Below are 57,671 nucleotides of genomic sequence, written 5' to 3'. Positions count from 1 at the left end.
GCTCGATATATTCTCGCTGGTCGGACCACGGGACTATTTCAAGAGTGAATTCTATGTCAGAAACGCTGGCGGCAGGGACGGGAAAAAGAACGTCACGATCCGCTTTGAAGTCGAAGGTGGAGGTGAATTGTTTTTGAAGAACTTGGTCATTCGCAATACACCCGCCGTTTACGTCCGTGAGTTCGAGCACGGTGTGGTGCTGGTGAACCCGAGTCTGGACACCTATTTGTTCGACCTGGAGAAGCAATTTGGCTCGCACACATTCGAGCGGATACAAGCTTCCCCGAGCTCGGACAGCTCCGATGCGGTTCTCAACAACGGTGCCATTGTTGACGACCCGCGAGCATTCGCGGTCGGTCCGGTTTCCGCCCAGTTCCTGAGCAAACAGTGATCAGAAACGTTCCCGAAGAAGAACAAGTGGCGTAAGCTTCTAGCTAGCGTTCGGCAAAAATCGAAAGCTGGAAGTTCACGCCACGTTGAAACTCGTCGGTTGTTCAATCGGCTGTTAAGTTTGTTGGGAGCACCTACTTCGGCTGCTTCTCTTTCAGCTCGAAGGGGCGGCTCGAGGGTGATTCCGCGGTCGGGAAGTCCTCGGGCACGGGGAGACTGACGGTGCCGGTTGCCGCCCATTGGCAGCCGCGAGTCAGCGTGACGATGAACCCGACGCCTTCGCACGAATACGAGTCATGACCGAGCGTGGTGTGAAAGACACGTCCCTTGCCGTAATCGATCGCCATGAGGGTTGGTTCATGACGATCCGTCGGAGCTCTTCCCGATTGGTCTTTGCCGGTTGCCAGGATGGTCATGTTCTCAGCCGGCCCGCGAAGTTTCGCATAGCATTCATCTTTGGCCGTCAGCCACTGCTGAGGCAGTCCGGCGGTGATGGGATGGTCCGAATCGCGAACGGTGATGAGAATGTTGTTTTGCGGGCCGTGTGATCCAACCCCGCCCGGCGAATCATCCCGCTTGAGATCACCTTCGTTGGTGTAGTAGACGTATTCGCCGGAGTCCTGGTTGCGGCCTCCCCAGCCGCCGAGACCGATCATTTTGTTGTACTCGGCCCACTGCCCAAACGAGTTGTCCGCTGCGTGTACCGAAACAAAACCGCCACCGTCTCGCATGTAGGTCTCCAACGCCCGCTGGGTCGCTTCGGGCCAATCGGCAGCGTTATTGCCGAAATTAGAAATAATGACATCGTATTGATCAAAGGGCGGCGAGAACTCTGGATCGCGTTTCGGTTTTGGCAGGTTCTGCGTCGGGCCGGCACCCGCCAGCGGCAGGAATTGCTTCTCCCGCTGCCCGTTCCAAGTGAATTGCGTTCGGACGACATCGACGTGGAAGAGGCCAGTGTCTTCCAGGTACTGGCGAATCATGATCGTCGACTTCGGCCAAACCTGATGGTTGTTTTGGCCATCAACAATCAGTGCGTTCAGTTTCGGCTGGGGTGATTGCCCATTGACCGTTGCAAAGCACATCAAGCTAAAGCAGCAGACGAGCGTCAGACCAGCAATCGGTGCGGTCCCTGAGCGAATATTCATATCGTTTTTCCATTGGGCAAGCGGTCGTCTCGACTGCGACAAGCATCCTCGTGTGCCAACGACCGGGACTGGCCACGATAGGGAGACGTCGGTCACGCCAACGTGTCCGCGATTGTACTCGCGCGGTGTCTCGCAAACCAGCGTCTGACCAGAGAAGGGAACGGCAACCTGCTCCCTCCCTAGGGTTCGTTGGGAGGGGTGGCCGAGCAGATCGTGGATGCCGAGAAGGATTCTCAGCGACAACGGCTAACCAACCGAAACAACTTTCACGACACGCATAGATGAGCCCTCAATTAGCAGGCTGCAGGTTGAGGCAAAGGCGTCGGTTGTCGTGTGATTGACGGGAAACGAAGGTGGGATTGACGGTCATCTGCACAAGTTAAGAAAAGACATGCCAGGTTCAGATTTGGCTATGGAGCAAAGCCGCTCGACACACACAATGTTAGAAAACAACTAACAAAAAAGGCGAGCAAAATGCAACTTGAGCAACTGACCTTCGGTGTGGGCGACCGTTTCGCCCACCAAGCCGCGGCGCAATTACGCGCATTCCAGAAAGCGGAGGATCTGGGCGTGGACGTCGTCCCAGTTTGGAACAAGTCCAATCGGGAGCACCAGTTTGTCGGCTCCCAACCCGCAAGCGTCAAAGCGGCGGCCCATGTTGCCGTCGAGGAACTCGGGTGGGGGAAGAGCTGGTACGTCGATGCGGATCACATTCAGCTGGCAACCGTCGATCCATTTCTAGATTGCAGCGACTTCTTTACGATCGATGTTGCTGACTTCATCGGGAACGCAATCACCGACGATGAAATCAACTCTTTCGTCGATTCCCACACCGAATTGCTCGGTGAGCTTGAGCTACCGAGTACGCAAACGGCCTATTCGGTCGACCGTGAGTTCGTGACTCGTGTCGCCCGGCAATATCTCGGTGCGTGCAAGGCGGCCGGAGAGATCTATCGCTACATTGCCAGTGTGAAGGGAGAAGACAATTTTGTCGCCGAGGTTTCCATGGATGAAACCGATTCTCCGCAAACACCACCCGAGCTGATGGTGATCCTCGCGGCGCTGGCGGACGAAAAGATTCGCTTGCAGACGATTGCGCCGAAGTTCACCGGACGTTTCAACAAGGGCGTGGATTATGTGGGCGACATCGACCAGTTCGATCGTGAATTTAACGAGGACGTGGCAGTCATCGCCGAAGCGGTCAAGCGATACGGTTTGCCGGAGAATTTGAAGCTCAGCGTCCACAGTGGCAGCGACAAATTCAGTATCTATCCAGTCATCCGCAAGGCGATTCAAGATAAGGGCATCGGCATTCATTTGAAGACTGCCGGGACAACCTGGCTGGAAGAGTTGATCGGTTTATCCGAAGCGGGCGGTGACGGTCTCGAACTTGCCAAAGAGATCTACGCTTACTCACTCCAACACATCGACGAGCTATGTGCTCCGTACGCCAGCGTGATCGACATCGATCCATCGGCGCTGCCATCGGTTCAGGAAGTCGGCGATTGGGACGGAGCGAAGCTGGCGGCGACACTGCGGCACATTCCCAGCGATCCACACTTCAACGCGAATGTTCGTCAGCTTCTCCACGTCGCTTTCAAAGTCGCTGCGAAATCGGGCGAGCGATACCTCGACCTGTTGAAAGCGAATGAAAAAATCGTCGGCGAGCAAGTGACTCGAAACCTGGTAGAGCGTCACATGAAGCCGTTATTCATTGGATAGAAGAATCACGTGAACGTTGCAAACACTCCCCACTCGGCCATTCGGCAACACCGGTTTTGACCACCGAGTGAAAAGGACTACAAGTCAAAATGATATCTGAAAGATTGCCCGCAATCGCGATTGTCCTTGCCGTCAGCATGGGATGTCTCGGGGCAGCGGCGGCGATGGGAGACGATCCTGCGCAGAGCAAGTCAGAGGAGAAATCTCAAGGACCGCCATCCAGCCTGAACTTTCGATCGATGGTCTCGCCGGTTCCCGGTTCGGCTAAATTCATTGACGAAAACTACTACATCTGGGGCGGCAGCATGGTCCGCGACAGCGAGGGCAAATGTCACTTGCTCTATAGCCGTTGGCCCCGCAAACTCGGCCACAACGCTTGGGTGACGCATTCGGAGATCGCTCACGCCGTCGCCAATGACCCGTTGGGCCCCTACGAGCACGTCGATGTGGCATTGCCAGTTCGCGGCGCGGAATTTTGGGATGGAATGTGTACACACAATCCGACCGTCCACGAATTTGATGGCAAGTACTACCTGTATTACATGGGGAATTATGGGGATGGACATGCGACGGTGAAGCTCAACTCGATTCACCGCAACCACCAACGCATCGGAGTCGCCGTCGCCGACCATCCTGCTGGCCCTTGGAAACGATTCAATAAACCGTTGATCGATGTCACACCGACGCCTGGTGCGCACGATGAATTGATGACCAGCAACCCGTCGATCCTGCGTCGATCCGACGGCACGTATGTCCTGATTTACAAAGCTGTCGGCACCCAGGGGCGGATGCCTTTCGGGGGACCTGTCGTGCATTTGGCGGCGACCTCACGATCACCGCTTGGCCCCTTCGAAAAACAGAATAAGCCCCTGTTCACTGCCCCCGGCGTCAAGTTCCCCGCTGAGGATCCCTATGTCTGGGCAGAAGGTGATCGATGCTGGGCGATCGTGAATGATCACAACGGTCACTTCAACGGCACCGGTGAGGATTCCCTGGCTCTGTTCACGTCCACCGACGGACTGGATTGGAAAGTCGCCGAGCACCCCTGGGTACTGCAGCGAATTGTTACCTGGGCCGATGGCAGCGAGCAGTCATTCCATCGTCTCGAGCGCCCGCAACTCTGGCTGGAAAATGGACTGCCGAAAGTCTTGTTCTGCGCGGCCGAGCCAACCCAGCAGAAGGCACATTCCTTCAACGTTCACATTCCCCTCGCACCACCGACCGACTCCCCCTGAATCCACGCGTCGCGATCGCGATGAGCATGCCGGCCGTTGCCGCGTTTGCACCGTTTGCAACCAGGTGGTGAGCTGCTGAAAGTCTTAGCATCATCCTCGTTCACACCGGTGAAATCAGTGCACGTGAACTGCCTATCGATGGATCGTCGGCCGGGAGGAAACCCAGCCAAGGCAAAACGACTAGACTGGCAATTCGTTGAGAAGACGAAACTCGCATGCGTCCGCTTCATTCTGGGTTGCTCGGGATGCTGCGGCCGATGTCCGGTGCTGGCTAGTTTTTTTGTCGTTGTTGTGAACCATCAGAGAGTAGGATTGGAGTTCAAAATGAGATCGAAACAATTTTCCGTGTTGGCGTTTGCTGTGGCCATCGGCATGGCGTGCGCTGACACAGTTTTGCCCGCTGCCGAACGCCCCAATATCATTCTTATTGTCGCCGACGACCTCGGATACAGCGATGTCGGATTCAATGGCTGCAAAGAGATTCCGACACCGAACCTGGACAGGATCGCTGAATCGGGCGCCGTCTTTTCATCCGGTTACGCGTCGCATCCCTATTGCAGTCCCAGTCGAGCGGGGTTGCTAACAGGGCGATACCAGCAACGCTTCGGTCATGAATGCAATCCGCCACTCACCGCAGAGTTCGAGGACGGCGAGGGCACTGGACTGCCGCTTTCCGAACGAACACTAGCGAACGCCCTGCAGGATGCTGGGTACACGACGGGAGCCATCGGCAAATGGCACCTCGGCGATGCGAAGCCTTTTTGGCCCAACCGGCGAGGATTTGACGAATGGTTTGGATTCAGTGCTGGATCGATGAGCTATTGGGGTGACCTGGGTAGGAAACCGATTCATTTTGGCGTTCATCGAGGCGACGACCCCATCGACAAGGAATCATTGACCCATCTCACCGACGACTTCTCCGCCGAAGCTGTCTCGTTCGTTCAACGGCAGCATGAAAACCCCTTCTTTCTTTACCTGGCGTACAACGCTCCGCATGCGCCGGATCACGCGACGAGACAACACTTGGCGAGAACCGAGCACATCGAATACGGTGGCCGCGCTGTCTATGGCGCAATGGTCGCGGCGATGGATGAGGGCATCGGGCGAGTGATGCAGAAACTCGCCGAGGTCGGAGCGGATGAGAATACTCTCGTTATCTTCTACAGTGACAACGGTGGCCGCCGGGAACATGCAGTGAACTTTCCCTATCGTGGGCACAAGGGGATGTTGTTCGAGGGAGGCATCCGCGTGCCCTTTGTGATGAAATGGCCAGCACGAATCCCGTCAGGCGTTACGATCGACTCGCCCGTCTCGGCGCTCGACATCTTTCCCACTGCGGTATCGGCCGCTGGCGCCTCTTCGGAATCGACCGAGCGACTCGATGGAGTCGACTTGATTCCAATGCTCACTAGCAACGAGCGAACCCAAGATCCGAGAACACTGTTTTGGCGTTATGCGATGGGCGACGAGCAGTACGGGTACGCGGTTCGCGAGGGAGACATGAAGCTGGTGAAGAGTGCGTACAAGGACCACACCTTTCTGTTCGATCTGGCGACAGACCCCTGGGAAAGGAATGACATTTCCGCCGAGCACCCCGATACCGTCGAGCGTTTAGAGCAAAGGCTCGCGCAGTGGGACGAAGGAAACGTGGCTCCGAAGTGGCCCGACGCTCATGGTCGAAACGTGCGAAGTGAGGAAGCGACTCGGCAGAAATACATCGATGCGGCGTCTCGTGGGCAGAAGTAACCACCGAACCATCGCTTGCCGCGCGCGAAGAGCCAGGCCACGGACAACCTCATAGACACCGGCAATTGCAACGCTTCGAGAGGCCGGGCGAGCCGTTTTTGTTGGCATGTTGTGCTGAACCCTGCCATAATGCTGGCTCCTCCGGCGAATCTGTACTTCGTTGGATAACAAGTGAATCCAATGAGTGAGAACGTGAAAATTTCAAGGTTGTTTCAATCGGCTTTTCTCCTCATCGCGATCCTGTCGGTGAGTCTGACAGGGGCTGCCGAGCCACTGCCGAACGTCATCATCATCTATACCGATGACCAGGGCTATGGTGACGTCAGCGCGATGAATCCTGACGCGAAATTTCAGACACCGAACCTCGATCGTCTGGCTCGCGAGGGGGTCATGTTCACCCGCGGCCATAGTGCCGATTCGGTTTGCACGCCGTCACGCTATGGACTGTTGACGGGCCGCTACCCCTGGCGAACCCACCTCAAACAGGGTGTTTTTGGGGCGGAAGCTGAGTGTTTGATCGACGACGGTCGGCTCACCATCGCTTCGCTGCTCAAGGAACAGGGATATCACACCGCGATGGTGGGCAAATGGCATCTCGGGATGGACTTCCCAGGCACCAAGCAGAACCGGGATTGGTCCCAGCCCACAGTCAACATGCCTCTCGATAAAGGTTTCGACTACTACTACGGCATCCCCGCTTCGATGAACTACGGGGTGTTGGCGTGGTTCGAAGGGCGTTATGCGGCGGTACCACCAACGCAGTTGACAAGCAAAAAGAAGAACGCTCGCCATAGTGACTATCGCATCATGCCGCCCTACGACGATCGTGGTGCGCGCGACCTCTCCAAGAACGGGGTTCTCGAGGTGGCTCCGGACTTCATCGATAACCAATGCCTCACGCGATTCACCGACGAAGCGATCGAGTGGATGGGTGGAAAGGTGGACGACGCCAAAGACGGAAAGCCATTCCTCGTCTATCTGCCGTACACCGCGCCGCACTACCCCGTCTGTCCACTGCCTGAGTTTCACGGTCAGGGTGACGCGGGTGCGTATGGAGAGTTTGTGATTGAAACCGATCACCATGTCGGCCGGATCTTGCGATTTCTTCAGCGGGCAGGGATCGACGAAAACACATTGATCGTGTTCACCAGCGATAATGGCCCGGAAAACTCGTGGAAGCAGCGGATTCAATCGCACGGCCACGATAGCAGGGGCGGACTGCGCGGGGGCAAACGCTCCGTCTACGAAGGCGGCCACCGGGTACCGTTCCTGGTGCGCTGGCCTGCCGGCATTGTGCAGCCTGGCCGCCAGTCCGACCGAATCGTCGGGCAAGTCGATCTGTTAGCAACGATCGGTGAATTGGTCGGCGTGGATCTTCCTGAGGATGCGGGCGAAGACAGCCAGAGTTTCGCAGCGGTACTGACGGACCCCGATTCCGTGTCCCAGCGATTGCCGCTGATCACACATGGCAACGGTGGCGGTCAGCATCGCTATGCGGTCACCGACGGTGATTGGAAACTCGTTCTGGGCGGTAACACTGACGCGCATGAACTCTATCATCTCGGGCGGGATCGAGCTGAAACGCGAAACGTCGCAGCCGAGTACCCGGACAAGGTCCAGGCGTTGATTGAGAGTATCAACCGCATCGTCACCCAGGGCCGGACGACGCCGGGCGAGAAGCAATCCAACGACACGGAATACTGGAAGGATCTCATCTGGATGTCTCCGTCGGAGTACGCGCAAGAGAACTAAGCAGCCTTCTCGAACTGGCAGGGATCCTTTGCAGGCTAACAGTTGACTCGGTTTATAGCGGGCAATGGATGGCACAGGTCTCCACCGAACCGGTTCTTCTATTTTCTATTCCTGTTAGCTGAGGTGACAACGGTGCGTTATCGAACGATTTTCTCTCTCATTCTCGCCATGGTGATGATGGGAACTTCTCGGGGTGAGGAGCCAGTCCAGCCTCCCAACATCATTCTGATGATGGCGGACGATCTCGGTTGGGGCGATCTCAAGAGCTTCCGTCCCGAATCACCTATTCATACACCACACCTCGACGAGATGGCAGCGTCAGGGATCACGTTCGATCGCTTTTATGCGGCGGCACCCGTCTGCAGTCCTACGCGAGGCTCCTGTCTGACCGGTCGTCATCCCTTCCGGTATGGAATCTACTTCGCGAACACTGGGCAGCTGAAAACGGAAGAGTTGACACTTGCCGAACTACTCCAGAAACAGGGGTACAAGACGGGGCATTTCGGCAAGTGGCATCTAGGAACCTTGACCACGACCGAAAAGGATGCCAACCGGGGTGGCCCCAAGAGCACCGAAGTTTACTCGCCGCCATGGGAGAACGGATTTGACACCTGTTTTTCTACGGAATCCAAGGTACCGACCTGGGATCCGATGCGCAAGCCGAAGACGGGACCTACGAAGATAGGGTGGGATTCACTTGGTGCGGACGAGGAGGACGCTCCGTACGGAACCTACTATTGGAACGAGCGAGGTGAAAAGGTCACTGACAATCTCGACGGCGACGATTCGCGCGTGTTGATGGATCGTGCGGTTCCCTTTGTCAAGCAAGCTGCGGGCGAGAAGAAACCGTTCTTCGCGGTGATTTGGTTCCACACACCGCACCTGCCCGTCGTCGCGGGGCCGAAGTACGCGAAGATGTATTCCCAGTACGATCTGCACGAACGGAACTACTATGGCTGCGTGACAGCGATGGACGATCAAATCGGACGGTTGCGCAAGACGTTGGCCGATGCTGGAGTCACGGACAATACCATGCTCTGGTTCTGTTCCGACAATGGTCCCGAAGGCAATGCCAAGAGCCCGGGATCGGCAGGCGACTTTCGGGGCCGTAAACGCTCGCTCTACGAGGGAGGCGTTCGAGTGCCCGGCATCCTGCAATGGCCTTCCCAGGTGAAGCCTGGGCGTGTGACGTCGTTCCCAGCGGTGACGAGCGACTACCTCCCCACGATCCTCGACACTCTCAGTGTTCAATACGCGGGCGCGCGGCCGCTCGACGGTATCTCGCTGCTACCGGTGCTGCAGGGGACGCAGTCCGAGCGAACCGAACCGATCGGTTTTCAATCACGAAACCAAGTCGCTTGGACCACGAATCGATACAAACTCTTCAGTGGCAACGGCGGCAAGACACTGGAACTGTACGATCTGCTGAACGATCCATCGGAACAGAACGACCTGTCTTCCTCCCACCCCGAGATTGTCGCCCGTCTCTGGGACGAGTTCCGCCAGTGGCAGTCATCCTGCCAGGAAAGTGACCAGGGCAGCGACTATTAACAATTGGAACTCGAAACCGATTGAGAGAGCGGGTGTCGAGCGGCGAAACAAAAAACGCCCGGTCTTCCCCCCGAAAGACCGAGCTTCATTGGCAGTGTGGCGATTTGAATCCCGCACACGCTGCAGTCTCCGCGAACACTTCGGGCCCCCCGACCCTGTTTGTCAACGACCGTTAAAAACACCGGCTCCCGTCGATCGTGACAAACGAAGTGTTCGTGAAATATCAGTGCATTAGATGATGCACAGTCGATAGCTCAGGTAAGGTACGAGAGCAAAGTTGTTGTCCGGAGCACTGTTGAGCGATGTTCCATCGAGCGTCACATCGATCGAGTCGCCCAAGTCTTCGGGAGTCGCGTCGGTACCGGCTTGCTCGAGTCCATCGAGGAAGTACTGAGGCATTCCGAGTCGCTGGACGACGTAGTCTCCTTCGACGAGATTGTCGAATTGGAACAGGCCGTTCTCGTCCGTGGTCGTCCTGATCCCCTCCGCGGCGAGATCACCGCCGGTCAACAGGATTTCGATTCCTGCCAGGCCACCGTCCTTCCCGTTCATGATCCCGTTGTTATTGAAGTCCCGGAACACCATCCCAGAGATCTGGTTAGTGGCTTCGTCGATCGAGGTGGTGACCGTCGCAGTATCCGATTTGTCATTATCGGGCTGAGCGGTGCTGGTGGTGACCGTCACGGTATTGACGAGGTCAGCGGTGACACCTTCGTTGATGCGTGCCACGATCGTGAACTGGAACGTGCCTCCCGAGGCCAATGGTGCGTCGTCGAGCGGCGTCACCGTCACGGTTTGGCCATCGGCGGTCAGGGCACCATTGGGCCCGGTACCGCTGACGAAGGTGAGCCCATCGGGCAGCGTGTCGATCACAGACACCGCGTCAGCAGGCGATGGACCATCGTTGAACACGTCGATCGTATAGGTTAGCTCGCTACCTGCTTGAGCGTGCTCAGCGTTGACCGTCTTGGTGACGTAGACATCCGCTTCGGCGGCTTCCGGGGTTACCGTGACCACCGCAGCAGCGTCATTATTGTCCGCTTGAGTGTCACCCGTCGCGGCGACGGATACATCGTTGGTCAGATCGCCCGCCGCGTCGCTATCGGCAGTCGCAACGATGGTGATCGTTCGTGTCGATCCCGGGACGAGATCAAAATCAGGCAATACGATAACACCGTTGGTGGTGCTGGTCGGCGTGACCGCGGTTCCACCGGAAGTCGCCGATTGGAAGGTGAGTCCGTCCGGCAGCGTGTCGGTGACGACGATGCCCTGAGCGATCGATGGGCTGAGCCCGTTGTCCGCCTCGGTGCCGTCATCACTCGTGTCGTGCGAGACGACAATCGTGAACGTCACATCCTCATCAGGGGCAACATCCCCGGTACCATCGACCGACTTGGAGATCGTCAGATCGAACTCGGGCGTGAGTGTGATGGTGACCGAATCGGTGTTGTTGGTCGGGTCGAGGTCTGTCACGCCAGCGGTTTCGACGTCAGCCGTGTTGACCAGATCGGCCGTGGCATCCGCGTTGACATTGGCCGTCACGGTGAAGCTGCGGGTCTCGCCGACGGGGATGGACGCATACTCGATCAGGAGTTCTCGCGTTGTCGTGTTAAACGTAGGTGTTCCGGTAGCATCCGGGGCGTCAATGACGACACCGGTCAACCCCTCTGGGAGCACATCGTTGACATCGACATTCATGGCGTCGGATAGGCTATCGTCATCGTGGCTGACCGTGAACGTGTAGACCACTTGGTCTTGGCCAGGGACGGCGGTCGCGACGTCAGCAGTCTTTTCCAGGATCAGGTCAACGCGTGGATCGGGATCGATTGTCACTGTCGCTGTATTGTTGTCAGCCGCAGCGCCCGTCTCAGGGTCGGTCGACGCGATCGTCGCTTCGTTGGCAATCGGGTCGAATTGATCGCTGCCAACGAACACCTCGAAGGTGAAGGTGCGTGACTCACCGGGGGCGAGGTCCGGCACGGAGAAGGTCAAGTCTTGACCGTCGACGTCGATCGTGGCACCGCTGCTCAGTGCATCGAAGCTATCTGCGACAAGTGTCAATCCGGAATCGAGCGTATCGGTGACCGTCACGCCGCGAGCAGCGGAGGGGCCGTCGTTGGTAGCGATGACTTGGTAGGTCACGTATCCGCCGGCAAACACATCAAAGGGTGCCGTGTCGTCGATAATATCGTCCGCGGAATCGCTATCGTCTCGGATATCGGGTGTGCGGGTCAACGCAACGGACTTGTCCACGGTGACGTCGACATCGCGGGACACGGTTGTGTCATCGCTCGCCGAGGAATCCGAGATGTTATCACCACCGATGATGATGGTATTGCTCAGCAGCGAATCGGGTGCCTCAAAATCGGCATCGATGAGCACCGAGAAGGTCACGATCTCTTCTTCGTCGATCGCCAAGTCGCCAAAGGTAATCCGGAGCTTGCCGTCATCGGCACCGCCATCATCGACGATCTCGACGGTACCGCTGCCGGTTGTGAAGGTTCCTGATCCCTCAACGTAGGTAACACCAGCGGGAAGATCATCCAGGCCGACGACCGCCTCAGCGGCATCGTTGCCCGTGTTCTTCACGCTCACGGTATAAGTCAATTCCTCACCTGCAATTGCGGTATCGGGTGAATCGATACCGTCGGTCTTGGTGATCGACAACTCCACGAGAGGTAAGTCCACTCTCTCGACGGCGATGTTGTTTGCCAAGGGTCCGTCGAGCGGGTCACCAGCATTGCGATCGGCGTCATTGGGATCTGCGTCGACCTCGATTTCAAAGCCACTCACCATGACTTCGTTGGTCGGATCGACCGAGGCACCGGAATCGATGGTGGTGTTGATCGTGTAGGTGGCGCTCTCACCGGAGGCGAGGCTGCCGGGCACTGCGAAGGTCTGCACGGTCAGCCCGTCACCGTTGGTGGATGATGTCGTGGCGATCTCCACCCCATTGCTATCGAGGACGCTGACGAAGGTCAGGCCGGTTGGGATGACGTCGCTGACTTCGATGCCGGTCGCATCAGTGGCTCCGAGGTTCTCCACCGTGACGGTAAACCCTGCCGTTCCGCCGAGCACCAGGTCGCTGCTGCTGTCGATGGTTTTATCGACCCGCAGGTCCGTCGTTGGCACCACGCCAAAATCAACTGTGTTGTTAACGTTGCCGTTACCATCGGGTTCTGCACCGGCGACGAGTGTGATCGCCCCGCTGACGAATCCGAGCCCCTCGACGAACACACCGTCGTTGTCCCCGTCGACGTTGTCATCCGTCACATCGGCGCCACCGTTGCCGGGCGTGTCAATACTGCTGCCGATGTATCCATCGAGTGGACCGGAGGAGTCAAACTGCGTGCTCGGGATAACAACGTAGTAGGTCCCCGGTTCGAGGTCATCGCCGCCAATGATGGTGCTGAAGTCGTACGAACCGGTGGAATCAACCGTCGTCGTGCCAACAGGAGTCACTGACCCTGCGGTGGGATCGGTGTCGTACAGATCGACTTGGATCAAATCGCCGGCGGAAGCTTCGAAGAGTCCCTCATCAGTATCTTGAAGACCATTGTCCTGATCCGGTTTGGTGACTCCGTTACCGTTGTCGACAAAGATTTGACCTCCGACAACCATGGACGCTGTGGAGATAGTCGCTGCCGCGTCGACGGTATATTCGTTGGATCGCTGAGACTCAAGAACGGAGACTTCCACATCCAGGTTTGGAGCTCCCACCCCATCGTTGGCGTTGACACTATCAACGATCGCCTCGATCGCACCCACCTTGGTGAAATCCATTGCTCCGGTAGCCGTGAAGTCGGCGAACGGGATGAATAGATACTGCAGGTCATTGGCAGTCAGGTCTTGGGTGTAGGTTGCCGAGTTTCCGTCGACATCATAGACCTTCACGATGAAACCATCGGTCGTATCCTGGTCCGCTTTGACGGCGATTGCCAATCCGGATTCGCTATCACCGCCGGTCATGTCGACGCCATCGACACCGAAGCCTTGCACATCGAGGTCCAACTGGTCGTCGCTGGTGTCGTCGCTGTCAACTCCATCGTACTGCACGAGTACGGTCGACGTGACATTCCCATTCTGAATGGTGAAGAAAGGATTCGATGGCGTCGTATCGACTCGAAAGATACTGCTATCGCCGGTACTCGTGACCACGTTGATTTGCACGTCGCGTTCATCGCCGAGCACACCACCATTGGAATTCAGTGCCCCCGATTGACTGAATGTCACTTCACCAGCGGTATCTTCGCCGATGGGTTGGCCGGGTTGAGCAAACTGGAAGTTGTCGATGTTTTGGGCCGTTTCTCCAGTGTCATCGGTGATCTGGACTCCCTGGTCGACGGGCAGCAGGACATCCGAGATTGGATTGCCGTCCGCATCCTCAACACCTCCCGCACCGGGGCCGAACGTGAGCACGTAGAATCCATCATCAGTTTGAGCGATCGGTGATGGTGGAGTATCGGTATCGTCGCCGTCGAGCTGCGTGAACCGGTACGTGCCGTCGTCCCCAGTCGTGGCGGTCCCCACCAGGGTTTCGCCTGGATCGAACTCGCCGTTCTGCGTGACGTCATCGAGGTACAGGTTGACCTCCACGTTCTTCAGCACGGCTTCGCCGACGTCATAGGTCTGATTGTCGTTGGCGTCAATGAACGCGGTGCCGCTGATCGCTCCGAGATCACTCGCGAAAAGCTCTCGTTTTTGCAGCGTTTCCAGGCTCAATCGGCGGGCGTTGTTGCCGCGGCGATCCGAGATTCGCTTGCGTTGACGGGAGACGCGGGTGGGTTGACCAGTCAAACGGTCGATCATGCGTTGAAAAATCATCGGTTCACTACCTTCGAGCATTCAGTGTGTGATTCGGGGGCATCACGCTGTGGGCGTGGTACCGGCGGCAGGTGCCAAGTGGGGGTTGGAAAGTCAGAACCGGCGATTCCGCCCGCTCCTTGGATGCTTCTCACAGCGATTTGGTTGCAGATGGGTGCCTAAAAACTAATCGGCAGTTCTGCGATTGTCGCAACAGCCGTCAGATTCGTTACCGACCGGGTCAGCCTAATCCGCACGTCTTCCCGCCAGGACAGTGACGAGTGGTTACCACCGGTAGTTGAGGCCGAAGTTGAGACCTTGAGCCCAATAGTCGGTATTGTCAAAAGCGAAGCGAGGGAACATACCCGTTGGGGTGGGGGCATTCGCATTGGGGACTTGGGACTGGTCGATGATCCGCTCGATCTGGTCACCGGGACGGACCACGTTGGACATATAGAGGAACGTGTATCCGAACGTTGCCCGGAGGTGGTCAGTCAGTTGGTAACCCATTTTTGCATTGAACTCCGGCAGTACCGCGAATTCATTGCGTTCGTAGTTCCCGATGTTGGAGTTCAAAGCAAGCAACCCACCGTTGAGAGCTGGGCTGGTGCCGTTGATAACGGTCGAGCCAGCGATTTGGACGCTCTGCTTGATGTTGCCCACCCCGAGCTGGATTCCCAAGTCGAAGTTCCAGTAGCCGATCGAGCGGCTGTGGTGCCAACCGAAGTCGATTCCGTTGAATTGGTTACGTGTCCGGAAGGATTCCTGCAACGCGAAGGTCAGTGGTCCATCGCCAGGGCCCGCACCGGCAACCATCACGTTGCTATCGATCGCAATTCCTTCGTCGAGTTCGACGCTGCGGAAACCCAAACGGTGTTCTGAACGTGAACACCAACGTGTTGGGCACGAACAGGGGCCGGCATGCGTGCAGCCTTGTTCAGCGATTCGGAAATGTCGGAGGTAAATATTCCATCCCGATAGTTGGCTGTCGACGTCAATGTTCAGCGTTCCGGTGTGGTCGACCTGGGAGTAATTGACCAGGGCCACGGCTTCGCTGAGTTCGTCCATATTGGGATCCGAGCTCGGCAGTACGGTGATGATGGGGCGAACCAAGGGGTCGTTCTGGGATCCACCTGCGAAGCTGCTTGTGCTGCGATCCAATCCGAACCCACCGGCTCCGATACCCCAGGTATGACATTCGTCAAACCAGAAGCCGAAGTCGATTCGGCCGCCGTTGAGGTTGTCCGTGATCACATCATTGCCGCCATAGAGAATGCTGCCGTTGGCCAGTGGATCGCGGCTGGACAGGCGACCGGTCGATGCCAGCGGCGGGAGGCTCATGCCATCCTGCCACCACATCAAGTACTCCGCTGAGAACCAACCGTCTTGAGGCCAGCACAATGTGAGGCAGGGCCGTACCGAGTCGCAGTCGCGGTACTCGCCACACATCGGGTCACCGTTGGAGCAGCTTCCGCTCGTGCAGCCCATCCCGTCACAGCCACCCATGGACGCGCCGCAGGCACCGTCGCAGCCCATGTCGTCGCAACCGTAGCTGCCGCCCATGGAAACCGGACCGCCGTGATACTGTTGCATTGGCTCGAGCATCACTTGGCCATCCATCGGCACACTGTCGTCCATCAAAATGGGCTCGGACAGTACGGAGCTGGCAGCGTGAGCGTGCGAGACCGGACGCAGCTGGCCCGCTTGGGGCTGAGCCGTTTGGCTCTGTGAACGCTGGGCTGGTTGGTGAGTGGATGACGCAGCCGCCTGATGATCCACCAAGCGGATCTGTCCACTGGCGTCGGATGGTTCAGCAGCACCACGGGACAGGTCTCGGACGGGCTGCCAGGCAGCTCGAGCGGACTGTTCGATTCCGTTCACCGGGGGCGAACCCGATTGGGCAAATGCGGGAGTGCTCAGACAAGCGGTGGCCGTCGCGGCGGCCACGGCGAGCAAGATTCGGCGTGTGTTGTTCAGACGTTGCGACACTTTTGTCACCCATCAAATGAGAAGTCGGGGGGGAGGCAGTGGGTGAATCGCGACGCCGCGTCAGTGCCTGACTGAGAAAAGCAGACACCTGTCGGTCGAGAATCACCGGCTCACCAGCGATATCGTCAAGTTGTCGGGCAACAGTGAAACCAAAATCCGCAAAATCAGAAAAATCCGCAAATTCCCGCTAACCGTCAAAGTCTACCGGGCCATTCGCACTCCCCCTCAAGCGTGACCGACTGTCTCGCGGCGGAACCCAGCTGGCACTGCCGAGGCGCCCGCGGCTGTTCGCGGGCGTGAAACTGCTCAACTACGGTTTTGCCTGCTTTTCCAGACAGGACTGGACCGCTAGCAGGACAGCCTGTTTGACTTGCTCGGGCCCCATCGCATCGGTCTGAATGACGATCGCATCGGGGGCGGCTCGGAGTCGGCCGACGGGGCGCATGCGATCTTCCAAGTCTCGTTGGTTTTGCGCCATCAGCACTTCTTCGAAGGACACCTGGCGTCCCGATGCCTGCAATTGGGACTGGCGGCGACGGGCCCGCTCCTCGGGCGATGCTGTCAAGAAAACCTTGCAATGCGCGTCGGGAAAGACTTCGGTGCCTTGATCGCGTCCCTCGGTGACGAGATCACGTCCTTGGGCAATTCGTCGTTGTTGTCGCATCAAGCAGTTGCGAATTTCCGGTGGATCGGCGATGTAGCGAATATTCGACGTCACCTGGGGCGTGCGTATCTCGACCGAAATATCATTGTCGTCCAAGTCAATGCGGTCGTCGCACCAGGTCAAATGGGCCGCTTCGGCGAACTCGACGAGGGTGCCGACGTCGTTCAGGTCGATCCCTTTTTGCATGGCTCCATAAGTGATCGCCCGATACATCGCACCGGTATCGAGGAAGGAATAATCCAATTCCGCAGCGACATCGCGGGCGATGCTGCTTTTTCCTGCCCCCGCCGGGCCGTCAATTGTCACTATCATGCCCATGCGTCGCTATTCCTTGGAGAGATCCGGTGTCGCTGGTGTTGCGGATTCGGTCGCTTGTTGAAGTTCATGGCGCAGTCGCGCCAAGGTTTGTTCGATGGCTTGATCATTCGGTGCCGGCACCTCCGGATCGCGGGCAGAGCCACTGCCATATCGCAGCCGGTAGAACCACTGGGTCAACACAGCGGTTGGGGTGCGGATGCGTTGATCGGGGAGGCTCGCCGTTAATTCAGCAGGCGTTTGGCCGGAGGAGCGAGCGTAACCGGCCCCTTCGAGTAACTCGAGTGCTTCCGAATAGAACGCGATACTCGGCCGCGCAACTTGCCCCGATTCCGACTCTCGGCGGCGGCGAAACATTTCGGGGAACTGTCGTTTCAGGAAACTCAACGCCATCAGGCCAAGGATCACTGCCGCACCTGCGGCGAGAGCGTACAACGTCCTTCTCCGACCAGGTAACTGGATGTCGTCGGAGTTAAGACGGAGCGCCAGCCGTTTGATGCGTTCGATCCAGGTTCGGTAGGAATTCGACACCGGCGTCAATCCGGGCGTCGTTTGGAACGAGGAACTCTGTCGCTGCGGGTCCATTTCGATGACGAAATCATTCCAGAAATCCTGGGCGAGCTCGGCGATCCTCCTGCGACTGCCGACCGAGACAGCGTCGGATTCGGGGACACCGCCACCGCCTGGTGTGGGATCGAGTCGCAGCCAGTATCGGCGAGAGGAGGGTTGGCCATAGAGATTCTCCGAGAGTGGAATATCATCGCGGTCAATCAGAGCTTCCACCCAGGCATGGGCGTGGCTTTGGCGAACGACAAAGTATTGACCGAGCTTATTGAATTCACTGCAGTGATAGCCCACGACCAGCCGTGCCGGGATACCCTGACTACGAAGCATCATGGCCAGTGCCGAAGCGAAGTATTGGCAATGGCCTCGTCGGTTGATGCTGAGGAATTGTTCGAGCGGGTCGACACCGGGCAGCATTTCAGCGTTCAAATTCAGGGTGTAGGAGTACCTCGGATCCTGCGAGAGATGCTGTTCGAGCCGCGTGGCAATCTCAACGGGGCTGCGTTTGCTCGGCGACATCTGGGCGACTATTTCATCGGCGAGAACACCGGCAGTGGGGACGGCGTCGACGGGATAATGCCGTAGCGAGTTGAGATAGGAATGTTGCCTGGTCGTCAGTTCGTACCCAGTAGGTGGCACGTTGGGACTGCGAAGATCGCGATCGAGTGGCTCGAGCGAGAGATCGTGCACCCAGCGGTTCTGCTTGCCATTGTGGAAGCCGTGTGTGCCGAACCGATAATCGATGCGTTCAAATCGTGTGACGTCGCCACCGGTTTTACGAAGGTCCCGGGTAATGGTCCATTGGGCAGGACGCTGAGTCACCGACTCGCTGCCGATAATGCGGTGGAAGGGAGCTAACGCGAATAACGCCGACGAACGCATCGCTTCACAGCGAACGTCCACGTGAACGCGACCGTAAAAATTGAAATCACTTTCTCGGGAAGGAATGAACCGGGCCGGGAGTGGCTCGGGTTGATCACTGACCATCGAAGAGCGATTTTGCCACGTCCCGCCACCCCGTTGGTCGCGTGTCTCGCTAACGTATTGCTCCAATGCGCGGCCACGAAGATAGATTCCCTCAGTCATCGCATACGGTTTTTCCTCGACCGGATCGTGCAATTTGACGCGGAGAGCACGTTCTTGGCTCATCTGCATCCTGCCAATTTCACCCAACTGGACCGTATCGCTGTACCCCACCATGGCAGTGGCAGCAACACCACGCTGTGCTTCCACACGTCGGGGGAGCGCGAAGAAGATGACGGCCGCGATGGCGGTCACGGCTGGCAGCAACAGAATCAGGCTGGTCCAGGAAAGGCCGAAGGAGACACGGTAAAAGGACCCCGCGGCGGCTCGATTGTCGTAGTGGAGGATTCCCTGCGAAGGCAAACCCGAGTCGTCGCGACCGAACTCCCGGGCACGAGTCACCGCTTCGTCTGCCGACAGGAGTGCCAGTGCCACGGCGGCGGTGACAGTCAATGGAAAGAACCAAATTGCGTAGCTAAACGCATCGTTGTACACCGCCGCAACGATGCAGTTGAGCAACGCGAAAATCAGCAATTGCTCAAAAACACGGTGCGACTTTTCCTGGAGCATCAAGATGGCTTGAGCGACCGCGAGGAGCTGGGCCACAGCAGCCATCTTCGGCGCCAACACATAGGAATCTTGCGCAAAATCGACGATGCAGACCACCGCGGTCAATGCCATCGCAACGTAAGCGATCAACGGCGGGAGCGAAAAAAGCTTCAACCAATCCACGCAGAGAAACCCAACGATCGCAAAGAACACGACGATCACTGAGAGTTCCCCGGTTTCGGCTCCCGTGCCGATTAGCATCCCACCGAAGGAGGTGAGGAGTGCAAAGGCGAACTGGGTTCGCAGCCGCAAAGGTGTCGCGGCGCCGTCGCCCACCTGCGCCGCAGATAGGACATCGCTCTTCTGCGAAGGGGATGCTACGTCGGCGAGATCGTTGTGTGGACTCATTCAGTCGTCCCCCAATGTGAACCAATCGTGTTGCTCTCGATTGGAGATATCGATCCAGTTGACTTGGCTGCGCGTATTCCAGTGCCGCAGCGTCGCGGCGGTAACCTCATCGGCGGCGACCGCATCGCTCTGAGACCGCGGGCTGATGACCACAAGATCCGGCATCCGCTCGGCTGCAGAGGCCGCCCGCGTGAGCGCTTCGCTCATGGCGACATCGGGACACGCTACGACGTTCGCGAGACATTGTAGCATGCGTTTGCGGGCGATCACGGAAGGACCGCCCCGGACAATATCGAGCTCCTCGCCCGCTACCACCAAAAGGACACGGTTTTCACCGCCCTCGGTGAGATCCATGGCGATAGTCGCTGCTAAACTGATCGCGGTTTCGACCGTTTCGTCAACCGTTGGTTGGGGCGCGGTGGCCTCGCTCGGGCCAGCACTGGAAAACCGATCCGACCAAGCATCGACGAGCAGACATAAATCGAACCGCTGCTGCTGCTCGAACTGCCGCACGGCCGGTTCGACGAGCCGCGCGGTCGTGCGCCAGTGGATGTGACGCGGGCTGTCCCCGTGGCGATACTCGCGCAGCCCAAAGAACTCGTCGTCGGCGTGACCGTGGCGATGGACCGCCGCCGATAGACTTCCGACCTTGCTCGGCAAGATTCGGTCCCATGACCGCGACAAGCGTAGCAGACGCGGGTAGACGTCCACAAAATCCGACGAGCCATCAAGCTCACGCGATGCCGTCGACAACGCCAAGGGGGCGGTTGTCGAAATCAACCAATGATTCCAGCGATAGCGACCTCGGTGCGCGGTGGTGATGTCGAAGTAGGCGCTCGTGGATCGGCCCGGCATCAACAACCCCACGCCAGTCATTGTGCGTTGGAGCACTCCCGTTGGTCTCGAGGTGCGGTGATGCGTGCTGTTGGCGACTTCGGTGCGCTGCAAAGTATCCTCCAACTGAATCAACCAGACCGGCATCAACCGGTGAGAGTTGTGCAGTTGATAGCGAATTCGCATCGGCTTGCCCGCAAACCCTTCGGGCGGCATCCGGCGATCGACGCGCAGTCCTTCGATCATCATCAAGCTGATCCGCCACTGCACGAACAGGGCGCCGAGCGTGACGGCGGCAACAACGACGAGCAAATTCAGCCCTTTCAGGGAGCCGCCGAGAAGACCGAAGGCCCCTATCAACATCACCTGGACTCCCAGACGCGTCAGGCGATGGCGGGTGCTGCGTCGATCCATAATTTGCTTTCCCCGGACGGCCCAAGCCGCCTGGTGACACGTGAGGGAATAGTTTTATTTATCACGCGTCATTGCCGCGCTACTGCTTATACCGGCACAGGAATGGATTCGATCAAATCCGCCAACTGTTGCTCGATTACCGAGCGGCTGCCGCCTTGGAAAATCCCTTCCGGTAGAACTCGGTGGGCGAGGGTGGGCACGGCGAGCTTCTTGAGATCGTCGGGCACCACATAATCGCGTCCTCGGAGCACTGCGAGTGCTTGGCAACCACGGTAGAAGCTGAGGGCGCCTCGTGTGCTCACGCCCACCTGGAAACCTTCGTGACGCCGCGTTGCCTCGACGATATCGAGTAGGTAAGCCGTCAGAGAATCATCAAACCGAACCTCGCCGACGGCTTGCTGGGCTGCCGTGATGTCATCGGCCGACAGCACGCTCTCAAGTTTGTCGACAGGCTCGCCGCTTTGGTGTGACTGCAGAACCATGCGTTCCATCTCACGAGCGGGATAGCCCACTGAAGTTCGGAGCAAGAAGCGATCCAATTGACTTTCAGGCAGCATGTACGTGCCCTGGTACTCGAATGGGTTCTGCGTGGCGATGACAATGAACGGTTCAGGCAGTCGGTGCGTGACCCCATCGACGCTGACTTGACCTTCGCTCATCGCTTCGAGCAGCGCCGATTGGGTTCGCGGCGGTGCGCGGTTGATCTCATCAGCCAGGATCACGTTGGCGAAAATGGGACCAGGCGAGAAATCAAATTCACCGGTCGCCGAGCGATAGATCATGCTGCCGGTGATGTCACTGGGCAACAAATCCGGGGTGAACTGCAACCGCGTGAATTTGGCGTTCAGGCTGTTCGCTAACGCCTTCGCGGCGAGCGTCTTGCCGACTCCCGGGACATCCTCGAGCAGGACATGCTCTCCAGCCATCGTGGCAACGATCAATAAGTCAATCAAATCATCTTTGCCAAGGACTACCTTCGCGATATTGTCGCGGAGCAGTTGGCAGGTTTCGAATGCGCTGCGTGGAGCCATAAGAAGGATCGATTCGGGAGGCGACGAGAGGTGGACCAAGGCAGCGACGAAGCTACGAGAGCCCTATGCTAATGGGTTCTGCCTCATGAATCCATCGGTCAGACCTCGTTTGACTGCCGCAGCCATGTCTCCAGTATCAGCAGATTCCATAGCCGATAGCCATGATTCTGTTCGCCCGATTGGTGGGCCGTGACGAGCGAAGAGACAGCTTCCGGGCGGAAGAAGCGGTGAATGGCGGCGTCAGGCGCTAGCATCGTGTCGTTGACCAACGACCGAAATTCGTTGCGAAACCAGCTGCCAATCGGAATGCCAAACCCCATCTTCGGACGTGTGAAGATCGATGCGGGAATGCGATCACCGAAGGCGTCACGCAGCAATAGCTTTCCGCGACGGCCGCGGAATTTATATCGGACCGGCAACGACGCCGCAAACTCAACCACGCGATGGTCTAGCATCGGTTGTCGCACCTCGAGCCCGTGAGCCATTGAGGCGATGTCCACTTTCGTCATCAGATCACAAGGCAAATACGAGAGCACGTCGGCCGTCGATGCTCGGGTGACGAGATCTCGACCCTCGCTGCGGGACCAAGCCGATTCCAGGAAAGCGATAGGATCCTCATCGGGGAGCTCTGCGACGAAGTCGTCTGTGTACAGCGATGCTCTCAGTGACTCAGGGAATATCTGCAACCAATTGAGATAACGCCGGACGGCGGGCTGCTCGATCGCCTCCAGGAAACGTTTGCCTCGGCGGATCAAGCTGCGACGTCGGTTCGAATCCGGCAGACGCTGAATCAGTCCCAATCCAGGCGTGCGGTGGACCGGAAACAAGCGTTGGATCTTTTGGCTCAGCCACAAGGCCCGGTATCGGTCGTAGCCAGCAAACAGTTCATCCCCGCCGTCGCCCGATAAGGCCACGGTTACACTCTGGCGTGTTAACTGCGAGAGGTACCAAGTCGGCACGGCAGACGAGTCACCAAATGGCTCGTCGTAGTGCCAAACCAAACGATCGAGAATGTCGATCGCGTCGGGCGTCACCTCAAACCGGGTGTGATCGGTCTGCAAATGCGAGGCAACCTCAGCCGCGTAGGCAGTCTCGTCAAAATCAGCGATCGGAAACCCGATGCTGAACGTTCGCAGTGGCGTTGCGGTATGGTCTCCGGCGAGCGCGGTGATCAACGAGGAATCGATTCCGCCGGAGAGGAACGACCCCAGCGGCACGTCGCTCCGCATTCGCAGTCGTACCGAATCACTGAGCAACTCCTGCAGACGAGACGTCGCATCGGCGTGCGAGAGGGCGATCTCCTGCGAGGGGTCGTAGTCCCAATACCGCTCAACGCGAAACCCCTGGTTATCCAGAACTGCAAAATGCCCCGGCGGCAATTTATGCACGCCCTTCCAAATCGTGCCCGGGTGCGGGATGTATTGATAGGTAAGGAACTGATCAATCGCAGCCGGATCGATCTGCTCGCACACCCCGGGCACTAACGCCAGCGACTTCAGTTCGCTACCGAACACCAAACGCTCGTTCTTCCAGGAATAGTAGAGCGGCTTTTGGCCAATGCGGTCGCGGGCGAGTACCAGCCGGTTCTTACGCGCATCCCAAATGGCGACTGCGAACATCCCATTGAGGTGTGAGAAACAGTCAGTGCCGAGATCTTCGTAGAGGTGTAGAATCGACTCCCCATCGCCCTCGGTGGCAAACCGGTGACCGGTGCCTTGGAGTCGCTGCCGGAGGTCGCGGTAGTTGTAGACCTCCCCGTTGAAGACCATTTGCACGCGGCCGTCTTCATTGCCCATCGGTTGCCGAGAACCCTCGACATCGATGATCGATAGCCGGCGAAAACCGAGCGCCACGCCCATCGGGTTGCCCTGTCCATCGCGATGTTCGCGATCGGACCACACCTGTGAATCGTTTGGGCCGCGATGCGAAATCACGTCGGTCATCCGCGAGATCAACGCGTCATCGACGCATTGGTTATCGCGAAGCCAAACCGAACCGGTAATTCCACACATACGGGCTACGAAATCTTGGAATGAATAGAATTAAAATACGGAGGCCGGGCCCCGCCAATTCGAGCGTCCCGGTGGGACCGCTAGAGGTGCAGAATATCATTGGCAAATACGAAGATCATCAGCGCGAGCAGAGCCAGCACGCCTGCGAATGTCAGCCGCATCTCGAGTGCCTCGTCAAGTTTCTTGCCGCGGATGGCCTCGGCGATCAAGAACATCATGTGCCCGCCGTCGAGGGCAGGGATGGGCAGGAAGTTCAAGATCGCTAGGTTCATGCTAAGCATGGTCAGGAAGAGTAGCTGAGCGGAGATGCCGCGTTTCGCTTCGTGGCTGGCCATCTGCGCGATGCGGATCGGGCCGCCCAAGAACTTTGGCTGAACCTTGCCCGTTACCAGCATGCCGAGAAAGCGGCCGACTTGAGCGAGCCCACGGCCGGCTTCGCGAACGCCGAGCGAAATGGCATTGCCGAAGGAGTCGGCTGTTTGGATCCGTGAGACTTCGGCAAAGTTCAGGCCTCGCTCATACCAATCCCGATCCGAATTGCGAACTTTCAAGCTGGACTCGATCACCGAACCTTCCGGGGGGCGAGTGGCTTTGACGAGCACCTCGGTACCAATGGGGAGGATCTGCACCGTCTCCATCAACGCGCCCAGCGGCATCGCAGCACCGATCTCCCATCCCTCTTGCAGCTTTTCGATGGCCTGCTCACCGAGGGTTTCGCTGAGCGCAGTCTTGGCCTTTTCGTCAGCAAAGCGGATTTGAACTTCCTTCACCACGTCACCGACCTGCAGCTCACTATCGGACGCCGTGACCCGGCCAACCGTAGCGGTGGCATGGTAGGCAAAACCGAGCGGCGTGCTGGCTGTGGTCTTGCCGAGCTGCGAGATCGGAGGATAGGTCTGCATCGTCTCCGCGGGGGTGATCGAGAGCGTCTGCGTTTCGGCGGATTCGCCGCTGCCGCGACGGACGACGACCTCTACGCTCTCGCCAGTCGGCCATGACTGCAGCAACAAGGCATACGCGTCGATCTCCTCATCACCGTTGACGGAGACGATTTGATCACCCACCTGCATCCCTGCCTTTTCAGCGGAACCGCCCGCGACCAGGGCCGTGATCTTGCCGATTCCAAAACGCACACCGAAATCTTTTTCTTTTTGGGGCGCCAGCGTCACGTTGTGTTTTTTTCCGTCGGCGCGAACGAGTGTCAAATCGATCGGCGTCGACGGCGAACTGTAAATTTCATTGAGCAGCGGCGCGATCGGCATCGGCGACTCGGCATCAAGAGTTTGCCCATTCCATGCAACCACGTTGGCCGCTGCATCTTCGTCGCTCAAAACGCTCGCGGCGGAAGTGCCTGGGATCGCAAAGAGTTTCGTTGTCAGCTGGGGGCTTTTGGGACCGTAGATCCCGATCATCCGCAGGCTCGGCTCGAGCGGATGCGGTTGGGGCGTGAGAGCATACTCGCGCGAATCGTCCCCATAAGCCACATGGATATCGACGGGTTGGTCGGGGTGGTCCATGCCGCCGAGCATGATCTCTTGCTGCATCTTGCTAAAATGCATCCGCGGGTCGTCCTCGTCACCGGCGACCGAGATAACTGTCCCGCCGGGTTGGACACCAGCGGCCCATGCGGCACCGCCGGGCGTCACGCCGCCGACCATCGCGGGCGTGTACGGGACCCCATAAAAATAAGCCACCGCGGCGAACAGAACGCCCGTGATCACGTTCATGACCACGCCTGCGCTGATGATCACCATCCGCTGCCACACGGTTTTCGCGGGATAGGAGCGAGGGTCGAGCTTGGCGGGTTCCCCGTCATCGCCCCCCTCGCGGATACGCGCAGCCTCCTCCTCGGCTTTTCGTGGATCATCGTCTTGGCCGAGCATTTTCACGTACCCGCCTAAAGGAATGATTCCAATCCCGTACTCGGTCTCACCGTAGGTGAACTTTCCAAGCGTGCGGGGGAATTTGATCGGCCCGATCTGCAGCGGCACATCGAAGCCAACGTAAAACTTCTCGCATTTCACACCGAACAGCTTCGCAGCCAAAAAATGTCCCAGTTCGTGAACAAAAATCACCAAACCGATGCCTATGAGAACCTTGGCCCACAACCAGGTTCCGCTCAACAGAGAAGCGAAAAAACCGGGGTCGTCGGTCGCTGCTAAGAGCGAGGCGACAAAAGTGCAGTCAAACAGAGACATGAATTTAGATGATTTGGAGCAAGCGAGAGGAAGGCAAATACGGACTACGGTTACGCAAGCTGAATGGTTTCAGCGATTTTCTCCGCCCGCCGACGCGACCATTCGTCCAGTTCCAACAGGCGTTGGAGCGTTGGCGAGGACTCGTGGTGGTGGTCGTCGAGCGTTTGTTTGCACAAGCGAGCGATGTCAGTAAAGCGAATTTTGCCGTTGAGGAATAGAGGAACCGCGACCTCGTTGGCGCCATTGAGCACCACGCCAGCGGTCCCGCCCGCCCGAGCCACCTCAAAACCGAGCTCCAGAGCCGGGAATCGCTCAGGATCAGCAGGCATCAGACTCATCTCCCAGCTCCGACCGCGATCGAGCGGCGGGGCGGGGCAAGGGAGGCGGTGCGGATAGGTCAACGCGTACTGGATCGGCAAACGCATGTCCGGCGGACTGAGCTGGGCGATCACACTGCCGTCCTCGAACTCGACGAGTGAATGGATGATCGACTGCGGGTGAATCATCACCTCGATCCGATCGGCGGGGACGTCGAAGAGCCATTTCGCTTCGATGACCTCGAGCGATTTGTTCATCATCGTGGCGGAGTCGATGGTGATTTTCTGCCCCATGTCCCAGGTGGGGTGATTCAGAGCGGCCGCGGGCGTTGCGTTCTGCATCGCCTCGGTGGACCAATCGCGAAAGGGGCCGCCACTGGCCGTCAAAATTAACCGGCGAACTCCCGGTAGGTGCCCCGGGGCGTCGTCGTTGTCCTGCCGAGAGGCCCCCGAATCGACCGCGTCTTGCCCGTCCCCTTGCTCTGGCCCTTGCCCCGACTCTGGCCCTTGCCCCGGCCCTTGTCCTTCCCCCGGCCCTTGTCCGGCCGTAGCAGTGGCAGGGGCCGAGCGCGCGTGCAGGCATCGGGCTTCGGCGAGGCACTGGTAGATCGCCGAGTGCTCACTATCGATCGGCAACAGTTCGGCGCCGCTGCGAGCCGCTGCGGCAGTGACAACGGGACCGGCGATGACGAGAGTTTCCTTGTTCGCCAAGCCGACTCGTTTGCCGGCCTGAACGGCCGCCAAAGTGGATTCGAGCCCCGCGCGGCCAACGATCCCTGCCACCACCGTGTCGACGGCCTCGTCGGTCGCAGCGCGGACGAGCGCGTCCTCGCCCAGGTCGAGCCGGCATGTTTGCTGCAGGTCCCGCTTCTTGATCGCGTCCCGAGCTCGTTCGCCTGCTGCCGGGTCGGAGACGACGATCGTTTCAGGCGGCGGTTGGCAGGAGTGCGCAGCGGCGACGAGTTCGTCGATGCGGCTGTGCCCCGACATTGCGCACACCCGCCAATCGGCGGCGGGTGAATGTCGGGCGAGCTGAGCGACGACATCGAGCGTGGCCGCACCGATGCTACCGGTCGCACCGAGAATCGCGATCCGGCGTCCGTCCTGCATATTTCTGCTTTCCTTCGTTCCTAACGAAATCGTGAATGGGAACGTATGATGCACGAGCAGGACGAAAACGACAATCCGGAGCGTTCCACGGGCCGCCACAGTGTCTCGACGACGTCAGGACCTACATGTTGATCTCGTAGCCTTTGCGGCTCTCGCGGGAGAGGAAGCTGTTGGCTTGTTCGTCATCGACGATCTCTCGCTGGGTGGGATCCCATTTCAGTTCGCGTCCAAGGCGGATGGCGATGTTCGCCAAGTGGCAGGTTTCGAGCATTCGGTTGTGCGACCAAACGTCGGAGATTGGCTGATCACGTGTTCCCATCGCGGCGATGAAGTTGGCCGTATGGTTTTCACTGACAGGGCCGCCGTAGACATCTTCCACGGCGCCTTCGGGCAACGGGTTGCTTTCCAGGTCCTCGACGGGTTTGCCGGCGAGTTTGCCGCGATTGACGAAGAATCGCCCCTTCGTTCCGTCGAACAGAATGCCGTTGTCTCCCTCGCTGGTGATGACCATCGGGATGTCACCAGGCATGTTGGCGTGGATTTCGAACTTGGTCGGCGTATTGTATTGATTCTCGACCGTCGAATATCCGTTCTCGTAGTCGACCGGCAGCGAATAGCTGACCGGCGTGATCTTATTCGGGCCTGTATCGGCCGCGCCCAATGCCCAGGTCGCAATGTCAACGTGGTGGGCACCCCAATCGTTCATCTGACCGCCGGAGTATTCGTACCAATTTCGCCACGCGTAATGGCAGTTGGTATACCGCGGCACACCACCACCATAGCCCTTACGCATCTCGGGTAGCGCTCGGTAGTCCACCTTCGGTGCCGGGCCGAGCCAGGAGTCCCAGTTGAGGCCCTCGGGAACATCGACGGCCGGGATCACAGGGGATCCGGTGGCGCCGTTGATTCCACAGGTCACCTTGCGAATCACGCCGATCCTGCCGTCTCGGATCAGTGCAATTGCTTTAAGGAACCGCTGGTTGTTCTCGGTTCGCTGCATCGTTCCCACCTGGAACACACGCCCCGTTTGTTTGACGATCTTTTCGATCAACTTGCCTTCGTCAATGGTCAGCGTCAGCGGCTTTTCGCAGTACACATCTTTGCCCGCCAGCATCGCTTCGACGGAGATTTTGGTGTGCCAGTGGTCCGGCGCCGCGATCATGACGGCATCGATGTCGTCGCGATCGAGAACCTTGCGGTAGTCCTCGTACCCATCCGCTTTTTTGCCGGTCTTCTTCTCCAGTTTGGCGTTCGTCGCTCCCAACACATTGGCATCGACATCGGCAAAGGCGGCGAAGTCAGCGAACTTGGTCGACTTATTGGTGATCGTCCAGCCCTGGTTTCGCAGTCCGATGGTGGCAAAGACGGGCCGCTCGTTGGGTGATTGGGCCGCGCCAGCCGGGCCTCCCCATGACGACAGCATCGCGACGCCTCCCAATCCCGTGGCGGCTTGCAGAAAATGGCGACGATCCAACGGGCGAGGGACGGGCATCGGGAAATTCCTCAAAATAGAAAGTAAGATATTTCGGCAACGGGGACCGCTACGGGGGCGATCACGCACGATCGGTAAGAATGATCACCGATCGCGAGAAATGCAAGCACACCCGCTCGACGACCCGCCAGTGCGACCCCGAGGAGACGGCGAAATCGGTCTTGGGGCTGGCCCGGATCCGTCCCTTTGGAGCAGAACAACAGTCAATTTTTGGTTCATCCGACGGAAGCGTGCGCAGAGCACAGCGGAAGGTTTTTTGAGGCATGCCTTGAAAACCTCGGGCGCACGCTTCCGTCGGATGAGCCCAATTTTTCCGCTGTTGCATCAGCAGCGCATGAGAAACGGCTACGATGGACAGCCAATTTCGACGCCCAGACACTCCATCGATCAGATTATGAATACGGACACCCCCACGCCTCTCCAGCCCTCGCCCTTTCTGCCGCTGTGCCTCGGTTTCGTGGCGGGCGCGGCGTTGGTGGGGGCTGCCTGGATTCTGCTTGGCCCGTCTCGCCCCGGTCATTTCCACGATATGACAGTGGATTACATGTATGAAACATCGCCGGGGACCGCGACAGGCAGCAGTTCGTTGGAGGTGGAATCGCTCGAAATTCATCCCGAATTCGTCCTCTTGACCGACGCGCGAGGCGAGAGCCGGCTGATGATGTTGAGTCGGCTGCGCAAACTCCACTTCAAACCGACTGCGAAATAACTCGCTCGCGACAGCCAACCCGGACGAGCAGGTTTGGTCTACAATTGCTCCCACACGACGGGGTAATCACGCCGAGTACGCCGTTGCACCTCCTGCCTCACTCCCTCCTCGCCGCAAAGATTTTTATGAAAGCGATTGTTTCCCTCGGTATCGTGCTGGCCTCACTCGCCGGTTCGTTGGCGACCGCCGACGAACCTGCTGCGACACAAAACAGCCTCACCGAGACTCGCCCGAACATCATCGTTGTGTTGGTAGATGACATGGGGTATTCCGATCTGGGCTGCTACGGCAGTGAGATTGAAACGCCCCACATCGACGGACTCGCCCAAAGCGGTTTGCGGTTCACTCAGTTTTACAATCAGGGCAGGTGCTGCCCGACACGAGCCGCCTTGATGACCGGATTGCAACCGCACCAGGTTGGGATCGGCCACATGACAGCTCCTCCCGGGAAACCACTGGGTGTCGAAGGTCCCTACCAGGGGTATCTCAATGAGAATTGCACGACACTGGCCGAGGTGCTTCGGGCAGCTGGCTATCACACGTTGATGACAGGCAAGTGGCACCTCGGGGCGGAGAGTCGAGATTGCTGGCCCTTGCAACGAGGCTTCGACAAGTACTATGGCTGCATCAGCGGCGCCATCAATTACTTCAAGCCAGGTGGAGATCGTGCGATCACTGAGGGCAACGAACCGGTTGCTACCCCTCAGGGATGGTACGCGACGGATGCGTTCACCGACAAAGCAATCGAATACATCTCCGAGGTCAATCAGGTCGACGAGGAACCGTTCTTTCTGTACTTGGCCTACAACGCGCCTCACTGGCCACTCAATGCCAAGGTCGAGGATTTCGAAAAGTATCGTGGTAAGTACACTGCCGGGTGGCGGGAGATCATGCAGGCGCGGCAGAAACGGCAACGGGAGTCTGGGTTGCTCGCCGCGTCCACCGAACCGGCCCCTCATCACGGTCCCAAGTGGGAATCTTTGAACGACAAACAGCGTGATCGGCTCGATGCCGTCATGGCAGCCTACGCAGGCTGCGTCGATTCGATCGACCAAAACATCGGCAAGCTCGTTGAGTTTTTGGAATCCACCGGAGAGGACGAGAACACAATCATCATGTTCATGTCCGACAACGGGGCTTGCCAAGAAGGTGGTAAGTTCGGCTCGGGCGGGGAAAACACAGTGCGTAATCCACCGCTGGAGACGACAAACGGGGTCCGCCTCGGCCTGCAGTGGGCGGAAGCATGCAATACGCCCTATCGTAAATACAAGCATTTCGTCCACGAGGGCGGTGCTTGCACCCCAATGATCGTCGATTGGCCCAACGGAATTCCAGCTTCCCAGCGTGGATCGATGGTCCGCCAAACTGCCTATCTGCAGGATATCATGGCCACCGTTATCGACTTGGCCGGTGCGGAGTATCCTGAGGGGTTGCCGGAGGCCAAGGGCAAATCGATGCTGCCGCTGCTCGCCGGTCGAGACGCGCCGATCCACACCGAACCGCTTTTTTGGGAACACGAAGGGAACGCGGCGGTGCGTTGGCAGGATTGGAAGCTCGTCCGGGAATATAAGAAACCGTGGGAATTGTACAATCTCGCCAACGACCGGACCGAGCTGCACGATTTGTCGGCGGAGAAGCCGGACCTGCGAAGTGAAATGATCGGGAAATGGGAGGGCTGGGCCACCGAGACCGGGGTCGCTTTCCCCGAGCGATTCAATATGTATGAGCACTTGCAAAACAAGAACAAAAAATAGGCGAAGGCCGAGGCGCGATTGCCAATTTTGCCGCTGCCTGCCAAACTGATTGGGCCCAGCGGCAGGTTTCGGAATAAGCCTTCGGCTTGGTCTTTCGTACCCTTTCCTTTCATGAGTTCGTTGTCACGTGTCTGCTCCATCCACTCTCGCACTCGCCGACGTCTTTCCCACGGAATTGCAGCATCTCGTCGGGGAGAACCAACCTCTCAATGAACGCTTGTGGTTGGGAATCGGCGGCCCAGCTCGCTTTCTGGCTGAACCGGTCGAGGTCGGGCAGATTGCCAAGTTGATGCAGGCCGCCCGCCAGCACGAGGTCGCGATCCGGATTCTGGGTCATGGCAGCAATGTGCTCGTTCGCGAAGCCGGCTTTGACGGCCTCGTGATTTCACTCGCTGGCCCCGCCACGAGTGGTTTGGAAATCGACGGGAATTGTCTCCGGGCCGGGGCTGGGGCCAAGCTCACGCACGCAGCGATCAAAACGGTCGGCGAGGGTCTCGGCGGGCTCGAACACTTGGTCGGTATCCCCGGCAGCGTCGGCGGTGCTGTGGTCGGCAACGCTTCGGCGGAGGGCCGCGATATCGGCTCGGTCGTGCGATCGATCGACGTCCTCGATGAATCCGGCCAAGCCAAAACGATCTCGGCAGAAGAAGCTGGGTTTTCGCACCGGAACTCGACGCTCGACGGGTTCGTCGTGCTCAATATCGAGTTCGAGCTGGAGCCGAAAGAGGTCGATGGGCTGACGAAACGAATGCAAAAACTCTGGATCCACCGAGGCCAGCGACGGCCAGCCGATACGGCGCGGATTGTGATGCCATTTATCGATCCCGATTCGATTTCGACCCGAGACTTGATCATCAACACGGGACTCTCGGGTTTGCGAGAGGGTGACGTTTCACTCGATCTCTCCGCGCCACAGTATCTCGTCACCCACGAAAATGCGACCAGCGACCAGTGCTTGCGGCTGATCGACCGCGTCCGCGAACAGGTTCTCTTGCAAACCGGGATCGACTTGCAACTCAACCTTCAGATTTGGTAGTCAGTGAACCTGACCCCCACCTGAGTCGCTTTTCTTACAAGGATGTAGAGCCGCGACGTGAGCGAATCGACACCACCCCAACGCGCCTCGAGCAAACGACGCCGAAATTCCGACGCGGATGCTGCGCAGTCGAAGGTTCGCTGGATCGCATCGTTGGTGTCTGCGCCAGCCATTCTGTCGATCCTCTGGCCCGCCATCCTGCTGGCCGTTGGATATGCCGCCTGGCAACAGTGGGGCAGCCAGTACGTCGCCCATAAGTACTACGGTGTCCAAGCCAGTGCGATCAACGTTACCTCGCCACCGACGTACGTTCGCTCGGATATCATCACCACGGTCTATCGCGACGCTGCGATGGATAAATTGTCCCTCATGGATGAGCAGGCCTGTGCGAAGGTCGCCTCGGCATTCGCTTCGAATGCTTGGGTTCGTCGGGTTGTCGGCGTGCGAAAAATTGCCGGTGGCCGACTCCATGTGCGATTGGAGTATCGCCAGCCTGTCGCGATGGTACACGTGATCAGCCGGCACCCCGAACACGACGGCGCTGGATTCTTTGCCATCGACGGGGAAGGCGTTCTGTTGCCGCCGAGCGATTTCTCTCGCTCTGAAACCGAAGGCTATCTGCACATCATTGTTCCAGGGGCCTATCCCACCGGCGGTGTGGGCGCCGAATTCGGCGATTCTCGTGTCCAAGCCGCTGCCTTGCTCGCATACCTGTTGCACCCCTACCGAGAGAAACTTGGCCTTACCAGCATCGGGGTGCACGGCGATCTACGGCAAAACCCCGTTGTCCAACTGGAAATCGCGGGCAGCGAAGACCGGCGTTGGTTCTGGGGTAGCCCACCCTCGGAAGAGGCCCAGGGCGAACCCACCGCGAAAATGAAACTTCAGAGCCTGATCGACGGAGCCCCTTCGGGCAGTGACCTCCGGCAGGTGCAGTACACGCCAACACCGATCGTGCAAAGCCAAAGGGTGATCGAGTCACCTCGCGTGAGCGCCGCCGATGACGGGGCGCGTGGACGCTAGGCTGGGTCGTTGAGCATCGCGTGATCCATAAGTGGCAAGGTTCTGCAAAAGCTTTGCCGTGGCGGACGGGACGACGAGATGTCGATCCCCCACGCGTTTTGCTGCGCCGAAGGCGTGGAAGAAAATAGCCGGTGGTTTGAAGGCAAGCGAACACCACCGGAAAAGACATGTCCGAGAATAGACGCAGCGCACCGGCGGTGTGTCCTAGCGATCCTCGTCTGCTGGCGCGGCGTCATCAACCATCGTGGGGAAGGTGTGGTCGTGGCCATCCTCCGAATCATGCAAATGCCCCGGTAGATTCTCCAACGCCACGGCGATCCCCACGCCAAGCAACAATGCGATTGTCAGCTTGCCCCGGTCGTGATCGTGAAAGGCGACCTCCGGCAAGAGATCGGCCAAAGCAATGCAGATAAAGAATCCAGCCGAGACGGCCAATCCCCAGCCGAGGACGGCGGTGCTGTCGGTCCAGTGCGTCGCACCGACATACATCAGAAAGGCTCCGATGGGGCAGGCCAAGGAAAAGCAAGCATTGGCGATACTCTGAGCACGCTCGGACCAACCCTGCTTGCTCATCACGGACGTGATCGCGAAAGCATCGAGCGGCTTGTGCAAAACCACTGCCAGGAAGGTTCCTAAGCCCGCTAAGCCTAGCCACGCCCCGTGGTGAGCGTCGGCGATCACGCTACTCGCCAACGCCACCCCGTCGATCATCGTGTGCAGCGCCAGCCCGAAGAACATGCCTGTCCAGCTCAACCCTTTATGGGGGTGAGCATGTTCGTGCGAATGCCCGTGATCGTGCGAGTGCCCGTGGTCTTGCGAGTGGGAATGGTCATGATCACACGCCGGTCCCTCGCCGCTGTCGACTGAGGCTTCTTTGGACCCGTGGTCGTGAGTATGGAACAGCCGGATCAATAGAAACATCGCGACTAAGCCAGCCAGTGCTGCGGCGCCCGCTTTGGATGGCGACCCCAGCACCTCGGTGGCATGCGGCAGCAGATGCAGCAGGGCGATCCCCAACATCAAACCGGCGACGCCACTCATTAGCAGTTGGGTCCGCAGGTGCGTCATGTGAACCAGCTTCGACAACCGCCCTCCCATCATGGAGGCCATGATGATGAGTACGCAGTAAACGACTAACAGCGATTCGGGCGAGAGGCTCATCGAAGGGGCTGGGGGGTTCAATGGCGGGAGCGGGAACTATCGGAGCAGCGGACGAACGATCAGTAGGAGTTTGGTTGTCCCGCTAGATCCTAAGCCATCGGGGCGAATTCGACCATCGACCCTGTTGCCAACGCAGCCACCTCTCGCCTCTGCGGAGGTCGCGCATTTTTCAAGTTCTTTCCAGAAATCATCACAACTAAAATCAACCAAAACGGTTCGCAAACCCAAGGGGTGAACCGGCGGGGCTGACTCGGAACGCTGTTAGGCGGCCGAGTAGACTGGCGAAGTGGATTTCGCTGTGCACAGCGCGTAGGCTCCGAACAAGACGGCGCTGTATGCCAAGTCGCCGGTCAGGGTGTACTGGAAGAACGGCACTGCGGCGGTGTAGCACGCCAGCAACCCGCCACCGGTCGCTGGGTAGGAACTCAGGAACACTGCAAAGTTGGTGACGAGGAAAAACAGCACGCTGCCGATCAGGCTGCCGGTGGCAATTCGGCCACAGGCCGCGGCCCCCCAGCGAAAATCGTCGCCTTGGCGAACCCAACGCGATCCGATTACGAGATTGACCAGCAGGCAGGCGTAGACAACTGGCATCAGCGGGTGGAAGCCGAGAAACGCATCGCTGATCAACATCGCGGCCACGACCACGGTTGCCGCGACGAGTGGCCGAAGACTCATAGCGCCTGCGAACAATCCCAACGCAGCCAGTGGTGTGAAGTTGGGCGGGTGGGGCAGCAGTCGGGCAGCCACGGCAATCGCAACAGCAGCAAACAAGAGCGCTAGCGATGAAAGGGAAACAGACGAGACTGAACGGCGAAGTGGATTGGTAAGGGATTTCATGAGGTTGCTTTTCAAAAAACTATCCGAAAAGGGGGCTGACCCTTTGGAGGCGAATCATTGGAGATGGTTGTTAACAGCCTCGCTGGAGAGGGTCAGACCCCTATCCGGATAGGCTCTCAATGAGTTGGACTGATTGAGGGGAGAAATTCTTAGTCAGGTTTTACATTTTCATTGGTTGGCTGCGTCGTGATCGCCGCAAAGCGTCGTGAGCGGACGGCCCCTAAAATGGAACGTTTTTCTTCCGAAGATGCAATCGACCAACGGCCGATTTCGCTACGGCTACGATGGCATCCGGTGCAAATCTCACGCTCGTTGAGCAGGCAGATTCCTGTGCAGGGCGAACGGACGACGGAGGCCTGTGTCATGCGAGTCGCTCCGACACTGCCAGATCGGTCGAAGCCGATAGTAGTTCCAAGTCACCGATGACGGCGTCGACGGCCGCAGGATCGATCGTTTTTGAATCGCGATTTGTTGCTCGTTGAGGGGCAATCGACGCGGGGCTCGTCCAAGTGGTCGCTGCGGGCAAAGCGGTCTCCTCCACCGTGATGACCATCTCGGGTTCGGATTCTACGTCTGTATCGCTGTCGTCGCCATCGCGGCGTGCCAATTCCGCCATGTTGACGTCCTCGCCACTGGCTCGGCTCGTCTGAGGACTTGCCTGCGGCGGATCATCGTCCGAAACGCCAGCCGTATCTTGGCTGTTGAGCCAATTGATCACCTGCAACGCATCGAGCGACGTGACGAAATTGTCGCCGGAGACATCGTAGTAGAATCCGTCGAAATCGTCGGGCGAGGTGGGCGGCGGCAGAATGAACTCAGGATCCGCATTGATGCGATTGATGATCGTGAGTGCATCGACTGAGGTGACGATGCCGTCTGCATTGACATCGGCGTAGTCGACAAAGTTCTGGTAGGGGTGATCGGTCGCGACCCACACCTCGGCGTCGCCACTGACCATCCGTCCGGTGAAAACGCCTCCTTCGATCGTCGGTTCGCCAATCTGCCACTCGCCGATGAGATCCCAGTTTTGGTCTGCTGCGGTACTCACGCGTGGTGAGTCACCATCGAATACTGCTTGCATTTGGTCAGCGTCGAGTGTGAAGGGAATCGCAGAGGTGTCCGAACCGACTGCCGCAGATCCTAAGACGATATCCTCAAAACCGATCAGTCGCTGCGTTAGCCAGTCGGCTACGTCGATCGATGCGCCATCCTCGAGGTCGGTTGGAGCGATCACCGCACCGTCGTAACCAACGCCACCATTGATCTCGTCAAATGCCGCCGAGTGCAACTGCAGGGTATCGTCTCCGCCACCCAGGCTGACCGTGGCGTCGCTGCGGCCGAGGGGTTCGAGTGTGAGTCGTTGGGCCAGGTCACTCAGGGCGAAGGCGATGGGATCGTCGTCGGTGTACTGGCCAAAGACATACCCGCGATCATCGTCAATCAATTGCACAGCATCACCATCGACTTCGAGGGTGAGGTGTTCCGGTTGGTAATCGGCGAGCTGAATCCACGCATCTGCCCGAGCGTAGTCGGTCGACCCGTCGCTCACGCCTAAGCGGATGACTTGATCGGCCTCGGCCAGCAGGTCAAGACGTCCGGCGACTGTGACGGTTTGAGGTTGGTCCCAATTCTCGGGGCCGAATGTCAATTCCGCGGGCGCGACATCCAACGCCCCGTCTCCACCGGTGATGGAAATGGTAACCGGTCCTGTTGGGGCCGAAGGCAGTTTGACGGTAAAGGACTGGGAATCCCCACCTTCGGCGAGTGGGATATTTGCTTCGGCGCCACCGAGTACGATTCTCGGCAGTTCGTCTTCGAGCACATCGATGGATGTCGCGGAACTTGCAAAATCTTCTGCCGACGCTGTGAATGTCGCTGTTTCATCACCGTGATAAACGGCATCATCGACGAGTGAGAGTGGCACACGCACTCGATCGGCGCCCGCAGGGATCACTACGCTCGGTGGTGCGGACAGCGACGTGGTTGGATCCGCATCGAGCGTCACGGTAACCGCTTCACTGAGGTCGGCTGAATTGCGGGCAACCACAAGAGACGGCGACGCATCGGCGTCGCGATCGATCACGAGTTCATCAATGGCGAAAAAAGCAGGAGTGTTCATGCCGAAGTCGCCGACGTCCGACGACGACATCGAAAATTGCAGGCTGGTCGCTCCCGTCAGGGAAGTGAGATCGACCGTGGTCCAGTCGGCGACGACATAGTCGAGCGAGTTGTCATCAAAACGATAGTCGGCCAAGTAGAAGTCGATCGAGTCAACTGTCTCGCCGACATCATTGACGCCGTCAATCGTCAACAGGAAGTAGTCGGGATCGTCACCGCTCTCGCCTCCAAACTGTTTCGCAAACGCGTCACCCTGCAACATCGATAGCGCCGTGTAGGTCGTATTGGTGATGTCGATCGAACCAAAGGATGCACCCTCGAAGCCATCGGGAAGCGCAATCGTCAGTGGGGACGAACCGTAGCCGCCCGCGACAGCATACGTGGCGGACTCATTGGCTCCACCGCCCGGTACTTCATCGCCGATGCCCGCAAACGCTGAAAACTGGTTGCCGAATCCCGCCGTCGCGACATCGGTGACGTTCGATGCTGACCAGCCACTCCAGCTACCGAAGGTGGGGTCGTAAGCGGTCGAAAACTCGAGCGAGCCCGACGCGAATCCGCCCCGTCCGTCGGCACCGTTGTTGAAGGACTCATCGTCGAGGGATCCGCCGACGTCTTCGAAACCGATCGTCTGCTGTCCAGCGGATTCATTGAGTTGTTCCGCGGAGGGTGTGATCGACAGCGCCGGTTCGTCGTCATCACGCAGCACGATGGACTCGCTCGCTGAGGTGAACCCGTCTGCGGACGCGTCGACTTGCCAAATTCGATCGCCTTGGGCAATCGCATCATCGAGCCATTGCACGGGCACGCTGACTTCGGTCGCCCCGGCGGGGATCGTCACTTGAGGCGGCAACCGCATCTCGTTGCGGTCGTCAGTGAGACTGACCTCGACCGGCGAGGACGTATCGCCGCCCGTCCGAGCGACCGTGATCGTCGGCAGCGACGAGGTTTCAGGCTCCATCAAGACATTGTCGACTGCGAGATAAGCAGGTGTGTTCATGCCGAAATCGCCATTGTCCGAAGATGTGAGCTGCATCGACAACGTTTCGGCGTGGCCGATGCCGCCCACATCGATCGTGGTCCAGTCCTCAAGGATGTAGTCCAGATCATTGTTCTCGAAGCGATAGTCGGCCAAGTAAACTTGCACCTCGCCAATGGACTCTCCGTTTTCGTCGAGCCCATCAATGGTCAACAGAAGGAAATCAGGATCGTCTCCCGACTCACCACCAAACTTCTTCGCGAAGTCGTCACCGTCTCGCATCGATAAGCCGGTATACGTGGTATTGGTCACATCGATCGTTGAAAAATTCGCGGTTGTGTTCTCGCGGCTGACGACAGCGGGCGAGCCGGCGTATGCGATCGCGTAGGTGCTCGAACCGTCGGCCCCACCACCGGCGAGGGAAGAGTATTGGTTACCGAATCCTGGGGTCTGCGAATCGGTACCACGGCTGATCGCAAAGCCCGACCAAACATCGAATCCAAACGAATTGTCAAACGTGTTCTCGAACTCGAGTACGCCATCTCCGAACGCGCCGCTCGCACCCGCGCTGTTATCAAACTCACCGGTCAGCAATCCCGAACCGAGCGATTCGAAATCACTAACGAAAACAGCATCCGATTCAGAAAGTCCCGTCTCGGGGGCGGAGACCGTCAAGCCGGGTGGCGGCCCATCGTTGTCGGTGACCTGGACATCCAACGACGCCGAGAGGAACCCCGCACGGCTGGCGGCAATGCGGTAGACCGGCAGTTCATTGACCAAGGAGTCGTCGACTACCCCGATATCGAAGCTCACCGAGTCCATGTTTTCAGGGATCGTCACCTCAGCTGGGATCGTCAGCGGGGCGCCATCGGGTAGAGCGAGAGCCACCGTAACGGCGTTGGAGAGATCCGCAGTATTGCGATAAATCTGAACCGTGCGGGTCGTCGCCGGTTCCTCTTCGCTCACGCTCACCGTGGTGGGGGCCATCCGCAACGCCGGGAGGTCGTCATCGGCGAGTTCAATCGTCAATTCCGCGGGGGCACGCCCTTCCGCCTCGGCCCGCACAGCAATCGTCTGCCCGTCGCCGGCGATCTCATCGTCGAGCACGTTGATCGGAATCGTGACCTCTCGCTGCGTGGCTGCAAAAGTCACGGTGGTAGGAATGGTGAGCAGCTCGGTCGCGTCATGTGAGAGCGTCACCGCCAGGGGCGTGCTGATATCGGCGTCGTTGCGGGTGAGCGTCAACGTCGCGCCGCTCGGTCCATCGCCTTCGGTGGCGTTGATCGTCGAGGGTGTGAACGTGATCGACAGCACCTCATCGTCTTGGATCACGAGCGAGCGGGTCGATGGCAACATCAGATCTGCTGACGCGGTGATCTGCACCTCTCGGTCCGGTGTCGGAATCGCGTCGTTGGCGGGCGCGATCTGGAACTCCGCATAGTCCTCACCGGCCGGGATCGTGACGGATGCCGGCAAGGTCACCTCGTCGCTACCGGTGCTTTCGATCGCTACCGTCACGGGTGCCGACGTATCGAGCGTGGGCCGCGACACACGTCCGACCACGCTACTGTCCTCAACGGTCGTGGGGCTCGATAGATCCAACGGAACCAGCGGGCGTTGCAAAGCCACGTTGTCAACGGCGAAGTAGGCAGGCGTGTTCATGCCAAAGGGGCTGTTGTCGGACGATTCCATCGTGAACTGTAGCGACCGGGCATCGGCCAAAGATGAGACATCGACACGAGTCCACGCATCCAAGATGAAGTCTTCCGAATTGTCCGTTGGACGGTAGTCGGCCAGCATCACCGAGACATCGCCGACCGCGCTGCCGGTTGCATCGAGACCAGTAATCGTCAAACGCAGGAAATCAGGGTCGTCACCACTGACGCCACCGAACTTTTTGGCAAAGCCGTCGCCCTCTCGCATCGAGAGGACCGCGTAGGTGGTATTGGTCACGTACAGCGAATCAAAACGCGAGCCGCTAACCGGATCCAATGTGAGTGCGGGCGCCGGCAGGGCGCCGTTGGGCGACGGATCGAAGAATCCAACGGCGTAGGTGTCCGAATCGTCAACGCCGCCGCCGGTGATGTTGGAGTACTGGTTGGTGTAGCCCGCTGTCGTCGTGTCGGTGGTCTGCGAAATCGACCATCCCGCCCAACTTTGATACTGCGACGAGTAGTTGTTGTTGAGCAGGATCTCCTCTTCACTGAATTCACCGCCTGCATTGGCGCCATTGTCGAACGAGGAACCGCCCAGCCCACTGCCGAGGGTTTCCAAGTCGACGATCGCGTCTGCCGTCTCAGCGGCGTGAATCACTCCTACTCCATCGACATCGAGACCAGCGGACTGGAACGTGGGTGTCGGATCGTAGATTGGATCGCCCGATGCGTCATTGGTTAGCCCATCACCAACGATGTCGACCAATCGCACGTACTGGATCGACGTCACATCCAGGCCGGCCTCGCCTCGCAGTTCGGCCAGGTCGAAGGGGGTGCCATAACCGCGGCGATACTTGCCCGCGAGATTGTGAATATTGGTCGGATCGACCGCCCCAAAACTCGAAACAGCCGATGGGGTCTGGGAATCGGAATCGAAGCGAAAGTAGTTCACGCCATCAGAGGAGACTTCGACAAAACCCAATTCGAGAAACGTGTCGTTGATTGAATTTTCAAAGACCGCGAAGTCGGCTCCGAGTCCATCGCGAATGGGAGTGTCGAAGGTCAGAGTTAGCGAACCGCCACGGCCGAGCGACACGATCGAATCATAGTTTCCCTCGGCGGGGCCAGTCGCTTCAGAAGCATCCGTCCACACGTCGTCGACGTCACTGTCCGGTGTGTAGTCGGCAACGGCCGTTGCCCAGCCGACGAAGGCGGGATCGTCGTTGCTGATCGCTGTCGAATCAGGTTGCCCAGCGGCAGGTGCGTACGGTCCCGCAGCCAATAGACGGCGGCCTTCGAGCGATTCAACGAGGAGTCGACGGCCAATGCGTCGACGGGCAATCTGACGAGATTGTTTGTAGTTCATAGGTGTGAGCAAATCGAGTCGTGATTCGAGAAGAGAGTGCTGGGAAATATGCTGGCAACGGTGGGAGGCACCGCCTGGGGGCTAATAGTCTTGCGTTACTTCGTGCCCGTTGCGGGTGCACAACGCAGCAAGGATTTCCATGTCGATCTGATCGACGATGAAACGGGTCGAGCCGTCGGCGAAGAGCGTCATCACGCCCCCGGGATGGAAGCTCCGCATGTCGTTTTCAAACGCGGGGGCCGCGTTGGGAGCAAAGGCTTGATCGAACAGATTACGACCATTGATCCACTGCCCATCGGGGAAGTCTGCGTCTTCGGTGACCATGATGGTGTGCGAGCTGCCGTCGAGAATGTCACGAAAACCGAGGGCGCGGTCGTGGATCATCATGCCCCGAGGCGGATTGTTGGTGGTGACGATTCGCTCGCCATACACGCCGCCATAATCCGTCGCCCCCAAACCACCTCGTCGAGGCTCGGGCCGTGGCGTGCTCGGACAGAGGTACGCCTTGACCCCGGTCTGAGCCGCTGCTGCATTGACCGGATCATCAAACGGGAGGCTGTAATCGATCTGCTCGGCGAGCGAGCTCTGCTCGAGATAAGGCAACACAAAGGCGGACCATGCGAACTGCTTTCCACCGGCCACCTGGGGACGGACTTCGATCGCCCCGGGAGGGAAGCGGCTCATCGCCGAGTGATAGTTATGCAGAGCCAAAGCGACTTGGTGCAGATTATTCTGACAGGAGGCTCGTCTCATCGCTTCACGTGCCGCTTGGACCGCCGGCAACAGCAGGCCGACGAGTACCCCGATGATGGCAATCACCACGAGCAGTTCCACCAAGGTGAAAGCTCGCCGCCGCGTTGCGACAGGGGGCTCGCTCGAGGCAGCCCGATGGACCGCGAGGGTGCCTGCAGCCGATTGGTTCGATGGAGTGGGCATAGCCAACAGGGGACGTGCGAGCGATCCGGCCCATCCTACCGCAGCGCAGCGGGAGCAGAGGAGTCGATCGACGCGGAAACGAAACGGGTTCGTGACGCCGACCTCGCCCAAGAAGGTCCCTGCGTGGTTGTCAGTGGCCGTCATAGCACACCCACCTCCTCGCTTAACGCCCGATACCAGGTAGGTCTTCTGACTCCCGACGCAATCCGCACCCCCGGCCTTCTCGCCGAACAATTTCGGCAATGGCAAAGAGGGAGGAGTGGGGTTCGAGCCACCACAGCAAGTGAGAATGGTGGGCTCGAAGCGTCGGATACAGCGGCCGGGCCGTCTCGGAATTCCACCGAAGTTCCCTGTTTTCGCGCCGGACCAACTCGGCCGACGCGGCACCCAGTATCGTTGTCGGGAGTATCGACTTCCCCTGCGAGATTGTCAACGTGCGACATCGATAGCGGACCCAGCGGACAACCGGGGCGATCGTGGCCTCTGCAAACCAACAGGGCCACTTTGTTTTCCCCAGACGCTCGGCCTGCCGAGTATTCGGTTGAACTTTCTCTAAAATAATCGTGAAGAAATAGACAAATGCTGCCCTTGAGCGCATCTTGAGGGGTGATGAGCCACTTCAATCCACCGCCGTCGCCTGTTTCAGGCTCCCCAACTGCTAGCCAGTGCTCGGCTTTTGCTTCGTTCACGCAGCGTGTCCGTGTGAGCGCTCGCCAGCTAGCGGAATTGGGCGAGGACGCGATCAGTGGCCTCATCGATCTGACCTCACTCCGCTTGGTTCGCTATGCAACCACCATCACGCGAAACCAGCATGACGCCGAAGATGCCGTGCAGGCCGCGATCGTCAAGGTGGCTGCCCAGCCCGGGCGGCTGCATCAATGCGAAGATCCCTGGGCGTTTCTATTGCGGATGGTTCGTAATGAATCACTCGTCATCCTCCGACGTCGACCACGCTGGAACCTGTTTGGCGATCTCTGCGACCTGCTGACCCGGTGCCGCGTTGACGAGCTCGAGCGGGAGGAAAGCTACCGAGCTATCTGGCGTGCGATGCGGTCGCTGCCGACTCAGCAGAGTGAAGTCGTCGTGCTGAAGATCTGGGAGGAGATGACCTTCGCCGAGATCGCGGCGGTGCTCGAAATCACTCCCTCCACGGCGGCGAGCCGCTATCGGTACGCCGTGGCCAAACTCAGTGATCGATTGAGCGGCGAGCTTGGCGAAGCGGCCCATTTCAACGGGCAGGAACGGGGGCGGAGCCATGCTTGATCCGCTCAACCAACACCACGGGGATATCGAAAATCTTATCCGCGATGCCGGTGACTATGTCCGTCCCGGCGATCAACTCCGAGCGCGGATCCTCGAGCAAGTCGACGAGCGTCGGCAACGACGCCGGTTGTGGCAGCGTCTCGTCGGCGGCGTCGTGTTCACGACCACCGTCGCCTGGCTGCTGCTGGTGGTTGGGCAGATCGGAGTGCAGGTCGCGCCGCACGGCCGATCGGCCAGCGATCTGCATGAGCAAGCGTCGCGGCGGGCCAATATCGAGGGGATCGGCTGGGAATGGGCGTTGACGGAAGTGATTTACGATTGGCGACGTCGCCCGGGCGACTCGTCAACGCGGCAACCGAACTCGCAGCTTGAAGGAACCCAGCGATGAGCGATGCGTTCAAGGCAGCTGGCGGCGAGTCCGATCGGCCGCATCTATTTCACCAATCTCTTCGCGCCGCTGTGGTTGCCGGTGCTCGGCTTGACCTGGGTGAAGTCCCGGCCAGTGCTGAGTCGGTACCTGCGCCGGAGGACCGTACTCTTGGTGGCACCGCGACCCTCGCCAAACTGGACCGATTGGAACCGTTGCTGAGCGAATGGGTGCAATCGCACCCGCTCGCCCCAGAACGCTTTGATCCCAGCGGCCAACAAACGGCAGACAGTGCGTCGAAAGACAGTGCGTCGGCCGGTGTTGCCTCGGCCGGTGTTTCTTCGATCGGAGGCGTCGTGCCGGGGCTGCCCACCGGATACTGGTCCGCCTATGTCGGCTATGCCGAATCCGAGCGAATGGATCTCGTGCTCGATGCCCTCACGGTGCGGCGCGCCGTCACGCAGGATCTGGCGGGGACGGTCCGCCCGGTCTGGTTCTACTTGGCTGCGATGACGGTGGTCGCCACCGCTGGGATTGCGATCTTCTCCGAATTCTCACTGCCCCGCCTGGCCGCGATTCGAGCCGACTTGACGCTGCTGCCGTCCGTCGAGCAAACCCCATCGTGGTTGGCGATACCGAGGCTGGGCTGGCTCCTGGTCACCTTGCCGCTACTAGTGCTGGCATTGATCCTGCTCGGTCTGTCCGCTCGCGGTTCCGCTGCGATTGCGAACCTGTTGGGTGGGCGCCGGTATCGCGATGCTCGCGAGGTAGTCACTCGAGCCCGGATCGAGCAAGCGATCTGGCGGCGACGTGACGATCGCATCGAAGACGACCATGAGCGGGAGGCTCCCCGTAGCAAGAACGAAAAACAGAGTGTGACCCGGGTCCGCCGCGTGGGGTGGTCGCTCGTTGCCAACAGTGCAGCATCCCTTGCCGCCCACCGTTTGATGCGACTGCGAATCAGTCTACCGATGCTGCTGATCGCGGTGCTCGGCGGCGGTGGTGTCCTGCTATACGGCCTGGTGCTGTTCGGCCCGCTGGTGATGCTGATCCACGACCTAGCAACCATTTCCACCGAGACGGGGATGTGGCCATGACTGCCAAACCAGAAAACTCCGTCGCCGCAGTCACCTGGATTAGCGATTGGCTGCCCGTGCGAGACAAGATCGTCTTGGCGTTGACCTCGACCGCCGATCGTTTCTCAGGTCGTGCACGGAAAAAATTACTGCGACTGGCCGATGCGATTGCGTTCGCGAAACAGGATTCCGATATCCTGCAAAACCCGATGGCGTTGGAGATCTTTCTGACGTTGGCGGGGCGCTCAGGTGACGAAGATTCACCAGTCGTGGGGCACGACACACGCTCGAATCCAGAACAAGAAACCGCTCGCCAGGAAGGAATGTCTGAAACAGGCAATGATGAGGCGGACGGTGTCGACCAGTGCGAAGATGATCTGCATGTCAGCATCGAACATGCGGTCAATGGTGTGTTGCTCACCCATTTGCCTGTGCAGGCTGCTCGGCAGCGTCTGTTTACGTTGCTCTTCTATCCGCTGCTGGTGCTGTTGGCCTGTGGCATGATTCTGTTTTTGACGAGTGCTCTGTTGGTGCCGACGTTCAAAAGCATGTTCGACGAATTCGGACTGACCCTGCCCGCTTCCACGCAGTTTCTCTTCATGATCTCCGATGCGGCGCGGTCGCCATGGACCTATGTGTGGCTCGTCGGGATCTTGCTATGCGTTTGTTTGTTCCTCTATCTCCGATCCCGTCCGCCCACCGAATCGACTAGTGCTAGCGTGGGCGGCAGCCGTTTCCGTTCGACGCGAGGTGTGTGTGGCGATTGGGCTTGGCATGTCTCGTTGTTGATGCGGGCGGGGTTGGACAAGGCCGACGCCATTGAGATCGCGGGAGATTCGTGTATGCGTGATTGGCTGCAACGCAACAGTCAGTTCTGGGCGCAGGAGCTTCGCAGGGGCAGGAACCCGTTCGTGGGCCTGACGCATTTCCGGGGCGTTCGCTGCCAATTGCTCGCCGACACCCTTGCGCTGGAAAGTCCCTCCCCGGCACCGACGGCAGGCGTCTCACGCGGCGCTGCGATGAGCTTGGATCAAGCCGGCATTCTCCGTGATATTGCCGAGATTTATTGGGATCGTACGCAACCGGGGTCAACGCGATCTTTCGGTTGTCTATCGCAAGTTTTGTATATGGGCGTTCTCATTTCGGTCGGGCTCATTGTCACGGCTTTGTTCGCCCCCTTGGTTCAACTTATCACGGGGCTGTCATGAACCGGATCATTTCCCATTCGTTTCAGGTGACGGCTCCACACGAGCGTGCGCTCGTCCGCGTGCTGTTGATGTCGCAGCGTCGGCGGCTCGACCCGGCCGCGATGGTAGATCGACTCGCTGTCGAGTTTTCACACAGGCGATCCCGCGTGCTACGCCAGGTTGCCCGCTTGCTGGCCGATGGAACGCCCGTTGTCGATGCTCTCGAGCAAACCCCCGAGGCCATCGATCCGGCGGCGCTATTGCTGCTGCGACTGGGCACAGAAACCGGCACGTATCCTGAAACTCTGCAATCTCTGATTGCCAGCGATGCCGTTGCCGATCCGATGCTGGAGGCACGCGCAAGTTCAATCGAAACGCAGTTCATCCAGGCCGCTGGCGGATTTCTGATCGCCGCGCTAGTGATCAGTTTTTTCATGCTCTTCATTTCGCCAACGTTTGTGAAGATGTTCGAGGAGTTTGAAGTTCCAATCCCGGCCGCGATGACATGGTTCATGGCGATTGGTCAGTACTTCCCGTGGTTGATCATTCCTGGGTTCGTGTTGTACCTGATGGCATTGTTCGTTCGTCCCCTGTTCTTCAATCGCGTGAAGTGGCCACTCGGCCTTCGTCGCCGGATGCCGCAAGCCGCTGCCCAGCTGCTCGATCTGCTGTCGGTGACCCTGCAATCGGGCCGTCCGCTCAGTGCGGGCATCGCTACGCTGGCGCGGGTTCATCCTGTCAGCCGAATTCGCCGCCGCCTGATCGATGCTTCCCGCTCGATCGACCGCGGCGAAAACGAATGGCAGGCATTGGCCAATTGCCATTTCGTCAGTCCCGCCAATGGGGAAGCGCTGCAACTCACCGAGGATCGATTCACCCAGGCTTGGTTGCTGCGTCGTTCAGCAAAACAACGCAGCGTCTGGGCGAATCTCCGGTCGGCGTTCCTTGTCCGCTCGGTCTCCATGGTCCTGCTCTTGATACTCGCAGCAATCGTGATGCTGGCTGCCGTGGGCATGTTCTCATGTATCTACAGTCTTGTCGGAGCGTTGGCATGAAGGAGGCATATCGATTGACTCAGTCTGATCCATCCTTGTCGTCCGCGACCAGGCACCGCCGCGATCGCCGCCAGGGCATCACGATGATCGAGTGCGTCGTCGCGGCCTCCATCCTGCTCGTTGCCATGAGCACCGTCACCACGATGGCAGTCCGTGTCGGCCGGTTGTGGAGTGATGTCGCTCATCAACGAATCGCGATGAGTGAGCTAACCAATACACTCGAATCGATCACGAAGTTGCCCGCCGACGAGATCGACGAGGCGTTGAAAGAACTGATGCCCTCCTCAGCGGTCGCTGCCAGCCTGGATCGAGCCGAACTCACCGGCGAGCGGATCGAGGACGAGTTTGGTGAACGCATTGTTCTGACGCTGAGCTGGAAGGCAGCTCATCCCATCCGGCCAGCACGTTTGGTGGGCTGGATCCATTTCGACGAGGTGTCGCCATGATAGATGCCCAGCCATCACGAGCCAAATTTCAGAGACGCATTCCGGTGTCCCGTGGATCGTCGCTCATCGAGACCGTTGTCATCCTGTCCGTTTCCTCCACATTGCTTGTCATTGCGGTCGGCTGGATTCACCAATCCATCCAATTGGCGTCGGTGTTGCGGGGGCACGAACGTCATCATCAGAGCCTGATGCGTCTGAGTCGCCAGTTTCGCGATGACGCTCATGCTGCACAGTCCATTGCCGGTGACGGCGCCCAGGTCGACTTTGCGATCGACGGCATCCGCGTGCGTTACCAGATCGAGGACCATGTGGTGCGCCGCAGTCAGTCCAGCTCGAGCGATGAGAGCGTGCGAAGTGAAGAGACCTATGCACTGCGCGACCAGGCGGCTGTCGAATGGCAACTCGACCAGTCTCGCCGATGGGTTTCACTCGTTGTCTATCGGCATCGAGCCAATGAATCGGGTATCGCCGATCATCAGGGGGCAGACGAAGGTTCGTCTTCACCGCAAGACCTGGCGATTCGTGCTGAGGTAGGGCGGTGGTTGGCCGCACCGAGCGATCTCGTTGCGACGCCGGACGAGGGAGGTTCCTCATGATTGGATATTCCCGCAACGAACGCATGCGTCGCAGCGGCGCCGTCCTGCTTGCTGTGCTGGTTTGCCTTGGCATTGCCTCGGCGATCACTGGCCTGGCCATGCAGCGGAGTCTGCGTGCACGGCGACAGTTGAATCACGATTGGCAGCTCGAACAAACTCGCCTGCTACTCGACGCTGGCGTTCGCCATGTCCATCGCAGTGTTACCGAGAATCCTGACTACACCGGTGAGTTGCTGGAACTCGGCGCAGCCTTGGAGTCGTACGCCACTGCCCGCGTCGAGATTGAGGCGGCTGAGGATGACGCGGCCGCAGTCAGTTCGAAACGTTTCATGGTCGTTGCCACGATCCAGAATCAGGATGTCCATCCGTTTCAAACCAAGCGATCGCGAGTCATCGCGACGCAACCAGTCGCGGGAAACGCTGAAGAGCCAGGGGCAGCTTCGACTGCCACCGATACCGACGCCGACGCCAGCGACTGAACTGTCTCGCGAACCCATATTCGCCTCACTCCATGCCGAACCGAAAAGGGGTCTGACCCAATTCGGTGAGGCGACCACACCACTGAAACCGACTTGCCACCAAAGGGTCAGACCTCTTTTGGTTTAGGCGTTCAGGAGAAATTTCATGTCTATTGCTACCAAGCGAAATCTGCCGGGTGCTCGGGCGGCATTCACGCTCGTCGAGTTGCTCGTTGTGATCGCAATCATCGGTGTCTTGGTGGGGTTGCTGTTACCCGCCGTGCAAGCGGCACGGGAAGCGGCGCGGAGGTGTTCCTGTTCCAATAACATGGCGCAGATCGGTCTGTCTGCCCATAATTTTGAATTCTCGATGGAGCACATGCCCTCTGGTTCGATCAATCCCGACGGACCCATCCGGAATGAACCCGTTGGCCAGCATGTCGGTTACCTGGTTCAGCTGTGTCCCTACATCGAGCAACAAGGCGTCGCGGAGCAGTTCGACATCTCCTTGGGGACTTATGATCCTGCCAACGCGCCCGCCCGGGCTGTCCATATCAATTCGTTTCTCTGCCCCTCGTCGCCTTATTATGTAAATAACGACAACACCTCGGGCCTGACCAACTATGCGGGGTGTCATCACCACACCGAGGCGCCGATTGATGAGGACAATACCGGACTGCTCTTCCTCAACAGCCATGTGGGTTACGGCGAGATCACCGATGGCAGCTCGCACACGATTCTGGTCGGTGAGATGTTGCCGAGTCTCGATAGCCTCGGGTGGGCCTCCGGGACGCGGGCGTCACTTCGCAATACAGGTTGGTTGGCGGGCCGGTCGATGTCCCCCGACGCTGAACCGAGCAGTATTCCTCCTCGCCAGTACGGCCAACCCGAGCAGTTGCCCCCGGAAGCCTTGAACGAGGATGGCGAGATGAAGAAGGACTTCGTCGGTGGTTTCGACAGCCTGCACAACGGCGGTGCCCATTTCTGCTTTGCCGACGGTTCGATTCGATTCATCTCCCACTCCATCGAACCGCAGCTCTATCAGAACCTCGGCAATCGAGCCGACGGCGCGATGATGGGCAGCTATTGAGCGGGCTCGATCACGACTCTCCAATTCCGGATCCCCGAGCTAGCGATTGTCAGGTAGATGCACTGAAATAACCGACATCTTCTCCAATCCCCCAAGCCTGCCCTGGCGGTGAAATCGGAATATTCCGTAGGTTCGACTCAATCCTACCTATCGGAACAACCGATCTTAATGAAACAGCCCCCGCTTTTGCCTGGGGCCGAGCAATCCTGCAAACAGACAAGAAGGACTTTGTCCAATGCGACTGGCCTGGCTACAACGAACCAAGTTTCACCACATCGTCCGCGCGAGCGTTCTTCTCGCTAGCAGTTCGCTGTGCCTTCAACCGCTCCGGGCAGAAATTCCCTGGCGAGATCAGCTGACGACGGCTCACGCCGAAGCAAAAGCCCAGGGCAAGCCGCTGCTGTTGCACTTTTACACCGATAACTGTGTTTACTGCGACAAGCTCGAAGCGGGTGCCTTTCAATCAGCGGACGTCGAATCCGCGGTGGCGCAAGGGTTCGTTCCGGTGAAGGTTCACGCCAAAGAGTCCCCTGAACTGGTGAAAATGTTCAAGGTGACCAAGTTCCCGATGGACGTCGTGGTCACCTCGGCTGGCGAGACACTCATGCATTCGGTGAGTCCTCAGGACCCCAAGAAATACGTCTCGATGCTGGCCCATGCGAGCAGCAAAGTGCCTGCCGCGATGCCCGCGCAAGCCGCTCCCCAGCCGAAAACGCAGTTGGCGGCCGATCCAGCTGTCCAAGCGGAGCCTCCGAGCATGCCTGTTGATCAATCCGGCAATCTTCCTGTTGAGAATGCCGTTGCGGCAACCCCAGCGACCGATAACAACGCGGCCGCTGATCCTGGCATGGGCATCCCCGCTGAGGCGATGCCCGGCGGAGGAAAGGCCAGTCTCGCGTCGGCCCGACTGAATAACGAAATGCCCACCGACAGTGGCCAACAAGCCTCATTGGCTGCGGAAACCGATGCAGCCGACGGATCGCCGAAACTCGCGATGGAAGGCTTCTGTGCCGTCACGGTCATCGACGACGACCAGTGGATCGAAGGCAATCCCAAATTTGGCGTCGTGCACCTGGGTAACCTGTACTTGTTCAGCTCCGCTGAGAAGATGGATGTCTTCCTCGCCGACCCGATGCGATACACTCCCGTGCTCAACGAAATCGACGTGGTGCGGTTCTTCGAAGAACGTCGGATCGTCCCCGGCCAACGCCGCTTCGGTATGCGGGATCCGATCCATCAACGGATGTTCTTCTTCGCCGACGAGGCCTCGATGAACCACTTCTTCGATGAGTACGAACGCTATACCGACGCCGCGATTGAAGTCATGGACCGAGCCGTCGCCGACGCCAACCCGGCTCGATAGCAACTCGGCAGTCCTTCGATGAGGGATCGAAATATCCTGACAACGCCCCGCCCTCCGCGAACGCAAGTTTGCCGAGGGCGGCTTGCGTTTTACGCCTGCGAAAGATCGGCCATGGCTTCGGGACGCTCGGTCCGCGGGCAGAAGTGGATGATCGCGATTCCAATCAACAGACATCCGCCTGCGATCGCGATCCAAAGCGGTGGCAGATGGCGGTTGCCCTCTGTCTCGCTACCGAGAAATGCGAGTTGGTCGTGATAGCGAGCCACCAGTTCGAGCATGCCATTGTGCAGGAAGTGCATCAGCATGCCCGGCAGCACGCTGCCGCTGCGGTAAGCGATCCATCCCAAGGCGATCCCAAGCAATGTCGTTGGGATGAATCGTTCGATCAGCAGGGTGCTGCCGACGAACACGTGGAATAACCCGAACAGCACCGCCGTCGCCAGGATGGTGTGCCAGGGCCGCAGTACGGTGCGGAATGCGGAGAACAAATAGCCGCGAAAGCATAGCTCCTCAATCACAGCAGGCACAAACGCCATTGTCGTGACTAAGAGCACCGGCGAAATGGTCTTCCATTTCTCCAGCAACCCACGTGTTCGCTCGATTTGGTCTTCGTTCAGTAACGCCAACTTCCATTCATCTGCCAACACGAGAGCTTCGTAGGCAAACGCCCACGCCCCCAGCGACATGACAGCGGCTCCGAGATAGAAACCCACGTTTGCCCGTCGCAAACGGTAGGTGGAGGCAAACTCATGACGGCCCAACACGGTCGCGAGCAGTGGAATCAATCCGAAAGTCGCAATCAATGAGATCGCGTTGAGCGTTAACTGCCACGGCACGTTGATCTCACCGCCCTGTCGCCGGATCCACTGCATCAACGCATTCGAAACGACGAATGAAGCGGGCAGCAGCAGGGCGATCACCATCCCAGCTTCCCCGATGCTCGGGCGTGGGGTCGCGATCGTGGGCCGTCGAAAGAGAGAGCCGATCGATTGGTCGCTCGTGCGCGTCACCGCGTCACTGCCGAACAGTTTGGCAGCGATGGCCAACGCACCTGCGGCATAGAGCAGCGTGGATACCACGGCGACGCAGGCGCCGAGCGGGTGCACGTCACCCTCTAGAATCTCACGAGCCAACAAGACAATATTCAGTAGCGGTGCCACCGCGAGCGGTCCAGTCAACCCGACCCCCGGCATCAGTGACAAGATCGCGGGTGCCAGAGCCAACAGCATGATCGGAATCAAGTATGCCTGTGCCTCCTTGAACGAGCGGGCGAAACTCGTCAGCGACAGCAGCACGGCAGCAAAAAAGGCGCTAAAGAGCACCAGCAATAGGAAGATGTACCCCATCTCCTTCAGGCCCATGCCGCCGCCTTCGCCGACAAGCGTGGACATCAATCCCGTCAAAGACAGGGTTGCGAACATCGCACCGAGGTTCGCTACCGCGGTGAGCAACGCCACCGAGACCACAGCGATGTACTTCGCCAAGAGCAGCCACCAACGCGGGACCGGCGAGGCGATCAACGCTTCCATTGTGCCGCGTTCACGCTCCCCCGCGGTCAGGTCGATGGCGGGATAGACCGCGCCGGTGATGGTCATCAGCACCAACACCAACGGGATGATCGACGCCAGCACATTGCCACTTTGCGGTTCACCGATTTCCGTGGTGGTGACGTCGTAGGAAGTGAATTCAGGCACGATTCGTTTGAGAATCCCCTCGGCATCCTGCAGCTTCAACCAATGCAGACGTTCGATGAGAATACGCCGCGCCGACTCGCTCGCTTGATCGCCCGCAAAAGCGGTTATCCGTATCGACGATGGATCGCCTTCACTAATCGCCAAATGAGCGGCCGCATCGAGTTCATTGTCGAGCAACGCCTGATCCGCATTTCCCTCCGGCGCGATCACGACTTGGAACTCGGCGAGCTCACCGCCGCTGGCGGCGAGGATGGATTCGGGTGGATGACTGCGTGGATCATGCAGGAGTGATTGCAGCCAATTGCTCTCTTGTTCGGTGTCGACACCGATGACAAAGCCGTTGGTGCCGGGGCCAGCGGATGAGATCAAAAAGCGATTCATCGCCATGCTGAGCAGGGGATAGACCAGCAGCGGCATCATCACCAGCGTCAAGATGGTTCGGCGATCACGCAGCGTTTCACGAAGCTCTTTGCGGCTGAGCCGAGCCAATCGAGACCAGGACAGGTTCACGTAGGGATTTCGTTCGGGGGAGTGGACGGATTCATGAGATCGTCGAACATCTCGACGAGATGCTCGCGGCCAGAGACACCGCGGAGCTGAGTGAGGGTGCCCTCGTACTGCATTTTGCCGCGGTGTAGCAGCCCGAACCGATCACAGAGTCGCTCGGCTTCATCGAGTCGGTGGGTGCAGACGACGACCGCTTTGCCGACGTGCCGCAGGTGCGAAATGTATCGGAAAATGGTCTGAACCCCCACCACATCCAGGCCTCGGGTGGGTTCATCGAGCAGCATCACGGGCGGATCGTGAATCAGTCCGCGGACGAGCGTGACCCGCTGACGCTGACCCGTCGACAGCGTCCCGGCACGCCGGTCGAGCAATCCCTCGATATCCATCACCTCGGCTAGCACGTGCAGTCGCGCCGTCGCCTCGTCTGGACCAACGCCATACAGGTCGGCGAAGTACAGCAGCATCTCACGCACCGTGAGCCAGGGGTAAACCCCATCGCTGGCCGAGACAAACCCCAGCTTGGCTTTGGCGGCAAATGGGTCGACCGAGGTGGGGATCCCCGCAACCTCGGCATCGCCACTGTCAGGAGCGATCAGCCCCAATACCATCCGCAGCGTCGTCGTTTTACCGGCCCCGTTGGGGCCCAGTAATCCGAATACTTCTCCCGGTCCGACTTCGAAAGACAGTCCATCGACGGCGCAAACCGTCTCGCTCTCGCCCACAAATCGCTTCGTCAGGGCGTGAATTTGCAGCATAATGGGCGTGTTGGTGGTCGAGCGGAATCAGTAGCGAGATGAGCAAACACACCCTACGCAGCCTGAACGAAAATGGGTCGATAGTTGAAAGTCGACCGACGGCTCCGCCCGTCGCGAGGAGTAGCGGTGTGTTGGGGTGGTTGTGTTTAGCTCAGACGGGCGGAGCCGTCTGGCTACTTTTTCAGAACGGGACTGATTGATAGTCGACCGACGGCTCCGCCCGTCGCGAGGAGCAGCGGTGTGGTGAGGTGACTGTGTTGAGCTCAGACGAACGGAGCCGTCTGGCTACTTTTTTAGAACGGAAGTGATTGATAGTCGACCGACGGCTCCGCCCGTCGCGAGGAGTAGCGGTGGGCTGGGGTGATTGTGTTTAGCTCAGACGGACGGAGCCGTCTGGCTACTTTTTCAGAACGGGAATGGTTAATAGTCGACCGACGGCTCCGCCCGTCGCGAGGAGTAGGGGTGCGTTGGGGTGTTGTGTTTAGCTCAGACGGACGGAGCCGTCTGGCTACTTTTTCAGAACGGGAATGGTTGATAGTCGACCGACGGCTCCGCCCGTCGCGAGGAGCAGCGGTGGGCTGGGGTGATTGTGTTTAGCTCAGACGGACGGAGCCGTCTGGCTACTTTTTCAGAATGGGAATGGTTGATAGTCGACCGACGGCTCCGCCCGTCGCGAGGAGTAGGGGTGTGTTGAGGTGATTGTGTTTAGCTCAGACGGACGGAGCCGTCTGGCTGCTTTTTCAGAACGGGAATGGTTGATAGTCGACCGACGGCTCCGCCCGTCGCGAGGAACAGCGGTGGGTTGGGGTGGTTGTGTTGAGCTCAGACGGGCGGAGCCGTCTGGCTGCTTTTTCAGAATGGAAGTGATTGATAGTCGACCGACGGCTCCGTCCGTCGCGAGGAGCAGCGGTGTGTTGAGGTGGTTGTGTTGAGCTCAGACGGGCGGAGCCGTCTGGCTACTTTGGCAATCGGTATAGATTGTGCGATCCCTACCTTTGCTTGCTGGAAACGGGGCGATTCCTGGTGCGGCTCCGCCATCGCGACTACCCTCGGGGTATTGATTTCAGTAGCCAGCGTGCCTTGAGCTGGTGTCCGATACGAACCACCGGAGAATTCTTCATGAGTCATGCAGCATTATCCCGTCGCCAGTGGCTGGCCAGCTCGAGCCGGTGGCTGGCTGCGTCGAGCTGTTTGCTCGCCACCGCGAGTCAGCGTCGATCCGCGATGGCGGATCAGGCGGAGGAGCCGGATACGGCACCGACGTACAGCGACGCGGAAGCTTTCGATTGGCAGTTTGGGATGAAGCTGGAGACACCCGTGACGTTCACCAGAGGGCTGGGAACGTTCGCCGTCCCCATGGACTGGCCCGAGCAAGTCGTGACCATCGCCAGCCGTGACGTTTCAGGGCCAATCACGCACCTGCAGATGCGGGACCTGCAAGGTGGTGCTCGTCAAGCGGTCATCGGGATCAACCGGATGCGGGCGAACCAGTCGCTCAACGTGCTGCTGAATTTGAAAATCGAAAAACGAAACATCCTGGCACCTACCGAGACGGATTCGCTTGTGATCCCCCAGCGAGTTTCGCGAGAACTGCGGGGCTATCTGGGCAACAGCCCCATGATCGATGCGACCCATGGCAAGATCCGGCAACTCTCCCGCGAGCTCGATACCGAGGCGGCCGACGACACATCGGGCTGGCAAACCGTTCGCCGGATCTACGACCGCGTGCGTGAAGAGGTGGCCTATACCGAGGGGCCGATTCGAAATGCCTCCGATGCACTCGAGGATGGCAAAGGAGACTGCGAAGACATGACGAGTCTGTTCGTTGCTCTGTGCCGAAACGCAGATATCCCTGCGCGAATGGTCTGGATTCCCGGGCATTGTTACCCCGAGTTCTACCTCGAGGTTCTCGACGGCGGCCCGGAGTCCGGTCACTGGTATCCCTGCCAAGTTGCCGGTACGGAACAGTTTGGGGAGATGCAAGAGGACCGACCGATCCTGCAGAAAGGCGACCGCTTCAAAATCCCTGAACAGCGTCAGGTGGTCCGCTATGTCAGTGAGTACTTTCGCTGTGACCGGGTCGGCAGTCGCTCGCCGAGCGTAAGGTTTGTGAGCCAGCAAAAGCACGACGAGCAGTAGCCGGAGTCCCGCTCGCCGAGCCTCGGAGCCTCGGCAAATCAACGAAATGGCCTTGCATTTAGCGGTGAGGAATCGTTATCGCTCAATACGAGCAGCCGTCTATGCGATGGCTGCTGTCGTCACGTTGGCACCATTTCTTTCTCATTACAACGGAAGCCGCACGATGCGTCGGTCCCCGCTGTTCAGTTCCCCAAGTCGTCGCTCCCCTCTATTTTCCAGCGGAATGTGTCGCTGTGTGATGACGGCTGCGGCTGCCCTGCTCGTGTTCTATGGCTCGATAATGCCGACTGCTGCGCGAGCCGCTGAAGGCACCGAAACCTCTGCTGTTTCGGATCCCTACCTCGTCTTTGTGGCAGATGCTGCGGCTCACCTCCGCTGCGGCCCCGGTGGTGACTACTACCGCACCGATCCGCTGCGGCACGGTCAGGAACTCGAGGTGTACGTCGAATACGCTGACGGTTGGCTCGGCGTGCGCCCGACCGCCGACAGCTTTTGTTGGATTCCAGCTGACGCAACACGCCTGCTTGATGCAACGAAGTCGAAATCGTCCTCACGAAATGCCGATGCGATCGACGCTGAGATTATCGAAGACAAAACCAAGGCTTGGATTGGCACCAATCTCGGTCGCGCCCGCCGTTCGCGTTGGCAGGTCCAACTCGGTGAAGGAGAGACCGTGACCATCCTCGGGCGGAGTGAACGCGATGGCCCCGATGGTCCTCAGGCGTGGTACCGTATCGTGCCGCCCTCGGGCGAATTTCGCTGGATTCACCGTGATCAAGTCGTGACGACCGCCGAAGCATTGATCGCCAACATGCAGCCCTCCGCGGAGCA

Annotated in this window: 39 protein-coding genes, 1 pseudogene and 1 riboswitch (2 of these 41 running past the window's edge); of the genes and pseudogenes, 22 read left to right on the top strand and 18 right to left on the bottom strand. The window is 58.9% G+C overall.

What is annotated here, in order from left to right; genetic code table 11:
* Positions 1 to 391 carry the 3' end of an enolase-like domain-containing protein gene (locus CA85_RS03510; protein ID WP_146389852.1) on the top strand. It extends 1,715 nt beyond the left edge of the window, so only the last 391 of its 2,106 coding nucleotides appear in the window; its start codon lies off the left edge, out of view; it ends in the stop codon at positions 389 to 391.
* Positions 392 to 524: 133 nt separating this feature from the next.
* Here CA85_RS03510 and CA85_RS03505 read toward each other — a convergent pair whose 3' ends face one another.
* The gene (locus tag CA85_RS03505; protein ID WP_222435388.1) at positions 525 to 1,538 is read right to left on the bottom strand and encodes a ThuA domain-containing protein; all 1,014 of its coding nucleotides are present in this window, start codon (positions 1,536 to 1,538) and stop codon (positions 525 to 527) included.
* A 447-nt stretch (positions 1,539 to 1,985) separates the two neighbouring features.
* Between CA85_RS03505 and CA85_RS03500 the strand changes: the two are divergent.
* The 5 genes and pseudogenes from CA85_RS03500 to CA85_RS03480 all read left to right on the top strand — a co-directional run.
* Positions 1,986 to 3,260 (top strand): annotated as a pseudogene (locus CA85_RS03500) (tagaturonate epimerase family protein); the annotation flags it as partial.
* A gap of 89 nt (positions 3,261 to 3,349) precedes the next feature.
* Entirely contained in the window at positions 3,350 to 4,495 is a 1,146-nt protein-coding gene (locus CA85_RS03495) for a glycoside hydrolase family protein (RefSeq protein WP_246112456.1), read from the top strand.
* A gap of 324 nt (positions 4,496 to 4,819) precedes the next feature.
* Entirely contained in the window at positions 4,820 to 6,241 is a 1,422-nt protein-coding gene (locus CA85_RS03490) for a sulfatase-like hydrolase/transferase (RefSeq protein ID WP_146389850.1), read from the top strand.
* Between the two features lie 192 nt (positions 6,242 to 6,433).
* The gene (locus CA85_RS03485) at positions 6,434 to 7,993 is read left to right on the top strand and encodes a sulfatase family protein (protein ID WP_315852690.1); all 1,560 of its coding nucleotides are present in this window, start codon (positions 6,434 to 6,436) and stop codon (positions 7,991 to 7,993) included.
* A 42-nt stretch (positions 7,994 to 8,035) separates the two neighbouring features.
* A complete protein-coding gene (locus CA85_RS03480; RefSeq protein ID WP_246112455.1) occupies positions 8,036 to 9,544 on the top strand; it encodes a sulfatase family protein in 1,509 nt (502 codons plus the stop codon).
* A 231-nt stretch (positions 9,545 to 9,775) separates the two neighbouring features.
* On the opposite strand, the gene CA85_RS03475 is transcribed toward CA85_RS03480, so the two are convergent.
* The 10 genes from CA85_RS03475 to CA85_RS03430 all read right to left on the bottom strand — a co-directional run bounded on the left by CA85_RS03475 (position 9,776) and on the right by CA85_RS03430 (position 29,267).
* Positions 9,776 to 14,368, bottom strand: coding sequence for an SdrD B-like domain-containing protein (locus CA85_RS03475; RefSeq protein ID WP_146389848.1), 4,593 nt, complete (start codon positions 14,366 to 14,368; stop codon positions 9,776 to 9,778).
* A 264-nt stretch (positions 14,369 to 14,632) separates the two neighbouring features.
* The gene (locus CA85_RS03470; RefSeq protein WP_246112454.1) at positions 14,633 to 16,336 is read right to left on the bottom strand and encodes a BBP7 family outer membrane beta-barrel protein; all 1,704 of its coding nucleotides are present in this window, start codon (positions 16,334 to 16,336) and stop codon (positions 14,633 to 14,635) included.
* Between the two features lie 310 nt (positions 16,337 to 16,646).
* On the bottom strand, positions 16,647 to 17,312 hold the full coding sequence (gene cmk, locus CA85_RS03465) for a (d)CMP kinase (RefSeq protein ID WP_146389847.1): 666 nt from the start codon (positions 17,310 to 17,312) through the stop codon (positions 16,647 to 16,649).
* Between the two features lie 12 nt (positions 17,313 to 17,324).
* Positions 17,325 to 19,859 carry a transglutaminase TgpA family protein gene (locus CA85_RS03460; protein ID WP_146389846.1) on the bottom strand — a complete coding sequence of 845 codons (2,535 nt, stop codon included), beginning with the start codon at positions 19,857 to 19,859 and terminating at the stop codon, positions 17,325 to 17,327.
* Positions 19,860 to 21,107 carry a DUF58 domain-containing protein gene (locus tag CA85_RS03455; RefSeq protein ID WP_246112453.1) on the bottom strand — a complete coding sequence of 416 codons (1,248 nt, stop codon included), beginning with the start codon at positions 21,105 to 21,107 and terminating at the stop codon, positions 19,860 to 19,862.
* Between the two features lie 86 nt (positions 21,108 to 21,193).
* Positions 21,194 to 22,138 (bottom strand): AAA family ATPase, encoded by a 945-nt coding sequence (locus CA85_RS03450; protein ID WP_186774716.1) that lies wholly within the window; start codon positions 22,136 to 22,138, stop codon positions 21,194 to 21,196.
* Positions 22,139 to 22,236: 98 nt separating this feature from the next.
* Positions 22,237 to 24,150 carry an asparagine synthase (glutamine-hydrolyzing) gene (gene asnB / locus CA85_RS03445; RefSeq protein ID WP_146389845.1) on the bottom strand — a complete coding sequence of 638 codons (1,914 nt, stop codon included), beginning with the start codon at positions 24,148 to 24,150 and terminating at the stop codon, positions 22,237 to 22,239.
* Between the two features lie 80 nt (positions 24,151 to 24,230).
* Entirely contained in the window at positions 24,231 to 26,348 is a 2,118-nt protein-coding gene (locus tag CA85_RS03440) for a site-2 protease family protein (protein WP_146389844.1), read from the bottom strand.
* A gap of 50 nt (positions 26,349 to 26,398) precedes the next feature.
* On the bottom strand, positions 26,399 to 27,775 hold the full coding sequence (locus CA85_RS03435; protein ID WP_146389843.1) for a 1-deoxy-D-xylulose-5-phosphate reductoisomerase: 1,377 nt from the start codon (positions 27,773 to 27,775) through the stop codon (positions 26,399 to 26,401).
* A 121-nt stretch (positions 27,776 to 27,896) separates the two neighbouring features.
* Positions 27,897 to 29,267, bottom strand: coding sequence for a Gfo/Idh/MocA family protein (locus CA85_RS03430; protein ID WP_146389842.1), 1,371 nt, complete (start codon positions 29,265 to 29,267; stop codon positions 27,897 to 27,899).
* Between the two features lie 394 nt (positions 29,268 to 29,661).
* On the opposite strand from CA85_RS03430, the gene CA85_RS03425 reads away from it, so the two are divergent.
* The 4 genes from CA85_RS03425 (at position 29,662) to CA85_RS03410 (ending at position 33,789) form a co-directional block, all read left to right on the top strand.
* Positions 29,662 to 29,976 carry a hypothetical protein gene (locus CA85_RS03425; protein WP_146389841.1) on the top strand — a complete coding sequence of 105 codons (315 nt, stop codon included), beginning with the start codon at positions 29,662 to 29,664 and terminating at the stop codon, positions 29,974 to 29,976.
* Between the two features lie 125 nt (positions 29,977 to 30,101).
* Positions 30,102 to 31,730 carry an arylsulfatase gene (locus CA85_RS03420; protein ID WP_146389840.1) on the top strand — a complete coding sequence of 543 codons (1,629 nt, stop codon included), beginning with the start codon at positions 30,102 to 30,104 and terminating at the stop codon, positions 31,728 to 31,730.
* Between the two features lie 127 nt (positions 31,731 to 31,857).
* Positions 31,858 to 32,766 (top strand): UDP-N-acetylmuramate dehydrogenase, encoded by a 909-nt coding sequence (locus CA85_RS03415; protein WP_146389839.1) that lies wholly within the window; start codon positions 31,858 to 31,860, stop codon positions 32,764 to 32,766.
* Positions 32,767 to 32,823: 57 nt separating this feature from the next.
* Positions 32,824 to 33,789 carry a cell division protein FtsQ/DivIB gene (locus tag CA85_RS03410; RefSeq protein ID WP_146389838.1) on the top strand — a complete coding sequence of 322 codons (966 nt, stop codon included), beginning with the start codon at positions 32,824 to 32,826 and terminating at the stop codon, positions 33,787 to 33,789.
* 204 nt (positions 33,790 to 33,993) lie between these two features.
* Here the strand turns inward: CA85_RS03410 and CA85_RS03405 are convergent, their stop codons facing one another.
* The 5 genes from CA85_RS03405 to CA85_RS03385 all read right to left on the bottom strand — a co-directional run bounded on the left by CA85_RS03405 (position 33,994) and on the right by CA85_RS03385 (position 42,988).
* Positions 33,994 to 34,950, bottom strand: coding sequence for a ZIP family metal transporter (locus CA85_RS03405; RefSeq protein WP_146389837.1), 957 nt, complete (start codon positions 34,948 to 34,950; stop codon positions 33,994 to 33,996).
* Between the two features lie 261 nt (positions 34,951 to 35,211).
* A complete protein-coding gene (locus tag CA85_RS03400) occupies positions 35,212 to 35,790 on the bottom strand; it encodes a DUF6580 family putative transport protein (RefSeq protein WP_186774715.1) in 579 nt (192 codons plus the stop codon).
* Positions 35,791 to 35,939: 149 nt separating this feature from the next.
* A complete protein-coding gene (locus CA85_RS03395) occupies positions 35,940 to 36,155 on the bottom strand; it encodes a DUF1289 domain-containing protein (protein WP_146389836.1) in 216 nt (71 codons plus the stop codon).
* Positions 36,152 to 41,908 (bottom strand): DUF4465 domain-containing protein, encoded by a 5,757-nt coding sequence (locus CA85_RS03390; RefSeq protein ID WP_146389835.1) that lies wholly within the window; start codon positions 41,906 to 41,908, stop codon positions 36,152 to 36,154. The genes CA85_RS03395 and CA85_RS03390 overlap by 4 nt, the downstream gene beginning before the upstream one ends.
* An 81-nt stretch (positions 41,909 to 41,989) precedes the next feature.
* On the bottom strand, positions 41,990 to 42,988 hold the full coding sequence (locus tag CA85_RS03385; RefSeq protein ID WP_246112452.1) for a DUF1559 family PulG-like putative transporter: 999 nt from the start codon (positions 42,986 to 42,988) through the stop codon (positions 41,990 to 41,992).
* A gap of 18 nt (positions 42,989 to 43,006) precedes the next feature.
* A riboswitch (cobalamin riboswitch) is annotated at positions 43,007 to 43,250 on the bottom strand.
* 203 nt (positions 43,251 to 43,453) lie between these two features.
* Between CA85_RS03385 and CA85_RS03380 the strand changes: the two genes are divergently transcribed.
* The 10 genes from CA85_RS03380 to CA85_RS03335 all read left to right on the top strand — a co-directional run bounded on the left by CA85_RS03380 (position 43,454) and on the right by CA85_RS03335 (position 51,745).
* On the top strand, positions 43,454 to 44,107 hold the full coding sequence (locus tag CA85_RS03380; protein ID WP_146389834.1) for an RNA polymerase sigma factor: 654 nt from the start codon (positions 43,454 to 43,456) through the stop codon (positions 44,105 to 44,107).
* The gene (locus CA85_RS03375) at positions 44,100 to 44,495 is read left to right on the top strand and encodes a hypothetical protein (protein ID WP_146389833.1); all 396 of its coding nucleotides are present in this window, start codon (positions 44,100 to 44,102) and stop codon (positions 44,493 to 44,495) included. The genes CA85_RS03380 and CA85_RS03375 overlap by 8 nt, the downstream gene beginning before the upstream one ends.
* Positions 44,492 to 45,571, top strand: a complete 1,080-nt coding sequence (locus CA85_RS03370; RefSeq protein WP_146389832.1) for a hypothetical protein — start codon at positions 44,492 to 44,494, stop codon at positions 45,569 to 45,571. Before CA85_RS03375 ends, CA85_RS03370 begins: the two co-directional genes overlap by 4 nt.
* A complete protein-coding gene (locus CA85_RS03365; protein ID WP_146389831.1) occupies positions 45,568 to 46,758 on the top strand; it encodes a type II secretion system F family protein in 1,191 nt (396 codons plus the stop codon). Before CA85_RS03370 ends, CA85_RS03365 begins: the two co-directional genes overlap by 4 nt.
* Positions 46,755 to 47,792, top strand: coding sequence for a type II secretion system F family protein (locus tag CA85_RS03360; protein WP_146389830.1), 1,038 nt, complete (start codon positions 46,755 to 46,757; stop codon positions 47,790 to 47,792). Before CA85_RS03365 ends, CA85_RS03360 begins: the two co-directional genes overlap by 4 nt.
* Positions 47,789 to 48,238, top strand: a complete 450-nt coding sequence (locus CA85_RS03355) for a hypothetical protein (RefSeq protein ID WP_246112451.1) — start codon at positions 47,789 to 47,791, stop codon at positions 48,236 to 48,238. The genes CA85_RS03360 and CA85_RS03355 overlap by 4 nt, the downstream gene beginning before the upstream one ends.
* The gene (locus CA85_RS03350) at positions 48,235 to 48,834 is read left to right on the top strand and encodes a hypothetical protein (protein ID WP_186774714.1); all 600 of its coding nucleotides are present in this window, start codon (positions 48,235 to 48,237) and stop codon (positions 48,832 to 48,834) included. The genes CA85_RS03355 and CA85_RS03350 overlap by 4 nt, the downstream gene beginning before the upstream one ends.
* Complete coding sequence (locus tag CA85_RS03345; RefSeq protein WP_146389828.1) at positions 48,831 to 49,313, top strand: hypothetical protein; 483 nt, start codon at positions 48,831 to 48,833, stop codon at positions 49,311 to 49,313. Before CA85_RS03350 ends, CA85_RS03345 begins: the two co-directional genes overlap by 4 nt.
* Before the next feature lie 145 nt (positions 49,314 to 49,458).
* A complete protein-coding gene (locus tag CA85_RS03340) occupies positions 49,459 to 50,382 on the top strand; it encodes a DUF1559 domain-containing protein (RefSeq protein WP_246112450.1) in 924 nt (307 codons plus the stop codon).
* A gap of 235 nt (positions 50,383 to 50,617) precedes the next feature.
* On the top strand, positions 50,618 to 51,745 hold the full coding sequence (locus CA85_RS03335; protein WP_146389827.1) for a thioredoxin family protein: 1,128 nt from the start codon (positions 50,618 to 50,620) through the stop codon (positions 51,743 to 51,745).
* Positions 51,746 to 51,834: 89 nt separating this feature from the next.
* Here CA85_RS03335 and CA85_RS03330 read toward each other — a convergent pair whose 3' ends face one another.
* Entirely contained in the window at positions 51,835 to 53,949 is a 2,115-nt protein-coding gene (locus CA85_RS03330) for an ABC transporter permease subunit/CPBP intramembrane protease (protein WP_146389826.1), read from the bottom strand.
* Complete coding sequence (locus CA85_RS03325; RefSeq protein ID WP_146389825.1) at positions 53,946 to 54,701, bottom strand: ATP-binding cassette domain-containing protein; 756 nt, start codon at positions 54,699 to 54,701, stop codon at positions 53,946 to 53,948. Before CA85_RS03325 ends, CA85_RS03330 begins: the two co-directional genes overlap by 4 nt.
* Before the next feature lie 1,119 nt (positions 54,702 to 55,820).
* Between CA85_RS03325 and CA85_RS03320 the strand changes: the two genes are divergently transcribed.
* Both CA85_RS03320 and CA85_RS03315 read left to right on the top strand, forming a co-directional pair.
* Positions 55,821 to 56,840, top strand: coding sequence for a transglutaminase-like domain-containing protein (locus CA85_RS03320; RefSeq protein ID WP_146389824.1), 1,020 nt, complete (start codon positions 55,821 to 55,823; stop codon positions 56,838 to 56,840).
* Between the two features lie 163 nt (positions 56,841 to 57,003).
* Positions 57,004 to 57,671, top strand: the beginning of a protein-coding gene (locus CA85_RS03315) for an SH3 domain-containing protein (RefSeq protein WP_186774713.1). It continues 1,384 nt past the right edge of the window; 668 of the gene's 2,052 nt are visible here — the first part of the coding sequence; its start codon is at positions 57,004 to 57,006; its stop codon lies off the right edge, out of view.

The organism is Allorhodopirellula solitaria (assembly GCF_007859855.1).
GTDB lineage: Bacteria > Planctomycetota > Planctomycetia > Pirellulales > Pirellulaceae > Rhodopirellula > Rhodopirellula solitaria.
This window is presented reverse-complemented; position numbering and strand designations above follow the sequence as displayed.

Bases quoted from the DNA above. Each gene is read 5' to 3' on its own strand.
- CA85_RS03435 (WP_146389843.1), bottom strand. From the start codon at position 27,775: ATGCAGGACGGACGCCGGATCGCGATTCTCGGTGCGACCGGTAGCATC.
- CA85_RS03345 (WP_146389828.1), top strand. From the start codon at position 48,831: ATGATTGGATATTCCCGCAACGAACGCATGCGTCGCAGCGGCGCCGTC.
- CA85_RS03325 (WP_146389825.1), bottom strand. From the start codon at position 54,701: ATGCTGCAAATTCACGCCCTGACGAAGCGATTTGTGGGCGAGAGCGAG.
- CA85_RS03390 (WP_146389835.1), bottom strand. From the start codon at position 41,908: ATGAACTACAAACAATCTCGTCAGATTGCCCGTCGACGCATTGGCCGT.
- CA85_RS03405 (WP_146389837.1), bottom strand. From the start codon at position 34,950: ATGAGCCTCTCGCCCGAATCGCTGTTAGTCGTTTACTGCGTACTCATC.
- CA85_RS03385 (WP_246112452.1), bottom strand. From the start codon at position 42,988: ATGACGGCCACTGACAACCACGCAGGGACCTTCTTGGGCGAGGTCGGC.
- CA85_RS03400 (WP_186774715.1), bottom strand. From the start codon at position 35,790: ATGAAATCCCTTACCAATCCACTTCGCCGTTCAGTCTCGTCTGTTTCC.
- CA85_RS03440 (WP_146389844.1), bottom strand. From the start codon at position 26,348: ATGTCTCTGTTTGACTGCACTTTTGTCGCCTCGCTCTTAGCAGCGACC.
- asnB (WP_146389845.1), bottom strand. From the start codon at position 24,150: ATGTGTGGAATTACCGGTTCGGTTTGGCTTCGCGATAACCAATGCGTC.
- CA85_RS03425 (WP_146389841.1), top strand. From the start codon at position 29,662: ATGAATACGGACACCCCCACGCCTCTCCAGCCCTCGCCCTTTCTGCCG.
- CA85_RS03430 (WP_146389842.1), bottom strand. From the start codon at position 29,267: ATGCCCGTCCCTCGCCCGTTGGATCGTCGCCATTTTCTGCAAGCCGCC.
- CA85_RS03340 (WP_246112450.1), top strand. From the start codon at position 49,459: ATGTCTATTGCTACCAAGCGAAATCTGCCGGGTGCTCGGGCGGCATTC.
- CA85_RS03360 (WP_146389830.1), top strand. From the start codon at position 46,755: ATGAACCGGATCATTTCCCATTCGTTTCAGGTGACGGCTCCACACGAG.
- CA85_RS03320 (WP_146389824.1), top strand. From the start codon at position 55,821: ATGAGTCATGCAGCATTATCCCGTCGCCAGTGGCTGGCCAGCTCGAGC.
- CA85_RS03460 (WP_146389846.1), bottom strand. From the start codon at position 19,859: ATGAGTCCACACAACGATCTCGCCGACGTAGCATCCCCTTCGCAGAAG.
- CA85_RS03355 (WP_246112451.1), top strand. From the start codon at position 47,789: ATGAAGGAGGCATATCGATTGACTCAGTCTGATCCATCCTTGTCGTCC.
- CA85_RS03335 (WP_146389827.1), top strand. From the start codon at position 50,618: ATGCGACTGGCCTGGCTACAACGAACCAAGTTTCACCACATCGTCCGC.
- CA85_RS03490 (WP_146389850.1), top strand. From the start codon at position 4,820: ATGAGATCGAAACAATTTTCCGTGTTGGCGTTTGCTGTGGCCATCGGC.
- CA85_RS03420 (WP_146389840.1), top strand. From the start codon at position 30,102: ATGAAAGCGATTGTTTCCCTCGGTATCGTGCTGGCCTCACTCGCCGGT.
- CA85_RS03505 (WP_222435388.1), bottom strand. From the start codon at position 1,538: ATGAATATTCGCTCAGGGACCGCACCGATTGCTGGTCTGACGCTCGTC.
- cmk (WP_146389847.1), bottom strand. From the start codon at position 17,312: ATGATAGTGACAATTGACGGCCCGGCGGGGGCAGGAAAAAGCAGCATC.
- CA85_RS03495 (WP_246112456.1), top strand. From the start codon at position 3,350: ATGATATCTGAAAGATTGCCCGCAATCGCGATTGTCCTTGCCGTCAGC.
- CA85_RS03450 (WP_186774716.1), bottom strand. From the start codon at position 22,138: ATGGCTCCACGCAGCGCATTCGAAACCTGCCAACTGCTCCGCGACAAT.
- CA85_RS03370 (WP_146389832.1), top strand. From the start codon at position 44,492: ATGAGCGATGCGTTCAAGGCAGCTGGCGGCGAGTCCGATCGGCCGCAT.
- CA85_RS03395 (WP_146389836.1), bottom strand. From the start codon at position 36,155: ATGACACAGGCCTCCGTCGTCCGTTCGCCCTGCACAGGAATCTGCCTG.
- CA85_RS03380 (WP_146389834.1), top strand. From the start codon at position 43,454: ATGAGCCACTTCAATCCACCGCCGTCGCCTGTTTCAGGCTCCCCAACT.
- CA85_RS03350 (WP_186774714.1), top strand. From the start codon at position 48,235: ATGATAGATGCCCAGCCATCACGAGCCAAATTTCAGAGACGCATTCCG.
- CA85_RS03365 (WP_146389831.1), top strand. From the start codon at position 45,568: ATGACTGCCAAACCAGAAAACTCCGTCGCCGCAGTCACCTGGATTAGC.
- CA85_RS03375 (WP_146389833.1), top strand. From the start codon at position 44,100: ATGCTTGATCCGCTCAACCAACACCACGGGGATATCGAAAATCTTATC.
- CA85_RS03455 (WP_246112453.1), bottom strand. From the start codon at position 21,107: ATGGATCGACGCAGCACCCGCCATCGCCTGACGCGTCTGGGAGTCCAG.
- CA85_RS03475 (WP_146389848.1), bottom strand. From the start codon at position 14,368: ATGATTTTTCAACGCATGATCGACCGTTTGACTGGTCAACCCACCCGC.